Below are 57,671 nucleotides of genomic sequence, written 5' to 3'. Positions count from 1 at the left end.
TCGGGACAAAATCCAGTTTGCGTCAGCCAGTGGCCCGCAGATGCGACACCAAAAGAAAAGGCAATCAGATTGACCCGGTCATATTGCGCAATATCAGGCAGAGGATCGTCGAGGAGGCGGAAGTCGTCGACGAACAGCACATCGCTGCGCCCTGAAAGCCCAGCAAAAGGAGCAGCCCCCAGCGCCCAACCGCCAAAAATCAGGATCAATTCATCCGTTCCCGAACGCGATAACCACCGCTGTTTCATGGCATGCCTTTGACGAGCGAGATCATGGCCGATGTTACGCGGCTCAATTCATCGGTGGAGATTATGTAGGGCGGCATGCAATAGATGTTGCGGGCAAACGGGCGCAACCAAACGCCGGTATCGGGTGCCACCGCATGCGCGACCGCGGGATCAACCCATTGCTCCATTTCGATGACCCCGATCGCGCCAAGCACGCGCACATCGGCAACGCCTGGCAATTCACGTGCGGGGGCAAGCTCGCGTTTCATCTGGTCGGCGATCGCGTGCACTTCGGCGCGCCAATCTCTGACCGACAGTTGGTCCAGACTGGCCACCGCGGCAGAACAGGCCAGCGGGTTGGCCATATAGGTCGGGCCGTGCATCAAAACGCTGGCTTCGCTTTCCCCAATTCGGCGCGCGACATCTTCAGTCGTGGCGGTCGCGGCCAGAGTAATATGGCCGCCAGTCAAAGCTTTGCCCAAACAGATGATGTCCGGAACCACTTCGGCGTGGTTCATCGCGAACAGTTCGCCCGTGCGACCAAACCCGGTCGCGATTTCGTCAAAAATCACAAGAATTCCGTGTGCTTTACACAGGTCTTGCGCGCCTTTTAGCCACTTGGGGTGATAGAAGTACATACCACCCGCGCCCTGCACCACAGGCTCAAGGATCAGGGCCGCGATCTGATCGGCTTTGGTTTCCAGCAGCTCTTCCAAAGCATCCAGCCCATTCAGGGTTGGATCATCCGTCCATTCCTGGTCAAATGATATCGGCGGGCGTGGCAGGAAATGTTGGATCGACAGCGCGCCACTGAACAGCCCGTGCATCCCATTCTCGGGGTCGCAGACGCTCATCGCTTTCCATGTGTCCCCGTGATACCCGCCGCGAATGGTCGCAAACTGCGTGCGCCCCGTGTGACCCAGCGCCATCTGAAACTGCACGGCCATTTTCAAAGCGATTTCAATCGCGACCGATCCGCTGTCGCTGTAGAAAATGCGATCCAGCCCGTCAGGCAACTGCTCGACCAGCTTGCGTCCCAGGTCAATTGCGGGTCGATGCGTCAGGCCACCGAACATGACATGGGGCATTTGCCGCAGCTGTTCCTGCATCGCAGCAGTAATGGCCGGATGACGATGCCCGTGCACCGCACACCACCACGACGACATTGCGTCGATCATCCGAGTGCCGTTTTCCCGGGTCAGCCATACCCCTTCGGCCTCTGTGATCAGATGCATCGGACCGGGGTTCAGAACATTCGTATAGGGATGCCACAGGTGGCGGGCATCAAACTCCAGAGCGGTCACAGAGCTCTCCGAATTGTTGCTGTGTCAATCGCATCGAAAGCATCCGACAGCGTTTCTCGCGACAGGGTTTCAAGATACGGCAAGAGTCCCAAATGGGTAACCTGACACATCTCGGCGATGGTCTGTTCAACCTCTGGCTCAGCGTCGCCTACGAACGCTACGCCCAAAACGTTGCAACCTGCACCCCGCAAGGCCATCAGGGACAGGCTTGTGTGATTGATCGTCCCCAACGCGGTCCGGGCCACAAGAACCACGGGTGCCTGCCACCCCGAGATGACATCAAGGAAAAAGGTCTTGCGGTTCAGCGGCACCATGATCCCGCCTGCCCCCTCGACGACCAAGGGGCCGTTGACCTGCGGCAGCGCAAGTCGATCCGGCGAAATCTCGACGCCCATGTCTTCGGCTGACAAATGGGGTGAGGCTGGCATGTTCAGGCGATAGGCTTCCGGCAAAATTTCGGCACGGGAAAGCGCCGCGACGGTTTCTGTGTCCGTTGCATCCTCAAGCCCGGATTGCACTGGCTTCCAATAGGTTGCGCCAAGCGTGGCCGTCAGTCCCGCAGCAAAAACCGTTTTTCCGACGCCGGTGTCGGTGCCCGTGACGATAACAGCGCTCATGCCGCCTCCGTCTGTTGATGCGCCAGTGTTTCGAACAGAGCGCTTATGTCATCCTTGTCCACGTTGCCGGTGATCGACACGCGCAGACGCGACGTGCCCCGTGGCACGGTCGGCGGCCGGATACCACGGACATCAAAACCTTTGGCCTGTAACGTTGCGGCCATTTCCATGGTTTTGGCGTCATCGCCCAGAATAATGGGGATAATCTGGCTGTTCAGCGCCTCTTGGGGTGTTCCGATCTGACGTGCGACGGCATGCGCGTGGCGAATGCGGGACAGGGCATTCTGGCCCATAAAACTATCTGTTTGAAGATGCTGCAGAACCGCGCGAACAAGGGCCGCGTTGAACGGCGATGGGGCTGTGGCAAAGATAAACGGACGCGCGCGGTTGATCAGTGTTTCGATCAACACCCGAGGGCCGCAAATCAATCCGCCCGAAACCCCCAACCCTTTGCCGCATGTGTGCAAAGTTAGCAACTCAGCCTTTAGGCCATGCGCCAGGCCCTTACCGTTCGGGCCAAATACTCCGGTCGCATGAGCCTCATCCACGACCAATATGGCACCGTGTTCGCAGGCCAGATCAGACAGCGCGGCCAAGGGCGCAATGTTGCCCTCCATGGAATAGATGCTTTCTACTGCGATCCAGATTTGACCAGACCCGCCTTCTGCCAACCACGCCTCAATGGTCAGACGCGCTGCGGCAACATCATTATGAGAAAAAGCACATGTTTGGGCGCGTCCCATCCGCATGCCTTCATGCGCGCTTGCGTGAACCAAAGCATCGTAAAGGATCAGATCATCGGCGGCAGGAAGGGTCGAGAAAATCGCCTGATTGGCCTGAAATCCTCCGCCCATGAACAAAGCAGCCTCAGCATCAAAAAAGGCGGCGGCCTCGTGTTCAAGCGCCTCATGTTCGGGATGATTGCCCCGCAACAGACGGGAACCACCAGATCCCAGCGGCACGCCCTGCGCCAATGCCGTTTGCGCGGCATTGCGCAGGAATGGCGATTGCGCCAATCCAAGGTAATCATTGGACGCAAAGTCCAGACCGCGCGGCTGCGCCAACACCCGGCGACGGTGCCGGGTGTCCAACAGTTCAAGCATCGAGTTCAACCGACTCAGTGCTTTCATTCAGCAGCATCCAAACAGGATTTTTCCGCAGATGTTTCCACCTGCAGCCCAAGCTTGGCAAACAATATGGCATCAGTGTCTTCTTCGGGGTTTTCTGCCGTCAAAAGCGTTTCGCCAACAAAGATCGAGTTCGCACCGGCGAAGAAGCACATGGCTTGCAATTCCTCACTCATATCGCTGCGCCCGGCGGAAAGCCGTACATAAGATTGTGGCATCATGATCCGCGCAACGGCTATGACCCTTACAAAATCGATCGGATCGATCGGTTTAGCGTCTGCCAGAGGCGTGTCTTCTTGCGGCATCAACATGTTGATCGGCACCGAATCTGGTGCCGGGTTCATATTGGCCAGTGTGACCAGCATATCGACACGGTCTTGAACCTCTTCCCCCATCCCGAGGATGCCGCCGGAACAGACCTTGATGCCCGCATCCTGCACGCGGTTCATCGTGTCAATGCGGTCCGCAAAGGTGCGTGTTGTGATGACTTCGGGATAGTACCGCTCGGACGTGTCGATGTTGTGGTTGTAGTAGTCCAGCCCCGCATCGCGCAGACGAACCACCTGATTATCGTCCAACATGCCAAGGGTCATGCAGGTTTCCATCCCCATCTCGCGCACACCTTCGACCATTGCGACAAGCGCATCCATGTCGCGGTCCTTGGGTTCGCGCCATGCGGCACCCATGCAGAAACGGGTTGCCCCGCCGTCGCGGGCCTTGCGGGCTTCGGTCAGAACGCGCTGAACCTCAATCAGTTTCGAGGCCGACAGTTTGGATCCGTTCCGTGCTGATTGCGAGCAATAGGCGCAATCTTCGGCACAGCCACCTGTTTTGATCGACAGCAGTTTCGATGTCTGGACCTTGTTGGGATCAAAGTTCTCCCGGTGCACTGTCTGCGCGCGAAACAGCAAATCCATCAGCGGAAGGTCATACAGAGCTTGAGCAGCGTCGCGGGACCATATCGGGGAGGTATTTTTCATTTTATAGATACTTTTCGAGAACTCTCATGGCTACACATTCTTTTATAGATAAAGATCGTTATCACAACCAAATTTTACCATCTGCGTCACTCAGGCGGAAAAAACGCGGATGCTTGCAATGGTCCGCTGTGCCAACGCCGCATTAGCAAACGATGCGGAACATTCTATCCCAATGCCGCTGTCGCTATTTCCGCAATATGCACCGCGCGATAATCAACCGTCTCAAATCGACACATGTTGCCATGATTGGGTAAGCAGATCACAATGGGCATCAGTACCAAACATTCCCGCATGCGCCGCGCCGCTGCAAACGCTTTGGATACCAGTGTCACACGGTTGTTTTGTAAGTCATGCAGAAGGCGCGTTAGCCAACATATTGAAAGGTTCCGAATGACCTCCTCCAGCCATTTTTCGATGTCTCGCCGCCAGTTCCTTGCCACAACTACGGCCAGCGCCGCCGCAATCACCCTACACCCGTTTTCGGCCGCTGCTGCCGACAATCAGGCGCATCTTCGGATCATGGAAACCACCGATATCCATGTGCATGTCTTCCCTTATGATTACTACGCAGACAAGCCGCGCGATACGGTAGGCCTGTCGCGCACCGCATCGATCATCAATGACATTCGGTCAGAGGCAACCAACTCGTTGCTGGTGGACAATGGCGACTTTTTGCAGGGCAACCCGATGGGCGATTACATCGCCTATGAGCGTGGTATGAAAGAAGGCGACAGCCATCCGATCATCGCCGCATTCAACACCGTGGGCTATGACGCCGCTACTTTGGGCAACCACGAGTTCAATTACGGTTTGGATTTTCTGGAAAAGTCACTCGCCGGGGCGGATTTCCCGGTCGTTTTGGCCAATATTGCCAAGGAACAAGGCGCGGGGCCACGCGACGATAAGACCTTGGTCAAGCCTTACGCCATTCTCGACCGCGAGATTGAAATGGGCGACGGCAGCAAGCATCCAATCAAGGTCGGCGTCATTGGCTTTACCCCACCTCAAATCATGAATTGGGACCGCAAGCACCTGGAAGGCAACGTTCAGGCCCGCGACATTGTTGAAACGGCGCAAGCCTATGTGCCAGAAATGCAAGAGCAAGGCTGCGACCTGATCATCGCCCTTTCTCATTCGGGCATCGGTGAGGCAGATCACGCCGACGGCATGGAGAACGCCTCGGTCGTGCTGGCCGGCGTCGATGGCATCGACGCGCTGGTCACGGGCCACAATCATCTGGTCTTCCCCTCGCCTACTTTCGCGGATCGCCCGGGTATCGACGTCGAAAAAGGCACGCTTATGGGTAAACCAGCGGTCATGGGCGGTTTCTGGGGTTCGCATCTGGGTCTGCTGGACCTGCTGCTGGAACGCGACGGGAATGAATGGCGCGTTGTAACAACGACGTCCGAGGCGCGCCCGATCTCAAAGCGCAACGAAGATCGCTCAATCACCGCGCTGGTTGGCGACGACCAGACCGTGCTGGATTCGGTCGCCAAAGATCACGACGAAACACTGGCTTATGTGCGCCGCGCCGTTGGGAAGACGTCCGCGCCTTTGCACAGCTACTTCGCACTCGTCGCGGATGATCCGTCGGTGCAAATCGTGTCGATCGCACAAAAATGGTATGTCGAAGAGATGATGAAGGGCACCGAGCACGAAGGGCTGCCCATCCTATCAGCCGCCGCTCCGTTCAAGGCCGGTGGCCGTGGTGGGCCAGAGTATTATACCGACGTTCCAGTGGGCGATGTGGCTATCAAAAACGTGGCTGACCTGTATCTCTATCCGAACACCGTGCGGGCGGTCCGCGTGAACGGGGCACAGGTTCGAGGCTGGCTGGAGCGTTCGGCAGGCATGTTCAATCAGGTTGAGCCGGGCTCGGCCGACGCAATCCTGCTGAATCCAGAGTTCCCATCCTATAATTTTGATGTAATGGACGGCGTGACCTATGAGATCGACCTGTCCCAGCCCTCGCGATTTGGACCAAAAGGCGAAGAAGTGAACCCAGACGCGGCGCGGATTGTGAACCTGTCCTTCAACGGCACGCCGGTTACGGATGACATGGAATTCATCATCGCCACTAACAATTACCGCGCGTCTGGCGGCGGGTCTTTCCCGGGCGCATTGGGCGACACGGTTGTCTTCGAGGCCCCCGATACCAACCGCGACGTCATCGTTCGCTACATTGTCGAGCAGGGCACAATTGATCCAAAAGCGGACGCCAACTGGTCCTTCGCCCCGCTCGCAGATACCACGGTGCTTTTCGAAACCGGCCCCAAAGCGCGCGACTATATGAGCGATGTCAAAGGAGTGGTGATCGAAGACGCAGGCGAAGGCGCCGATGGTTTTGCCGCGTTCCGCATTAAACTTTAAACGTCAAAGATTTTAAGCCGGCTGCCACCCCGACTAATGGGTGGCGGTCGCGCACCGAAGATGGCGAATTTTTTAAACACTTAAAACCGGGCTTTGGAGCAATCAGTCAAGTTCGCCGCTTTCTGACATCAAAATCGCCAGCGGTCGCGTGGAATGGATTTGCGACAAGATAATCATCACCACGGCGGTCAACGGTATCGCCAATATGGTGCCTGCCAGACCCCACATCGCGGTCCAGATCGTCAGTGAAAACAGCACCATAAATCCACTCAGGTTCACCGAGTTTCCAACAAGTCGTGGTTCAAGGAAATTTCCTACAAACAGCTGAGCGGCCATAAGCGCGATCAGTGCGACCCCGGCATGCCAGATGCCGCCGAATTGCACAAGGCTCAGCATGACGGGAAACAGAACACCCACGATTGAACCCAGATATGGGATATAGTTCAAAAGTCCGATCAATATAGCCCAGAACATTGCGAACTCGATCCCAAGCAACAACATGATCACATAGGAGATCACAGCCAGAATGACGTTGATCAGGGTCTTTGCACTTAGGTAGCTGCCAATCTTCTGGTTGATCTGGGCGACGATTTGCAGCGACCGGTCAGCTGTTTCGGCATCACCCAACGCCTTTCTAACTTTTTCCGGCATGTCATCCAGATCGGACAGGATGAACACAATATAAAGGATTGTCATCAACATGACCGTCCCGAAACCCTGCACTGTGGAAAGCGTCCCCTGCACAAACCCCAAAATATCGAACTTGCCAGCAATCGTCTGCTCGATCGTGGACCAATCTGGCAGTTTTTTGACGCCCAACATCGCCATTGCCGAGTCAATCAGCGCTTTTAAGTTGGTTTGGTAACGCGGGATATTCTGGGCGACCGCTTGCGCGTTTGCCTCAAGAAAGACCCCTATCAGAACCAACGTTAGAAATATGGCAAGCAGCGCAAGTAAACGGCGCCCGCGGCGTGGAATGTGGCGCAACCCCGGAACACGGCCGATTGTCGAGGCGGTCGAGTCCAGAATGTATATACCGATTATGCCCAAAAGCACCGGAAGAAGGATACTTTTGCCCAGCACCAGCAGCCAGCCGATGACAACAGCGACGATCAGGCCAGATGCAAGTTTTGTCACATTAAACAGCAGCATATCTTCGCTTTCGGTCGGACGGGTGGTTCCTTTTGTGCCGGGTTCAAGGCTTACATTCAACTTCTTTCACGCGATCTGCGCGCCCCGAGCGCGGTGACGGCTGCCCGGTGCAGGGGGCGTTTCGCGACCACCGGCAAAACACTGCGCGATTGACATCCATTCGGCAGCAACCGGCCCCTCCACCTTCAGCGATGTATCCGCGATGTTGCGGGTTTGGGCTGAGACCTGTGCAAACTCTACCGCAGGGCCTGTTATCCGATTGTCCCCCCGTTCACCGAACTCCCACAAGGCTCCAGATGGCGCGGTCAGTTCAAGCCGCGGCATCGCCTCGGGCACAGGTTTGCCGTTGACCTGATAGGCCCAGCCAAACGTGTTCACACCCAGAATGACGATGTTCTTGACCCGGTCATGTTCGACGCGCTCGACACCAAGAACGTCAAAAACCTCTTGCCCATGTGCCCAAGTCTCCATCTGACGGGCCGTAATTGATGAGCGTACAGACATATCCGGACCGGCCCATTTCACCCGGCGCTTGGGATCGAGATCGGCCCAACGTGTACCAATATCTGTATAAAGTGTCCGCCAGGAATCGCGCAGCTCGTTCCCACGCAGCAGGATCGCTTCGTTCTCGGCTGCGCGCAGCCCTTCGGCCTTGGCTTTGACAAGCAATGCCCCAATGCGCGCAGTGAACGCGTCGGGGTCCTGAAGCGACAGATCTGCCATCTGGTTCCAATAGTGCAGATGCACCAGAACATCGTTCAGCGTCCACCCCTTGAACTGAGTTGGAATTTCCCATTGATCGCCCGAAATACCGTCCAGAATGGCAAACAATGCCTCGCTTTCTTGCAGAAAATCCGTTGCCTGTTGCACTGCTTGTTCCCTCGATTTTGTGTTTGCCTATTCGATGTCCCCGGATGAAGTGTCTGAGCGGCGGCGGTCGACACACACCCAAATCCGTCTATGTTTCGTCAATCTCGATCATCACATCCCCCGCGCTCAGCTGTTGCCCGACCTCAACGTGGACAGAGGTGATGACGCCTGCGACGGCAGCGGTGATCTGGTGTTGCATCTTCATGGCTTCGAGAACGGCCAGACAGTCCCCTTTGGAAACGCTTTGACCGGGTCTTGCCGCCACCTCGACCAGGGCACCCGGCATGGGGGCGGTGACGCGACCGCTAGCGATAGTTCCCGCATCCAATGCACCGGGACGCAGGCGTCGAAACGTCAGGCGCTCGGCGCCGATGGCGATCTGGGCTGTGTTGCTGGTTATGTGTGCGGTGGCGTCGACGGTGTTGTCATTTATGCGTGCCCGGACCTTCCCGCTGCTGCGCTTGATGAACGAGACATCATACGCGTTGCCCTCAACCCATACCGTCCATCTATCGGGGCGGGCGAGCGCGCGCGTTTGTATCTCTTCGTCACCATAGGCAAGCGTCACGGCGAACGGCGGTAACGCCGCGCTGGACCAACCCAACTGTTCGGCGGATACATAGCCCGCCGCCGCCCTTGCGCGGGCCTGATCCGCATCCAACAACAGCGCAACCGCCAAGGCGATGTCCGGCGCAGTTACCCGGTACGCAGGAAAGCCCCGGGGGTAGGTCCGATCCAGAAATGTTGTCGTTGCATCGCCGGCAATGAAATCTCTGTGCTGCAGCACATCTGCAAGAAACCGCGAATTTGTCACCGTTCCCAGCAAAATAGTTTCACGCACAGCCTTGATCAGCCGCGCACGTGCCGTTTCGCGGGTTGGACCGTGCGCGATGATCTTTGCAAGCATGGCGTCATAGAAAGGCGATACCTCTTGTCCCTGCTGAATGCCTGAATCAACACGCACTCCGGGTCCAGTCGCAGCCTGCCAGAAATCAATTGGACCGGTTACCGGCAGGTATCCATTAGCAGGGTCTTCGGCGTAAAGCCGCGCCTCGATGGCATGGCCGTTCATGGTGACGTCTTCCTGAGAGATTGGAAGGGCGTCACCCTGCGCGACAGCGATCTGTAGCGCCACTAGGTCGAGGCCAGTGACCATCTCGGTCACAGGATGCTCAACCTGCAGTCGGGTGTTCATTTCAAGGAAATAGAACACGCCGGACGGTTCCAAAAGAAACTCCACGGTTCCGGCGCCGCGATAGCTCACCGCACGGGCCGCCTCAATCGCCACAGCCCCCATTTTTGCGCGCAACTCTGTCGTCATGACCGGGCTTGGGGCTTCTTCGATGACTTTTTGGTGGCGACGCTGAACCGAGCATTCCCTTTCGCCCAGATGAATTACGTTTCCGCACCCATCGGCAAAAATCTGAAATTCGATATGGCGCGCATCACCGATCGCTTTCTCAAGGATCAGTTCGCCGGATCCAAAAGCGTTCTCGGCCTCGGATCTGGCAAGCGCGATCGCCTCAGAAAGAGTGTCGGCGGATTGGACCACGCGCATTCCGCGTCCACCGCCACCAGCTGCTGCTTTGACCATGATGGGAAAACCGATTTTGCTCGCTTCAGCGACCAGTACGGAACCCGATTGATCATCGCCTTCATACCCTGGAACGCAGGGAACGCCCGCGCCAATCATAAGGCGTTTGGCGACGGCCTTGTCGCCCATCAGCCGGATCGCTTCGGGATCGGGTCCGATAAAAGTCAAACCCGCGGCCTCGACTGCCGCCGCAAAACCCGCATTTTCGGACAAAAACCCATAGCCCGGGTGGATCGCCCCTGCCCCAGTTTCCTGAGCCGCAGCAATGATTTTTTCTACGTTCAGATAGCTGGCACCAATCGGCCCTTCACCGATCCAGACCGCCTCATCAGCAAGTTCGACATGGGGTGCCCGAGCGTCAGCGCTTGAATAAATGGCCACTGTGCGCAGGCCAAGCGACCGGGCGGTTCGCATGATACGCGCGGCGATTTCCCCACGATTGGCAACGAGAAGCGTGTCGAATGTCATGCCTCAGCCTCTGCTATCTGTCTTGGATGTGGACTTGATGAGTAGTGCAGCATGGTCAAAACCTGTGCACCCCGTACGAGCTGGGTTTGACCGTTCGCGCGCGACCCTCAAGGCAGGTTTCAAGGCAAAAGCCCAGCACACGTCGCGTGTCGCGGGGGTCTATGACGCCATGATCGATACACCGGCCCGAGGTGTAAAATGCATTCTCCTGTCGTGTGAAATGTGCTGTGATAGCTGCCTTTTGTGCTGCCAGTTTGGCTTCGTCGGGGTCGATCCCTTTGCGTTTAAGCCCTGCGCGCGCAACCAGTTCCATCGTCCCGGCGGCTTGCTCACCTCCCATCACGCCCGTTGCCGCATTGGGCCAGGCGAACAGGAAGTCCGGGTCATAGGCGTAGCCGCACATCCCGTAATTGCCGGCCCCGAAACTTGCCCCGACATAGAGCGTGATCTTGGGCACATCGACCGACGTAACGGCCTGGATCATCTTGGCCCCATGTTTGATCATGCCGCTTTGTTCATATAGGGTGCCGACCATGAACCCTGTGATATTATTGAGAAAGATAAGGGGAATATCGGCCTGACCACATAACTGTATAAATTGTGCGGCTTTGTTTGCGCCTGCAGGGTCCAGTGGCCCGTTGTTTCCAAGAATACCCACTGCGATACCATTGATTGCGGCCTGCAAACAGACAGTCGCCGAGCCATAGTCGGGTTTGAAATCCTCAAAGTCCGAGCCATCCACAATGCGGGCCACGACCTCGCGGACGTCATAGGGAACGCGATAATCGGTTGGAACAATGCCTGCGATCTCATCCACATCACAATTCGGTGGCTGCACTTCTTTGCTGCGACGCACAGGCAAGGATTTGTTCCAATCCAGCCGGGCCATCACGTTCCGCGCCATTTCGATACCGTGCGCATCATCCTCGGCCAGATAGTCGACCAGCCCGGATGTGGTGGCATGCATCTCGGACCCGCCCAGATCACGGTCATTGGCCTTTTCGCCCGTCGCCGCGTGAACCAAGGCGGCACCGGCCAAGGCGGCCATGCCGTTGTTCTTCACGCCAACGACATAGTCTGCAAGGCCGGGCATATAGGCCCCGCCGGCGGTTGACGGGCCGTGCAGCACTGCAATGTTGGGCAGTCCTGCGGCCGAATGGCGGGCCAGATTGCGGAACAGTTTGCCGCCATTGGCCCAGAATTCGACCTTGTATTCCATCAGGTTTGCACCGGCGCTTTCGACAAGATGCACAAAAGGCAGGTTCTGTTTCAATGCCATGTCTTGCGCGCTCAGGAAGGCCGCAGCTGACATCTCGACCATCGCGCCGGCCTTAATCCCTGAATCGTCGACGATGATCATGCAGCGCACGCCCGAGATGAAGCCGATGCCGATGACCAATGACGCGCCCGGAACCGATTGATCAGGATCGCATGTATCGACGCAGTAGCCCGCCAACCCGTGCAGTTGCAAAAAAGGCATTCCGGGATCCAACAGTTGGGCCAAACGGTCACGGGGTGTGATCTGCCCCCGGGCCTCCATCCGTTCGCGCCGTTTCTCTGACAGGGCGACAGGACGCGCTTCAAGCGCGCGCATCTCGTCGACAAGAGCCAGCATATCGCCCCGGTTCTTGGCAAAGCTGTCAGAATCGCGGACGACTTTACTGACAAAACCCATCAGCTTTCTCCTCGCTCGGGATATGAGGATAACTCTGCAGGAATCCTGATCGGTGTGGCCAGCAATATCTGGGCATAACTCTTGCCTTGCGCGTCGTTGCGCAACGAGGCTACGCCACCGCCACCCAGCGCATTTTGCAGCAGAATGTTCATGGAATGCGTTCCTGGAAGATAGAACCGTTCGACCCTGCCAGATAGGTGGTTAGAAAAAACATCTGCCAGCGTCGCTTCGGTCAGCGCCGCCCAAATGTAGGGCAAAAAGTTAGCATGACGTGCAATGACCCCAATGTTTGCGGCGTCGCCTTTGTCTCCAGATCTAGCCCAGGCCAAATCTTCCAAGGGGCATGTGATCCACTCGGTCACCTTTTCATCGGCTATTTCCGGGGCTTTTGCCGGGACAGGTTCCGGGTCTTGTGGGGACGTTTTCGGCGGATTGTATGCGATATCGTCCCCATCCATCGTTACGCAATAGGTCAGCGTGTTGTTTGGCACCAAGAAGGAAAACAGGGCAACGACTGGCGAGGGTTTTGGACGCCCTCCTCCGGTAAAGATGTGCAACCCCGGCGGTGCGGCCAGTGCGCACCCGGTCATTTCACGCAGGAATACGCCAACCGCGCGAGGGTCATCGTGTTTCACGGCTACCTTGAACGAGATCTCTTCGTAATCGCCGTCGCCAGGCCGACCTCCGAAGGTTTCAAACGACACCTCGCGATAGTCGGAAGCACCGATCTGGTGCAGGACAGCGCGCGCGCGATCCAACCCCGCTTGCGCAAAAGCCTTCGCCTTTTGTCGTGCCTCACGCCCGTTGATCAGAATCGTCATGCCCGCGCGATAGCCATCCCCCCAGGTGGCGGACACTTTGAGCTGCCCTGTCGGCGCGCGGCCTTTTGCACCCGAAACGGTTACATGGTCTGGCTCGGATTGCTCAATCCTGACATTGGAAAAGTCGCAAATCACGTCAGGCAGAATATAGGACTGCGGGTCGCCGATCTCATACAGCATCTGCTCGCAGACCGAAGCCGGGATCACACATCCCGTCGTGCCCTGCGGCTTGGTCAGGACCAGCCCGCCATCGGCGTTTACCTCGACAATTGGATAGCCGATCTTGGCGATGTCGCCTGCCAATTTCCAGTCCGTGAAATTCCCGCCAGTGGCTTGGGGGCCACATTCCAGAAGATGCCCCGCAAGCGACCCGGCAGCTAGCAAGTCGTGGTCTTTGGGCCGCCATCCAAAATGATACATGCACGCCGCCAGAGTCAGAGCGCTGTCGACGCAGCGGCCCGTGACGACGATATCAGCACCGCCGTGCAGCGCCGCCAATATCGGCCCAGCCCCAATATAAGCATTCACCGAGGCGATCTTTTCGGTCGGTGGCATCGGCGCACCGGAAAACATCTCAGTCCGATCGACAAACTCAGCAACACGTGGCAGCAGGTCGTCGCCTTCGACCACTGCGACTTTCACGTTCAATCCCAATTCAGCAGATTTGCGACGCAAAGCAACAGCACAGGCCACTGGGTTGACCCCACCCGCATTTGACAACACCTTGACGCCCTGCTCGGCGATCTGGGTTAAATTGTTGGCTATAACGTCAGAGACGAAATCCACCGCATATCCCTTTTGGGGGTCTTTAAGGCGGGCGCGGGCCATGATCGACATGGTGATTTCGGCCAGGTAGTCGTAGACCAGAAAGTCAATCTTTGGGGCCCGCAGCAATTGCTGTGTCGCATGAGGGGCATCCCCCCAAAAACCACTTGCTCCTCCGATCCGCAGAGAATGTGTCACGCCACGTCTCTCCCGCTTGGGAACGATCTGCAGTTTACAGACCAACTGTTCTGTTTTTATGATCCACTGACTGCCTTGGTCAACGAAGATTTACCACTGCGACGCGACGGAAGATGATAGATAAGATGCCAAAGAAATCCTCGGTCCAGGATCAAAGGTCCCGGGATATGCAGGTCAAAATCTGCAATGCGACGGTCACCTGTCTGGATCAGCTCGGGCATGCCGAGACTACTTTTGCCAAGGTGCAGGCCAAGGCGGGCATTTCACGCGGGGCAATTACGCATCACTTCCCCACGAAACAGGCCCTGGTCGCAGCTACCGCGATGCGACTGCTGGGCAATGCGCAAAACCCGCTCTGGCCACATAATCGCGCCCCTCAGCCCGTCTATGATCTGATTATGTCCGCCTGGGCCAATATCGTAAATTCCGCAGGCGGACGTGCCATAGTCGAGATTCTGGTTGCTTGCCGAACCGACCCAGCACTGTTCGGAATGCTTGAACAGAGCCTAAGAGAATGGGACAAATCGAACCTGAGCCTGATCTCAGCCCGGTATGTCAGCGCAACAGGCAACCGTGACGACACTGAATTGTTGTGGAGCATCGCCCGGAATTTCCTGCGTGGTTTGTTGTTGCATGAGAAATTTGTTTCGTCGCCAGAATACCTTACGCAGATGATGGATCGCTTTGCTCGCATGATGGAAAGCCAGCTTCAGGTATTGCCCGAAAATGACGTCGAGGAGGTCGAATGACCCTGCCATCCCCTTTCATGACCCCTGAACGCGAAGCTTTCCGCGGGAATTTCCAGCGGTTTGTCGATGCCGAAATCAAACCTAATATTGAGCAATGGGAGGCGGATCGCAACGTCCCATGGGAACTGCATGCAGCAATTGCTGAGTTCGGAGTATATGGCTTTGGGATCGATGAGGAATATGGCGGCCTGGGTTTCGACAACGCCTTTATGCGCCATGATTATAGTGAAATCCTGTTTGGCTGTGGGGCATCTGGTATCGGAGCCGCCGTAGGGGGACGCACGATTTCAATCAGCCCAATTGCGAAATTCGCTTCCGAGGAGTTCAAACAGAAAGTGCTGCCCGAGATCATCTCGGGGCGCATGATGTCGGCCCTTGGGATCACCGAACCGGGCGCAGGGTCAGACGTTGCCAATATTCAAACAAGGGCCGAGTGCAAAGGCGGCAAATGGATTCTGAACGGGGTAAAGACCTATATCACTGGGGGGATGGATGCCGAATGGTTTGTGGTTGGTGCCCGCACTGGCGGCCCAGGATTGACCGGCATTTCGTTGTTCTTGGTCCCTCATGACGCGCCCGGATTCAACCGTACACCTTTGGGTGGCAAGATGGGCTGGCACAGTTCACAGCAAGCGACGCTGCATTTAGATGATTGCGAGCTGGATTCTACTGCGCTGTTGGGGCCTGAGAACAGGGGCTTCATCGCAATCATGAACAATTTCAACTTTGAACGGCTCGGCCTGACATCCGCTTCGTTGGGAATGATGAAACTATGCTACGATAGTGCGCTGGACTGGGCACGGGAACGCGAGACATTCGGCAAGCGACTGGTCGAACATCAGGTCATTGGCCACAAATTTGCAGAAATGTCCGCCCGGATTGATATGAATGAGGCATATATCGAGCGGATCTGCTGGGCGATCGAGCAGGGCCTGATGCCTGTCGCCGAAATTGCCAAAGCCAAAGTTCAGGCCACGACGTCGCTGCAATTTGTTGCTTCCGAGGCGATGCAGATCTTTGGCGGTGCCGCGTACATGCTGGGTAACCCTGTCGAGCGTGCCTGGCGCGAAATCAAAATAATGGCAATTGGCGGCGGATCCGAAGAGATATTGCGCGATCTGGCCGTGCGCCAGATGGGATTGGCCGGGCAATAGCGGCGACGTTACGGGTCCGCATGCGCGTACTATGAACGTGAAGAGGTCGCCGACAGGCCAGCCTTAGACAAATCCTTTTCCTGGCAATTGTCCGTAAATGATCAATGCACAATTGCGCCATCATTTATGACAATCTAAGTTGCGCCAAACTCAACACGCGAGGGAATTATGGATATTTGGTTCTATGTGGGGCTTGGCTTGTTGATATGGGCTATCAGAGATTTGGTATTTGGTTCGACCTACTTGTGGGAACGGGTTACCCGTGCCGAAAATCCGGGAACCTACTGGGTTTGTGTTTTGGTTTGGCTTGTCGTTGCGTTGGCTATTTTGGCCACGTCCCCAACGACCTACTACCTGTTCTCCTGACAACACGTTCCGAAAAGAAGGCCATGCAACCCGCCGTTCCTAGACATGGAGACCGGTGTTTTCACTATGGATGCAGTCACCTTATCGTTCGCTTCGCGAACGCACCCGACTGTTCGGGTGTCAAAATCCAGTCGGCTGTCCAGTATAGAACTTTATCGATTGCCTGAAAGCCCGCAAAGGCGATCCGGAATGGAAAATTCTCTAGAACGATATGGTGCGGGTGGAGGGACTTGAACCCCCACGCCTTGCGGCGCCAGAACCTAAATCTGGTGCGTCTACCAATTTCGCCACACCCGCAACCCAAGCACTCAGTGCCAGAATGTCGGCGTGAATAGCAAAGCTTGCTGCGGAGTGCGAGAGGTAAAATTGAGTTGTGCACAAGATTATTGATGACATCGGCGGAACATGCTTCTGAACTGACCGCCGTGCACATATGATGTGTGCTGGACGCCGCTGCCAAGCAGGATGCGGGTTATTCTCATAAGTTGCTGTTCGCGACAGGAAAGCAGTCTGATTATTGGCGTTTTCCGAGCAGATAAAAAAGATTCCCAGGTCAAAATTTTTCAATTTCATTGTTTTGCATTTAGCAACATTCAGGTCCTTTTGGTGATAATTTGAAAACTATCTAACGTTGAGTAAGGTACCTCTCATTTAAGATTCTGCAATGGTGAGAATCCAAAGACAATTCCAACAAACACAAATTTTACAGACGTCCTCTGCGTAAATTATGTTGGGCTGGGTTCAAAAGAGATGGCTAATTTTCTTTTATTAACAATTTACTAAATCCGACCTCAAAAGTATCGCACATTTGCGCCGTTGCAAGTTTTGTCCTCTTGAATGCTGCAAACGGCAAATGGCGCTGTCTACATCGATGCCGAAAATACGCTCGTAAGTTGTGGTTGAAAAATACCACCGACCACAATTGCGACACAATTCAAACGCCAAAAAATCTTATTCGCGTCAAAATAAGACCGCCTTGAAAGCCGCTTATAGGCATAAGGAGTTAATGAGTCTTTTTTGCCTTCGGGCGCTGTACGAGTTTTTTCGCTCAACTCCAGTACAAGGGTCTGAAACGTGACCAATATGATGAACTCCGCTGCTGCCGAGCAAGAAGCCGTTGGTCTTGCGCGTGAAAGTTTTCTTGGCGAACTCAAATCCCTGAACCGCGACCATCCAAACACCGGGTTTGGCGTCTCGTTGCGCACACGCTCGGGGCGGCAATACTTGCTTGCAAACTCGCGTATGCCGCTGCCCGAAACCAAATCCGAGGGTTTTCCGACCGGGCGTCGTCTTGCCCGCCTTGAAAATAGCGAGCGCTTCAGCTCGATCGAAGTTTTGGCGGATTGCCACACCTTCGAGTCGATTTCGCCGGGCGCCGAAGCCGCTATCCTGGGCAATGCGCTGAATCTGATCGCCCGAATCGACACCATGACCAGCACGCCAACAGACACGTTGGCCGCGACAGGAACCGGAGGCTGAACATGGCGCGCAACGACCATCTTTTGTCAGTTGGTAATGAGGCACTGACGCCCATGACGTCAGCGATGAACTCGCTGACCGCACAGATTGATCAATTGACAGAGGTGGCGGATGCACGTTCGTCCGCACGTCTTGCCACGCTCAAGACGCGGATGGAGAATTTCTCGGCCAGCGTTACAATGGTCGGGCAGGTCAAGGCTGGTAAGTCCTCGATCGTGAACATCCTGGCCGGGCGCCCTGCCCTGCTTCCATCGGATGTAAACCCGTGGACATCGGTGGTGACCACGTTGAACATCAACACCCGCACCGAAGGCGACAAACGCGCCAAGTTTACCTTCTTTGAACAAGAAGAATGGGACAATCTGATGGTCGGCGGCGGCCGCCTGGGTGAGTTGGCAAACCGCGCCGGTGCCGATGATGAGATGGATGACATTCGCCGCCAGATCGGCGAGATGAAGGCTAAATCCGAATCCAGATTGGGCCAGCATTTCGACCTAATTCTGGGGCAGAGCCATCAATATGATTACTTCGACGAAGAGCTGATCCAGCGCTATGTCTGTCTTGGTGACGAAGATGACCCGGACATCAACCCCAAAACGGGGCGGTTCGCCGATGTGACGAAGTCGGCAGAGCTGTATATGGACATCCCGCAATACCCGATTGCGCTCAAACTGTGCGACACGCCGGGTGTCAACGATACCTTTATGGTCCGCGAACAGATCACCCTGCGCAGCTTGCGCGGATCTGAGGTCTGCGTTGTTGTTCTGGCTGCCAGCCAGGCGCTGACGACAATGGACATGGCGCTGATGCGGATTATCGCCCAGTTCGAGAACCGGCAGATCATCCTGTTTGTGAACCGGATTGACGAATTGGCTGATCCGGTCAATCAGGTCCCCGAAATCCGCGACCGCATTCAGGATACACTCAAACAGAACAATATCGACGCCAACACCAGCGTTGTGTTCGGCAGCGCCCTGTGGGCCGAGGCTGCGTTGACGGGCAACCCCGAGATTCTTTCCGATGAATCCCGCGAGGCGTTGAACACGTTCTATCTGGCCGCCGGTTTTGGCGATCAGGCACCCTCGCTCGACAAGATTTGGGCACTGTCCGGCTTGCCCGATTTGCTGTTGGCAATGAACGAGCGCATCGCCGAAGGCGCAGGCACCCGTTTGCTGGATCGCGTCCGCCACCGCGCCCGCAATATCGCCAGTCAAATCCGCGCCACGGCCGTTGCCAAGACCCTTTCCGGCGGCGAAGGTCTTGTGCGTGATCTGGATGGTGTGTCGCCAGAGGAAGCGATTGCCACACTCTCGGATCAATACGAAAAGAAAGCGGCCGAACTGACCGCATCCTTGCGTTCGAAGGTGTTGGAGAGACTGAATTCAGCGGAAACCAACTTTGTCAAACGTGCAACGGATTCGCTGATAGCCCACCTTGAGTTGAACGGCGAACAAGGCACATGGCAGTATGACCCAGCGGGTCTGCGCACCTTGCAAAAGGCCGCATATTTCAGCTTTGCGCGGTCGATGCGCAAAGAAGCAGGTGCGCTGTACAATACGGCGGCCGCAGACATTGAGACGTTGTATCAGAAGATACTTGGCAACCACCTAGGTGAGTTCAGTATCGAAGCACCCATTGTTCCACGTGTCCCACCCCCACTCGGTATTGGGCGAACAATCGCATTGGACTTGCAAAGCACCTGGTGGCGTCGCTGGTGGCAGCGCCGCAAAGGGTTCGAAGCTTATGCAGCCGACTATACGCGCCTGATCGCGTCCGAGGCTAATTCGATCACCAAGGATATCGAGGAAAATCAGGTTGCAGCCGTGTTGGAAAACGTGCGGGCGATCCTGTCGGATTTCATGCGCGAGCAGAAAGAGACGTTGCTTAGCATTTCGGCTTCGGCCGAGGGTGATCCAAGCCGCAACGCAGCTCTGATGGCAGGACTGGCACCACAGAAATCGCGTGACGATATTCTGGGCGACATCCTGAAAGATCTTAGTAACGAGGCAGCATAAGTAGCGATATGGCAAAAGACTCACAAACCCGTTTCGTCTCGCCCAAGGCATGGGAACGCATTGAGCAGTGGTCCCGCCGCAAGCCGATCTTTGCGCTTATGGGAGAGTTCAGCGCCGGCAAATCCACGCTGATCAACTTTCTGCTTCGGTCGCACACGCTGCCGACTCAGGTGACTGCCACGCAGTTGCCGCCCGTCTGGTTCAGCTGGGGCCAGAAATCTGCGTATGTGCAGCGCCATGACGGCACACGCGAAAACATCGAATTGGATGCGTTGGAGTCTGTCGGCGTCAATGACGCCCAGTTCGTGCGTATTTTCCTTGAGTCCGACATTCTCGAGGCGGTCGATTTGATCGATACGCCCGGCATCTCGGACCCCAAGATTTCAACTGATGTCTGGCGTCGCGCCGTGGGTCAGGCCAATGGGGTGCTGTGGTGCACACACGCTACCCAGGCCTGGCGCGAGACCGAACGGGCGACATGGGTCGCGCTGCCGGAGCGGTTGCAACACAACTCGCTGTTGTTGGTCACCCGCGCGGATACACTGGGCGCGAAGGACCGCCAGAAGGTGTTGCGCCGGGTCAACCGCGAGGCAGGTCATCTGTTCAATCGGTCGATTTTGTTCTCGGCCCGCGATGCGATTACCGCACGTGACAAGAGCGGTGATGCCGAACTGTGGGGACGCAGTGGCGGCGGCAAGATGGTGGACAGCTTTCTTGAGATCACCGAACAGATCATGGACAACCGGGCAGACATGCTGGCGCGTTACCAGATCGACAACAGCCTTGCTCATATGCCCAGTGTGCAACCTGTCCGACCACGCAAACCCGCCGAGAGCCCAGAGCAGCCTGCGCCGCTAAAGCTGGTCGATCCCGTTCAGGACGAAAATCTGCAGGACGAAGTCGTAACGAGCTTTCCGGTCCGTCCTGCCCGGGTCGAGGCACGCTCAGGCGACACTGAACGCGCACCCCGCATTGACGCGGATGAGGCCGAACGGTTGCGGGCTGAAATGACCGCTATCCCGGAAGAGACCACACCTGAAACCGATCAGGACGAATTGCGCTCTTTTTTCCGGGAAACGCCCAGTCAGCCTCTGAATTTGGCCGATGTTGCCGAGATCCCTTCGGAAGAAAACGCGTTTCTTGACCTGGATGACGAGGATTTCGACGAAGAAGAGACCTTGGAACTGGAAGCCGAGGGTGAAGGCGAGGCAAATCAGTCTGACACCGCCTCCGATGGTCAGGATCACCTGTTGGCGTCGATCGAGGATAAGCTGGCTGACCAAGCTGAAGATGCTGTATCTGAAAACCCAGAAGCAGACGCACAACGCGCTGACACATCTGTGTCGTCAATCGTTGCATTGCTCGCCGAGCAATCGGATGGTGCAGCCGATGAGTTCGAACTGGAACCCGAAACCAACGGCCTGATCGAAACACAGGTCGTGCCTATGTCAAACGGAACGCCCGAGACAGGGACCGAGGCTGAATCCTTAGAGAAATTGCTGAATGCGGACGCCGGATCAACACTCAGCGCATCGGCGATGTGGCGCGAGATCACCGCTGGTGAGGATCTTCCCGAAGACCCGGAAGGCCTGAAAAAGGTTTTTGCGGCCTTCCTGGAAGAGTTCGACAAGATCGCCGCTGAACACGGCGCCCGCGACGCTAAAAAAGACGTTTCAACGCTTCCGAAAGCCGGGAACAAGGGCGGGGCTGAATGGCATGTTTTATAACGTGAAACCAAGGTAGAAGGACGGGAAGCCCGATGTCTATCGAAGCCGCACTGAAATCTGCGATGAAAACGATACCCGACTGCGTCGCAGCCGGGTATGTCGACATGGAAACAGGGATGTTATTGGGGACCAGTGTCCGCGATCAAGAGGACGCCGAAGTGCTGGACAGTCTCGCGCTTGCAGTGGCGAACCTGTTTCAGGGCGGCGGCGTGGGTGCTTTTGAAGCATTGCTGCGGAAATCGGGTAATGCTGATACCGAAAATCCGGGATTTGGGGAAATCGCGGTGTTTTCAAAGGATCGGTTGAACATTTTCTTGCGGACGCAGGCCTATCCGGATCATGTGGTCTGCTACATCTGTCGCAACAGCGCGAATGTAGGGTTGGCACTGACAAAATCGCATCTCAGTCTGGGGCCCGTCGCGGCCGCAGTTTAGACGGGACCAGAGGGGGTCACGGCATGATGGATACAAACATACTCGATTTGCTCGAGGGCATTGGGCGATCATCGGTTGCCCGGCTGGAGCCAGCCGTCGCGCTTGCTGGTGACACTGCGCTTGAGCGCCGCGAAAAAGTATTGCAGTCCATCCGTGGCACTGTTTTGCCGCGCCGGTTAGAGTTTACAGCTGCCAATGGCGATTGTCTCGCGATCGAGGTCAACAGCTCTCGGGTTACTGATGTCTTTCGTGTCCGATCCGGCGTTGCGCCTGATTTTGAGACCGAAGGACGCGATACGCTGGCGGGTCAATTGGCGCAACTGGTAACCGATATTGCTGCCGCGCCTGCACCGCTTAGCCTGATATCATTGCGGCCGGACGCCACGCTGGAAGCGGACGATGTCGGAATCACTTTTAGCGAAATCGCTAGTGCTTGCACGATGATCGAATTGCCAGCTGAACCCGTCATAGCGGTCGTTCCGGACACTGCCGAACCCGCAATTAATGTGGAACTAACAGACGAAGCCAGCGATTTGGCCAACCAGTTCTATTACGGCAGCCAACGTTTGGCCGTTGGTCGCATCCAGATCAAAGCCGAAGACGGGGAAGTGGTTCAGACTGACGGCGACTGTAGTAAAGATCAGCCATTTCATGCAGATCAAACTTTGCTGGCGCAGTTCGCGCGTGACCTGTCGGGCTGGGATGATGACGCGGCCGCTGCGCTGGATCATCCGCAACTGATCGTCATGCGTCCGTCCGGCGGTAAAGGTTCTGGTTTGGCCGTCCTGAATGACGGCAAGGAATTCTCCATGGTCGTTCACGAGGCGCGAAAGCTAGGCGCCATTGTGAATCTGTGGACATCTCTGACGGAGCGTTCCGAATGATAGCGCCCGTAATATTCAATTTTTCGACTAATTCAATCTGTGATTGCAAGTACCCAGGGTAACAGTATGAGTGAAAATAACCGTCGTGAGTTAATTCGAATCGCCGAAGACATGAACGGGGTCAGCAACGACGAGACCCGCCAGTTTATTTCGCGCATTGTAGGCGATCTTTCAAATCTGAAACCGTCAATTGCATTTGTCGGGCAGATCAAGGCTGGCAAGTCCCGCCTAATCAACGGGTTTACGGGACAGGCCGAATACCTGCCCTCGGATGTTAATCCGTGGACGACCGTGATCACCGACATGCATTTCGGTCACCCCTCGGGTCGGACCCAAGGGGCCGAATTTCATTTCTTCGATAACCGCCAGTGGCAGGCGCTGATCGCCGAGGGCGAAGAGCTGCGCAACATGTTCCCCGACGACGAGGACAGCTATAAGCGCGAGATGATCGAAGAGCAGGTCGACGCGATGAAAACCCGCGCCCAACTGCGATTAGGCGACAGCTATGAGCAGTTGCTGGGTCAGCATCACGATCTGGAACATCTGAACTCGGACGATCTGGCCCGTTATGTTTGTGCAGGTGACGATCCGACCGACAGCGAAGAATACGACCCCGGTTCAGATCGGGGACTGTACAGTGACATCACGCGCAAGGCCGAGGTCTACTTTGACATTGGCCATTTTCCGTTCCCGCTGACGGTCACGGATACGCCCGGCGTCAACGACCCGCTGCTGATCCGCGAAGAAATCTCGCGCCAATACCTCAAGGAATCCGATTTCTTTGTTGTTGTATTGTCCGCACATCAGGCGCTGTCCCGTGCGGATCTTAAGTTGTTCCGCCTGATGCAGGCGCTGGAACTGGGGCAGATCGTCGTCTTCATCAATCGCGTGGACGAACTGGGCGGCGGCGCTGAAGACGCTGGAAAAGTCCGGACGGACGTGTTGGATGGCCTGGAAAAAGCCCTGGGCAACTCGGACATTGATGTTCTGATGGGCAGCGCCCAATGGGCCCATTATGCCTTGACTGGTGACGATACCGGCGTGAACCACGATCACGTTCTGGCTTGGCTGCGCGCCCACCCCGAGCAGATGAAGCAATATCTGGACGGTGTAGAAGAGATCAAACAGGGCCCCGGCCCAATCAGCCGTGAGGGCGTTTTGCGCTTTGCCGCAATGATCGCCTCTGGTCTACCCGATCTGCGCCGCCACGTTACGCACGCCTTGACCCAAGGGCCCCGTGACGAACAGCTCAAGATGGCCTGGCAGCACCTTAACAGTTTTGCGCAAGGTGAGCTGGAACGGTCTAAGGCCCATCTGCGCGTAATTGACGACGAAAACTCCGCCGACATTACCGACGGCGACGAAAACGACAAAACATTGGCCGAGCTGCGCTCGCTGGTTTCGCAAAAAACCACACAGATCATTGACGATATGGATGATGTGTTGGCCAATCTTCGCGGCGTCATGGATGACACTGTATCCGAAGCCGTCTCCGCCGTTGTCCGCGGACCGAATGGCGATTCCCCTTTGTTGGCCAAGGGCGGTGACACTGAATTGAACTTTTCGCCGCTGCGGGATCGCATGCGCGAGCTGGTTCAGGGTGCAACACAGGTGGTGCGGCAGCGAATGCTCAGCGAACTTTACGCCGTCGACATGAACAGCAATGCCGCGCTTCGCGCCCTGCCCGGCTGGCAGGACCCGGCCGATAGTCGGATGAACACCAGTGCGGTTCGGTGGTTCCGTCCGGATACCACTGCACTGACCCGGGGCATCACCGTGGAATTGCGCGTCAGCTGGTTGTCCCGGCTGATTTCGCGCAAAAGTGTGGTCGCTCGGGCCGAGCGGATGATCGTTCAGGAATTCGAAATGATCGGGGACGATCTGGTGGACACGGCGCGCGCCGATCTGCTTGAGCGTCTGAACACCGTTCTTGACCATTATATGGCATTGTTGGCCGGACATCTTGAACAACGGGTCGGAACCGGCCAAACCAATGTTCGTGCAGAAGCACAGGCAGCATTCGATCAGGCGCAACGTGTCGCAGATGATCTGGATGCGGTATTCGGCGGCAATAGCGCGGACAAGAAATTAGCAGAGGCTGCGGAATGATTGAATTTCCCGGAACCGAACAGGAAGTACGCAAGCTTGAACGCTTCCTGACCGCCACCGAAAACCTGCCGTCAGAGGCCGGTCTGGACAAGATGCGCGAGCGCGCCTTGTTCCATGCCGAACGGCTTTCGAATGCGGTCAATATCGGTTTTGCCGGGGAATTCGGGGCCGGGAAATCCAGCCTCGCAAACATGCTGGCCGGGGCGGACATTCTGCCAACGGGTCCGCAGCATCTGAAACTGCCATTGGTCATCGTGGCCTATGCGGACGCACCGGAAACCACGGTTGGCTGGTGGGACAAAGAGCCCAAAGTCTATTCCGGCATTGCGCTGGAAAAAGCCGCAGCTGATAACCCTGATTTTATCTCGGTTGGGTTGAATACCCCTGCCCTGCAAGAGATCTCATTATTCGATCTGCCGGGAACCGGCGCCCTGGATGACACCTACAAGTCCACTCTGGACCTATTGTCCTATGTCGATTGTGCCATCTGGTGCACGAACGGAACCAATGCCTGGCGTGAGACTGAGCGCCACCTGTGGGCACAAGTTCCGCAAGAGTTGCGCTCGAACAGTTTGCTGGCCGTAACCCACGCGGATCTCCCCCCGGTTCGGGACGCGCTGGACCGTGTTCTGCACCGGTTGGAAAAAGAAAAAGGTAAATTCTTCCGGTCTGTCGTGCCCATTGGCACACCGGTCGCCGTCAAGGCTATGGCGCAAGAACCCGAGCCTGATTTTGATCTGTGGGAGACCTGTGGCGGTCAAAATCTGGCCGAACAGGTCCTGCAAGTCGCATCCGAGCGGCGTTTGAAGGATTTGGAAGCTGCCCAAAATGACATCGAGCAGGAGTTTCTTCCGTTTCTGGCCAGCCTGAACATCGCAGAAGCTGAACCAGCGCAGGTCGAAGCGCCCTCAATTCATGCGACGCTGGAATCCGCCCTTCCCCCGCTTGAAAACCCGATCCTTGAAGACTGGCTGGCGGCAATTGCCAGCATCTATGACGACTTGCGCGAGACATCGGATATTGAACCCGCCGCATTCCTGAACAGTTGTCAGGAAATCGTCGAAGATTTTGCAGAGCGTCTGGAGCAAGGGGGCGAAATCGCCACTGAAGCCGACTGGATTCCCGGTGAGTTTGAAAAGGCCACTGATCTTCTTTTGCTGCTGCAATTCGAAAGCGGTGACGCGCCACTGAAGGATGCAATCAGCATCCTCGCCCAGCTCAGCGATAACCTCGCCTGGGCCGGCAGCCGCGTCGATTCCGTTCAGGCAAAAACCGGAACCTGACGCCTACCCGTTTTAATTGAGCCGCAATGCAGCGATTCGAAGCCCTCAGAATCGCGCGTTTATTGTTTCGGATTTAGTGACCAATCCGCAAAAAACAGGCACTCAGTCCGCAAGTATTGCCGCTAGAAAATCAACATTTAGATTTTCGTATGGGAAAGAGCACGATATATAGATTTTCTTTGCGCTGGGTTCTTAGTGAAGCCATCGGGCGGCCCCAATAAAGTCAAATTTGAAACGTCTAACGTACATGAGTGTCCTGCGGTTGTGTTTGGTTGTGAGTTCGCGGGCTGAAAGCCCAGTTAAGTAAGCCGCAAAACGATTAGAACGGGCGGAAAGAAATGAGCCACAACCAGGCCGTCGGCGCGACGCACGACGAACCGAAAATCGAAGGTCTTCAACCAGGCGCCAAGCTGTTGCGCGGGCAGTACGAGATCCTGCGTTTTATCAGCAATGGCGGATTTGGGATCACCTATCTCGCGCGGGACAGTCTGGAACGCGAAGTTGTGATCAAAGAGTGCTATCCCGGTGCCCTTTGCCGTCGTAACGGCGATATGGTTGAACCGGTCGAGCCGGACTACAAGGACGATCTGCGCGCAATCATCGACTTGTTTATCCTCGAAGCACGCAATCACGCTCGCTTGGTACACCCCAATATCGTCGACGTTCATCAGGTGTTCGAAGACAACGAGACCGCTTATATCGCGATGGATTTTATCCGTGGCTGCGATCTGCTGGACTACGTTGAAGATTCCAAAAACAAAGCTGGCCCGGACTTTATCGTTCAGGTCACTGAAAAAATGCTGTCGGCGGTGTCTTTCATCCACCAAAGCGGCATGCTGCACCGCGATATTTCGCCCGACAACATCCTGATCGACGAAAATGGTGATCCGGTACTGATCGACTTTGGCGCCGCGCGCGAACAGGCTGCGCACCAGTCCGCCGCGCTGATGACCCTCCGGGTTATCAAGGATGGTTATTCGCCGCATGAGTTTTATGTACGCGGCGCGGAACAAGGGCCAAGCAGTGACCTCTATGTTCTTGCGGCGACCCTGTATCACGCCATCAGCGGCGAACGTCCGATCGACGGTCAGACTCGCCTGAACGCATTCAACAACGGTCAGACGGACCCCTACACACCGCTGGCGGGGCGTATCGAAGGCTACCCCGACGGGTTCCTGGAAGCCATTGACAAGGCGATGGAAGTTCACGCAACGGATCGCCTGCAGACCGCATTAGATTGGCTACGCATGTTCCGCGGCCCCGGCGTGATGTTCGACAGCTTTGACTATCGGCCGGTGTCGGTGATCGTGGCGATGGACCAAAAAGACGAAGAAGAAGAGAAAGCCAGGATCAAGGCTGAAAGCGAAAACGCCGAAGCCGTTGTCACCGCATTGCTTGCCGGAAACACTGACATTGCACTGGGCAATGAGGACAAGAACGACGACGGGCTAGCCACGTTCACATCGAAGGATGAAGTTCCGGTCGCGGTGGATACCGTGGTCAAAAGCGGGTCCAGTGGTGCAGGCAAAATTGTTGCGGGTGTGGCCGTGGTCGCCGCTTTGGCGGCGGGCGGGTTCTTTCTGATGTCCGGAGAGGAAACTCCGGCCGAAGACACCGCATCGACGCAAACGCCCGTAGTAACGGAAACGGTGGAGGAAACCGCCGCAGTCGAAACATCCGAGCAGGAACCGGTCGAGCAAGTGACCGCAGCCGAAGTGGAGCCGGCATCAGAACCAACTGAGACCACGCAGGCCGAGGTCGCATCCACTCCAGAGCCTATTGAGCAGGCGCAAGAAGATCCGGTTGCCACGGAGCAGGAAGAAGCTGCGGCGACGGAAACGGCTGAAGCCGGGACCGTCGAGCCGACACCGCCTGTTCCGGCGGAACCGGTGAACCTCGCAGAACAGCAGATCGCATTCTCTCACTGGGACGTAGACATCCCGTTTCAGACATCACGCCGCCGGGCTTCGACCGGCAACGTGATTGCGATAACTGGTGTTGACCAGGATATGGACGCGTCAATTGTGGGTGAGTGGGTCACGCGCGGCGCCACGATCTTCACTCTGAACGGCAAGCCAGTGCAGGCAGATACGACTTTTGCTGCTCAGGTGTTGAACGATCTGAATGTGGACCCGGACGGCTACATCCGCGTTTCTGCCCGCTATCGCACATTGGGTGAAACCCGCCCTCAGAACGGATTGTTGGCACTGCCCGCAATGCACGTGATCGGCTTGGAAAATGGCTACGTTTTCACAATTCTGAACAAAGACGGTGCGGGTTGGACAACAGTTCTAAGCTCGGTTCCGCCAGAGGCAGCAGGCAGCTTGCAGGAAGGGGATGTCCTGGTCTCAGAGACAATTTCTGGCATTGGCATTGATGGCTCGGACAGCCTTGATGTTTTGTTGGCCAAACTCGTTTCCGAAGACCAGCCGCAGGCCCGTTTCAGCGTTTTGCGCAGTGGCGTCGAGACGGATGCTGACATGCCATTAGCGCAGGAGTGATCTGACCGGTTCGTATGTGATCTGCCAGTATGTATTTGCTGAGGGTAGCGCCAAATTCGGCAACCCTGACGGGAACCGGCCCGTCGCGGAAATAGAAAGTGACATTGTTGTCACAAATATCCGTGCCGTTGTGCAACCGCGCACAGAGGTAAGAAGCAGCCCCATAGGACCGTTGTCCTGTGCCAAGGAATAAAGGTGTCGACACCATGTTCAAATACAAAAGCCCTCTTAGCCGGCTTCTCGAAGGTGCCGGCAAACCGAAAGAGAACGAAGCCGAAGAAGCGGTAGCGCCCGAGGCGGAAAAGGCCGAACCAATCGCCGATTTCAATGCCCTGCGCGAAGCGCTGGCAGGCGGCAATATGTCCTCGGACAGCTACGAAGAAACCGATGAGTTGGTGCCCGAAGAGAAAATGCCGGAATTCTCTGAGGAAGACGTAGCAGATGCAACTGAGGCTGAAGATGATGTCGTCGTCGCTGAAGTTATCGCAGAAGTTCAGGACGTGGCAGACGAAGTACCCGCGCTCGAAGAAGAAACCGTGTTGACGCTGCACTCGGCAGTTGAGGAAGAAGTCGAAGAGATTGTCGAGCACGAGGTACTTGAAGTCGAGGAACCCGAGCCGGAACAGATCATCGAGGTAATCGCTGACGAACCCGCCGCAGAACCGGTGCCAGAAGCACCGGTCGCCGAAGAACCACTGGCTGAAGTTGCACCGGTTCCGCAGCCCGCGGCTGCCGAAGATCGTCGTGGTCGCGTCAAGACAACCTTCCTGGGTTTCGAACGCGCCGACACGCATGTGCAGGACCTGATCGAGACAGCAGAACCTGCAGCCAAGACAGACAATGCCGAACAGTCTTTCCCGGTTGGTTGGCTGGTCATCACTGGTGGTCCGGGCCGGGGTGCGAGCGTAACACTGACCGAGGGCTTGATGCAGATTGGCCGCAACGACGATCAGGCCATTCAGCTCGACTTTGGAGACACTGGTATTTCCCGCAGCAACCATGCGGTGATTGCTTATGACCCCGAAGACCGCAAATGTTATCTGGGACACGGCGGCAAGGCCAACCTTGTGCGTCTGAACGGGAAGCCGGTTCTCAGCACCGTCCCACTGTCCAGCGGGGATCTGATCCGCATCAGCGAAACATCAGTCCGCTTTGCCGCCTTCTGTGACGATGGCTTTGACTGGCGGGATTCCTAATAGATGCTGGCGACACCGGCATATGATATTGCGCTGATCCTGGACAAGGGCCAGCGTGACACGCAGGAGGACGCGGTTGCTTCGCGCATGTTCGATGCGACGAATGCAAGCTATGTCGTCGTCGCTGACGGCATGGGCGGGCATGCGGCAGGTGAAGTCGCCTCGGACCTTGTGATCCAGGCCTGGCGTGACGCGTTAGATGCCGAGCTTGAAGGTTCAACGACACCCGAGTCCGCTTTGATCGACGCGTTGCCCCTTGCGGCAATGCATGCCAATGCGTCCATTGCCGGTTATTCCGAGGAACAAGGTACTGGATTCAACATGGGCTCAACCATGTTGGGCACTTTGTTGTTGGGCCAGCGGCTGTTCTGGATTTCGATCGGCGACAGCCCGCTTTACCTGTTCCGGGACGGAGAGCTGTCGCAGATCAACGAAGATCACTCGATGGCTCCTATGATTGATGCACAATTGGCCGAAGGGACTTTGACCGAGGCCGAAGCTCTGGCGCATCCTGACCGTAACCAACTGACTTCGGTCATCATGGGTGCGGCAATTCCAAAGGTCGATTGCCCGGAAACCCCGCTGGACCTGACACCTTCGGATGTTTTGGTTCTGGGAAGCGACGGCCTCCAATATCTCAGCAACGCTGAAATTCGGTCCATTCTTCAAACCAATGCCAGCGGGCTTGCACAAGACATAGCCGGGGCGCTGCAGGCCGCGCTGAACGCTAAGGGCGACCCAGATCAGGACAACATCTCAATCGGTGTTGTCAAACTTACAAAAAACTAAACAAGGCAAAGCAACAGGACCCATGAGAAACCATCTGATCATATCAAGCCTGGCACTTGCTGCCGCTGCGGGTACCGCCTCGGCACAACAGGCATGCTCAACCTACGAAATTCAACGAGGCGACAGCCTGCGCGAGTTATCCATCGAAGTTTATTCGACCGAAGACTTTCGTATCATTTACGATGCAAACCGGGACTTGATCGGGAACAATCCGAACATCATTCGGGTAGGCGACGTTCTGACCATGCCTTGTTTGGAAGAGATCGGGCGTGCACCGGCCGCGCCGCAGACTGAAGCCGAAGCCATGGCCGCCGAAATGGCCGCCGAGCTGGTCAAGGCAGCCGAGAATCGCGCGGCGAAAGCCATCGCAGAGGCTGAAGCCCGCGTTGCCGAAGCCGAAGCTGAAGCCAAAAAGGCAAGCGAAGATGCAGTGATCGATGCAAAATCGGCTGCCAAGGATGAGATCGAATCCGCGCGGGCAGAAGCCGCAGCGCTGATCCGTAATGCAGACGCCGGCGAACGCCCAGAGATCCGCGACCGTCAGTTGTTGCTTATCACTGGCGGTAACTATGCGCCTTTCACCGACGAGGCCCTGCCCAATCGCGGGCTCTACACCTACCTTGTCGAGACAGCGATGCTGCGTGCCGCACCCGAGCAGGCTTATAAGATCCAGTTCGTCAATGACTGGTCATCGCATCTGGACCTGCTGATGCCGACACTGGCGTTCGATGCCACCTTCCCATGGTCGCGTCCGAACTGCGAGGCAGCAGAGACTTTGTCGGAAAAGGACCGTACGCGGTGCGAAACGTACGACTTCTCTAACCCGTTCTACGAAGTTGTGGACACGTTCTTTGCCCGCGAAGGATCGGGCTATGAGCAAACACTGACCTATGCTGACTTCGCCGGGACAACCATCTGTCGGCCGGAAGGCTGGTCGTTGTCACACATGGATGAGGTCGGGTTGTATGAACCGGCAATCTCGCTTGTGCGCCCGGTTTCACCTGATGACTGCTTTCACGCCGTTATGGACGGGACAGCCGACATCGTTGCAATCGAAGCTCATCTGGCGATCGAAGCTATCGGACGGCTGGGATACGAACACCGTATTATTGAAAACCCCAATCTGGCGGCGATCAAATCCCTTAACGTCATGACCCATAAAGATAATCCAGATGGCGAAGCGATCCTGGAGACGCTGAATCAAGGTCTGGCAATCATGCAGCAATCCGGCGAATGGCGCGACATCGTGTCAACCGCCCTACGCCATCAAATGGAAAACGGCTGAAACACTTTTAAGCCTTCTCAATTACTATCTCTGGAGAAAACAACTAATGCCTAAACTACCGCTCCATAACGTTGCGATGACCTCTGCTGCCGTCATCGCGTTAAGCGCCGGAGCCGCCGCCGCCCAGCAAGCCTGTACGAATTATACGGTACAGGATGGTGACACGATGGCCACCATTGCGATTGCTGCTTACGGTACGTCAAACTACCAGCCAATTTTCAACGCAAACCGGAACTCGATTAGCAACCCCAACGATCTGGCACCTGGTCTGGCGCTTGTGCTTCCGTGTGAGGACGGCAGCTTGCCGAACGGCCAAAGCGCACGCGAGATTATTGCTGAACAGCAAGAACGTTTTGCGAGCTCGACCCAAACAAGTTCGTTCAAAGCCCCAATCAAACTGGTTACGGGCAACGGCTGGGCTCCGTTCGCGGATGAGACCCTGAACGGCGGTGGTTTCATCACTCGATTGGGAACAACGGCTCTGCAACGGGCAGGCAATGCGCACGAGTATTCGATCAGCTTTGTCGATGACTGGAACTCGCATATCGAAACCCTGCTTCCGCTGGGCGCGTTTGACGTGTCGATGGCGTGGAACATGCCCGATTGCACCAACCGTAGTTACGAATGGTCCTGGGAAACAGAAATCCGCTGTACGCAATTCCACGCGTCAGCACCTGTGTACGACATCGTCTTGGGTTTCTACACACTTCCCCAAAGCGATTACGCCAGTGCTACAAGCTTTGAAAATCTGAAAGGTGCAACCGTCTGCCGTATGGAAGGTTGGTTCATCCACGACCTCGAACAAGAAGGTCTGCAACCAGAAAAAACCATCGATCTGCTGCAACCCGTTACCGCGCGGGAATGCTTGGATGCCGTCCTAACTGGCTCCGCGGATGTCGCGACCTTCGAAGTTCAGCTTTTTGCCGACGCAATGGCTGAAATGGGTCTCAACGAGAACGATCTCGTCGAAAACCCGTATGTCACGACACTTTCAGCCCTGCGGTTCATTACTCACCGGTCCAACCCAATGGGTAAACAATACTTGGCGATGCTGAACAAAGGCCTGAACGAAATGCGGGAGTCTGGCGAATGGTACGCCATCATCTCGGACACACTGAATGAGCACAATGAACGACTAATAGCCTCATCCGGCTAAGGATCCACTTTCCAAATTCCAACCCACGGGAGGAAAAACAATGCACAAACAAAAATTTAACACCAAGGTGATGACGGCGACTGCCGTCCTCACACTCACCGCAGGCGCAGCGGCAGCGCAGGAAGCCTGTTCAAACTACACGGTCTCGGACGGTGACACGATGGCCACCATCGCGATCGCTGCCTACGGAACGTCGAACTATCAGCCCATCTTCAACGCAAACCGTAACATCATCACCAACCCGAACGACCTTGCGCCAGGTCTGGTTCTGGCCCTGCCCTGTGAAGATGGCAGCCTGCCAAACGGTCAATCCGCGCAGGAGCTGATCGCTGCGGAAGAGCAACGTGCAGCAAGCGTCAAGCGTTCGAATGTCTATGCCCCGCCGATCAAAATGGTTGCGGGTAACGGCTGGGAACCCTTTACCAGTGAAGCACTGGGCGGCGGCGGCATCATGACCCGTCTGGCTACGACCAGTCTTCAACGTGCCGGCAACAGCCGCGACTACTCGGTCAGTTTTGTCGATGACTGGAGCTCGCATCTGGACACATTGTTGCCGCTTGGCGCGTTCGATATTTCGATCGCATGGACCGTTCCGGATTGTACGAACCGCACATACGAATGGTCGTCAGAAACCGAAGCGCGTTGTACGCAATTTGTGGCTTCTGTCCCTGTATACGACATCGTAGGCGGCTTCTTCACATTGCCGGAAAGCGACTACGCCAGCGCGACCAAATTCGAGGACTTCGTAGGTTCTACCATTTGCCGCATGTCAGGCTGGAGCATGGTTGTTCTGGAAGAAGTCGGATTGAACCGCGAAAACACAACTGTGGTCCAACCCAACTCGGCCCGCGAATGTCTTGATGCTGTTTTGACCGGCACGGCGGATGTCGCCGCGTTTGAGGTCGATCTGTTCGCTTCGACCATGAACGACATGGGACTGACTTCGTCTGATCTGGTTGAAAACCCATATGTTTCGACCTTGTCCTCGATGAGCTTCCTTGCGCACCGCACCAACCCGTTTGCTCGCGAATATATCGCGATGATGAACAAGGGCCTGAACGAAATGCGTGAGTCGGGCGAATGGTACGCGATTATCTCGGACACCCTTCGCGAACAAAACGAAAAGCTGAACGCAGCATCTAACTGATCATTCGACTTTTCGCGCGAATTGGGCCGGTCATTTGACCGGCCCTTTTTCGTTTAAAACAGGCGGTTTAGCTATAGGTTGAACCCAAATTTCCCAAAAGTACGGGAATCCCCTAATTTCCAAAACTCGTGGATTAGTTAACGTGAATTCAACTACACCGGTGAGGCTTCGGCCTGACCACTCACTCAAAAAAGGGCCGACTTTGGGGGTCGGCCCTTTTTTCTATTGATCTCATCAATCCGAAAATACCCACGCCGCAAAACGTGGGTACTGTTTATCAGCCGATGATTGCGTTCAGTGTCGCGCTGGGGCGCATTACCGCTGCGGTCTTGGCAGGATCGGTGTGATAATATCCACCAAGATCCGCGGCAGCACCCTGAGCGGTCGCCAGCTCAGACAGGATCTGATCTTCTTTATCCGCCAGCTCTTTTGCAATCGGCGTGAATTCTGCTGCCAATTCAGCATCACCCGATTGCGCGGCCAGAGCCTCAGCCCAATAGCGTGCGAACCAATAGTGGCTGTCACGGTTATCTGGCTGCCCAACTTTACGGCTGGGCGATTTATTGTTGTCCAGGATGCCTTGCGTGGCCGCTTCGGCCGCGGCACCCAGAACACCCGCTTTGGCGTTGCCATTATTGTCGGCTAGGAAGTTCAGCGATTCACCCAAGGCACAGAACTCACCCATCGAGTCCCAGCGCAGGTGGTTTTCCTCAACCAATTGCTGCACGTGTTTCGGAGCGGACCCACCCGCGCCGGTTTCGAACAGACCACCGCCATTCATCAGCTTCACAATCGACAGCATCTTGGCCGATGTTCCCAGTTCCAGGATCGGGAACAGGTCAGTCAGGTAGTCGCGCAACACGTTGCCCGTGATAGCGATGCTGTCCTTACCTGCCGTGATGGTTTCCAACGACTGGCGGGTCGCCTCGCGCGGAGCCATGATCAGGAACTTGTCGGCTACGCCAGCTGCCTCGAGTGCCGGTTTGACGTATTTGATCAGCTCCGCGTCATGGGCGCGGTTTGCGTCCAGCCAGAAGATCGCTTCGGATCCAGTCAAACGCTGCCGGTCCATGGCCAGCTGGATCCAGTTTTCGATAGGAGCTTTCTTCACAGTGCAGGCACGCCAAATGTCGCCCTTTTCAACGTCATGCGAATGCAGCGTCTCGCCATTGGCCAAAACGATACGGATGGCACCGTCGGCCGGCGCTTGGAACGTTGTTGGGTGCGAACCGTATTCTTCCGCTTTTTGCGCCATCAGGCCGACGTTGGCTACAGCACCGACAGTTGCAGGGTTCAGCGCGCCATTGGCTTTGAAAAACTTGATGCTCTCATCATAAACTGATGCATAGCAACGGTCGGGAATCACACAATTGGTGTCGCCCTTGGCACCGGCCTCGTTCCAGCCTTTTCCGCCCGCCCGGATTATGGCGGGCATCGAGGCGTCGATGATCACGTCTGACGGCACGTGCAGGTTAGTAATGCCTTTGTCACTGTCGACCATATACATGGACGGGCGATCACCTTTGATCGCTTCGATGGCAGCCACAATATCGGCATTGCCCTGAACACGTTCCAGCAAATCGCCCAGACCAGAATTAGGGTTCACACCCAATGCGTCCAGTTCAGCGCTGAACTTTTCGAATACCGGGGCTAGCCAGGCTTTGACAGCAAAGCCAAAGATGATCGGGTCCGAGACCTTCATCATCGTGGCTTTCATGTGCAGTGAGAACATGGTGCCGTCTTTCTTGGTGTCCTCAATCGCATCTGTCAGGAAGGATGACAGCGCCTTGACGGACATGAAAGTGGCGTCAGCAACTGTGCCCTCGGCCAGCGGCCAGGCGTCTTTCAGGATAGTGACGCTGCCGTCTTTGCCGACGAACTCGATCTTGGCATCACCCGCCTGAGTGGCGGTAATGGTGGCTGACTTCTCGTTAGCGTAGAAATCATTGCCAGACATCGACGACACTTTGGTTTTACTGTCCGACGCCCACTCCCCCATCGAATGCGGGTTCTTCTGAGCATAGTTCTTCACCGCACGCGCCGCGCGACGATCCGAGTTACCTTCGCGCAGTACCGGGTTCACAGCCGAGCCTTTGATCGCGTCGTAACGCGCACGGATCGCCTTTTCCTCGTCAGTCGAGGGTTCTTCGGGGTAGTTCGGAATGTCATAGCCTTGCGACTGCAACTCTTCGATTGCCGCCACCAACTGCGGGACCGACGCCGAGATGTTGGGAAGTTTGATGACGTTCGCATCCGGAGTTTTCACTAACTCGCCCAGAGCTGCGAGATCATCGGTGATGCGTTGCGCGTCAGTCAGGTTCTCGGGGAACGTTGCCAGAATACGACCCGCCAGTGAAATGTCCTTGGTTCCGACACTGACACCCGCCGCAGAGGCGAATTTGCGAATGATGGGCAGAAACGATGCGCTGGCCAGTTCGGGCGCTTCGTCTACAATGGTATACAATATGTCGAAGTTTGAGTTATCTGCCATATTCTTTTACCTTTTTTAAGCCTTTCGGGGCGTGCGATCCTAGAGTGTGCCACAAACGGGTGGCTAATGATGGGCGTGTTCAACCTACCGCCCAACGGTGACTCTGTGTTGACAAGGTCTCCCATAAATCACGATTGGCTTGGGATCAATCGTCTAAACGGGGCGCAAATTGCCACGGGTATGAGAATGTGGATAGAGGTTTTAGCTAAAACTACTGAGCACCGGTTGTGAGGGTCATTACTGGCGCTACTTTTTCCGGCAGCCCGTACGCCATGAAGCCGCTTTGTTTTTCAAGTTGACCGAGGTAATCTGCGATTGCGGCGTTCAAATGCTCAACAGAACCGGCGTCCGCCTCGCGCGGAACCGAGATTCCGAATCCTCGCATAACTAGTATCAAAATGTAGCGCCCATTCTCTCCGGTTTCCTCAAGGAAACCTTGGAGTACGGACATGGCGAGGTCCGGCCTGCCAAAGGCAGCAAGCAACGTGTAGCGGTGCAACCACTCTTCATCTTGACCCAAGGCATACCAATTCGAAACTTTGCGAAACCATCGCTTAGGGAAAACCAACTTAGCAAAGTCTCGCTGTACAGCGTAATCTGCATATTCGTTCACAAATTCAATGCCTTTGTCTTCGTCGCCGATTTTCAGATGTATCATGGCTGGCATAAACAACTCGTATTTTTCGCCAGGCTCCAGCCGAGCGAGCGTCGCAGATGCCGTAAGAGCGCTTTCATGATCTCCTGCGACATTCAGATCGTAGAGCAAACGAGCACTATACACCCATGTTTGATCGGGCCAACGCTGTTCGGCTTGTGCAAGAAACTGTTCGACCGCGTCATGTCCATTTACGTCGTAGTGAGCATTGATCAGTACTGTTCCCGCATCCCCATTGCTCGGGTCGAGTTCCAGAACCTTCTCCAACCCATGAATGGCGGCTAGAGTGTTTCCCTGGCCCCTGTCGAACTGAGCTTTGTGAAACAAAGCGTCAGTGCTGCTTGGGGCAAGCAACAAAGCTTTTTCATACGCTGCTTCAGCAGATTGGACATCGCCTGCCGCGTAATAGGCAATAGCACGCCACAAAGTCGACTGCGGGTCGTTCGGAAATAGAGCCAATGCGCTGGTATAATCCAGAATTGCCTTTTCGTACTGTTTGCCGCTGTAGTACGCCCAACCACGAGATCTCAGCAATGTGTTCCGGTTTTCTGGGGTAACATCTTCGCCATTCATCAAAGTTGTGCAGGCCGCGATCACATGTGCCGTGCCGCCTTTGTTGCCAAGGCATGACTGGGCCAGCTGCGTGTAATTTGGTCCGGATTTTGATGGTGAATTGAAGGACAGCAACAACGTGGCGATCACAATAACCAGGGCGGCAAGACGAATGTGCATTACACCTCCAATCTGTTCAAATCACTCACCTTAAAGTGGCAATCCAGAACCTATACTCAAGGAAACGGGTCGCCAAATTTGCGTAATGAAACGGAAAAGACACAAGCGCAATCGCAGAAGTTGATCAAACGCCCCAAGTGTCACTCAACCGATACCCACCCGGCCAAGGGTCGTCTGGATCAAGCATGTGCTGATGGGTTCCGGTGATCCATCCGCGCCCGCTGATTTCTGGAATGATAGCGGGTTGGGCACCAACTTGCGTTTCCCGAACAATTCTCCCGGTAAAGCGCGAGCCAATGATCGAGACGGCCTCGAGGGTTTGCCCAACCGTCATCTGCCCTTTGGCCGCCATTAACGCCATGCGCGCAGATACTGCTGTGCCAGTGGGCGAGCGATCCACCTTCCCGGGCTGGATGGCAACGGCAGATTTACCGCGCCAACCAGTCGGCGTCTTTTCAAGCGGGCCACAAAAAGCGCAAAAGGAAATGTGGGTCCAATCTGGGTTCTCGGGATGCGAGAACCCCAGTTGGGCATTGGCGGCATTCGTAATTGTAACGCCGGTCCGGGCGATTTCACGCGCTTCGTCTTGGGTTGTATCAAACCCCAGCTTAGCGGCATCTACAACCACGAAACTGTCGCCTCCAAAAGCCGTATCAACAGTCAGCGTGCCCAAACCCGGAACCTCTAACGGGACAGAGAGCTTACCCGCAAAACTGGGGAGGTTCTGCACGTGGATCCGTTCTGCCTTACCGCCCCGGCATTCAGCGCGCACGCGAACCAGGCCTCCGGGCGCTTCAAGCGTCAGAATTGTCTCGGGTTCTTGCATTGCTATGATCCCGCTATCCAGCAAAACCGTCGCAACACAGATTGAGTTTGAGCCGGACATGGGTGGAGTGTCCTCGGGCTCCATAATGATAAAGGCGGCATCGGCATCCGGATGTTTGGGCGGAACCAGAAGATTGATATGACGAAACACACCGCCTCGCGGTTCGTTCAGTACGAAATTTCGTAACGTTTGATTGTTGGCGATATGCGTCCGTTGCTCCCAGATCGTGTCACCGGGCGGCGGAGAGACCCCGCCAACGATGACGTCGCCAACCTCGCCTTCGGCATGGGCCGACACAACATGAATGGTCTTAGTGCTGCGCATATCCCCTCCTCAAAATCGGGTGGCGGCGTAAGGCGACAATGATATTGGTGGGTCTTGCCCATCGACCAGCGCCCCGACGAGTTCCGCAGTTCCCGCAGATTGGGTCAGGCCCAAATGCCCGTGCCCGAATGCGTAAACGACATCCGCCGATTTACGAGACGGGCCGATCACCGGAATGCCGTCCGGCAACGATGGACGATACCCCATCCATTGCGTGCCACTTTCGGTTTTTAGTCCAGGCAGGAACGCCGCCGCCTTTTCCAACAAAATATCGGCGCGCTTGTAGTTTGGCGGTAAGGTTAACCCGCCCAGTTCGACGGCCCCCCCTACACGCACGCCACCATTTATTTTGCTGGCAACAAAGCCGTGGCGCGAGAATGTTAGGTGCATACGCAAATCAAATGCGCCTTCCGGCAAAGTCGTATTGTATCCACGCTCGGTTTCCAGTGGAATGCGATCGCCCAATGTTTGCACGATGTGATGAGACCAAGCACCTGCGGCAACCACCACCCTGCTCGCTTCGATTGTTCCGTCCGCGCATGCGACCCGCACACCATTTTCCTGCGGTGACAGGGTTCGGATATCTTTCCGTTCAATCCGACCGCCGCGACCCTGAAAGACCTCAGCAAGGTGTTCGACCCATCGTTTTGGATCAACAGTGTTCAGCCAGTTCGGCGTAAATCCGGCATGGGTGAACCGAGGGCTGAGTCCCGGCTGCATCTCGGCAATTGCGGCCGGGCTTTCAAGCAGTTCAAATTCGATCCCGTGTTCGCGCCGCAATTTCCATGTCGGCAAACTGGCGCGATATTCAGCCTCGCTTTCATACAACTGCATCTGCCCATCGCGTTGCAGCAAGTGCTCGCCATCGACGGTAGATATCAGTTGATCAAGCGCAGTTTTGGAAAACGCCATCAAACTGGCTTGTGCACCAAACAAGTTTTCATAGCGGTCCGGTCGGCTGGCGCGCCAAAACCGGTACATCCACGGCGCAATTTTCAAGGCGTAGGCCGGCGGGATAGATAGTGGGCCCAACGGATCCAACAACCACTTCGGTGCTTTGCGCATGATGCCGGGCGTGGCCAGTGGTTCGACCTCAGAAAAGGCAAACGCCCCGGCGTTACCGGCTGATGTTTCAGCCGCGATGCCCTTGCGATCCAAGACAAGCACGGAATGGCCCCGTCGTTGCAGTTCGAGCGCGGTCGTAATCCCAATTACTCCGGCGCCGATGACAACGACTTGTAAGGTCATGTTTCGATCCCGGCTCTGAAAGGATCGTTATCGTTGAACAACAACGTCGCTTCGGCCATGACGAATGCTTGTCCGGTGATCGAGGGGATAACACCCCCGTTTAGCCCGGGCTGGTAGGACAGCCGATAGGAACTGCCAATCACGCTTTGTTGGATGATCTCCTGACTCGGCGCTAAGCGCCCGTCCGCCGCCAGACAGGCCAGTCGGGCCGAGCTGCCCGTTCCGCACGGTGAGCGGTCATAATTGTCATCGGGGCACAGAACGAAATTGCGACTGTAAACTGACGGATCTGGTGAATCATCTTGAAAGATAACGTGGTCAATTGGTTCGCCTTTTTCGCCGCCAACCCCGCGCGTGATCGAAGCCTCTCGGATGGCGACCGTCATATCCGTCAGTTGGCGAATATTGGCAGGCTCGACCGGGATCGGGCTGGGATCAACGATGAAGAACCAGTTGCCGCCATATGCAACGTCGCCTGTGACATGGCCATAGCCCGCGACATCCAGTGTAACGGCCTGATGAATTCTGCGGCTTTCAACGTTGATCACGGTTGCGGTGTTTGCATCGTGCAACTTGACCGTCACCACCCCGGCAGGCGTTTCGATCCGGTGTTGGCCCACGTCGATTCGTCCCAGATGAGCCAATGTGACCGCCAGACCGATGGTTCCGTGCCCACACATGCCCAAAACGGCATCGACATCGAAATAGATCACACCAGTCACGCATGTCGGATCAACCGGCTCGACCAGTAACGCAGCGACCATGGCTGGCTGGCCGCGCGGCTCTAACATGACAGAGCGATAGAACGCCTCATGCTCTGTCGCCAGCCGCTGTGCTCGTTCCGCCAACGGCCCAGAGCCTAGATCGGGCGCGCCATCCAGTATGACACGCGTCGGTTCGCCGCCTGTGTGACTGTCGATCACGTGCATTCAGCGATCACCCCACCCTGTTTCGACCAATCGGCATACCAAATCTGGAACAGATCATATTGCTGTTCGCAATAGTTACGTTGTGCATCCGTCAACTCATCCGTTTCGTTAAAGTGCAATCGGTATTCCTGTTCCCCGTTCAGGACCAACAAGTGCTTGTAATACAGCACCAGATCCGGGCCTTCGTCAAAGCTGGAAAGTACTTGAATCGCCTCGGTCAGTTCCAGTGCGCGCTTGCGGGCCTCAGCATGGCCTTGCGCCGCTTTTTTGGACAAAGCAGCCAGCAACAGCGCTTCGCGCGGCAAGGCTGTGCCAATCCCGGTGATCGACCCGGTTGCGCCGCAGTTTACGAAACCGTGGAAGACCTCGGTATCAACACCCACCATCAGGGTTACCTGATCGTCCTGACTGGTAATGTTCTCGGCCGCATATCGCAGGTCGTCTTTGCCGCCGAATTCCTTGAAGCCAATCAGATTTGAATGTTCTGTGCGCAGAGCAAAGAACAGGTCAGCCCGCGTAGCAAAGCCATAATACGGGCTGTTGTAGATGATCGCCGGAACATCGGGGGCGGCTGACAAAATCGCTTTGAAGTGGTTCCTCTGCGCGGCAGGTGAACTGCCGCGAGACAGAACGCGTGGAATGACCATCAGGCCAACGGCGCCTACCTTTTGTGCATGGGCTGCATGGGCCACGGCGGATTTGGTGTTGATGGCTCCGGTCCCGACCACAACGGGCAAACCCGCGTCGACCAAACGCTCGACACCTTCCATCCGCTGTGCATCGGTCAACAAGGGCCAATCCCCCATCGAGCCGCAGTAGACCACCGCGGACATACCCGCGTCGATCATCTGCTTTCCTTTGTGCACCAACGCATCAAAGTCAGGCGTCCGGTCGGGTTTGCATGGTGTCATCAGAGCGGGCATCGTGCCGGTGAACACATTGGTCGACATTGGTAAATTCCTCGATGGCTGGGCGGTTACACACGCTTTTAGAATCGCCATAACGGATATTGGATACAAAATCCAGAAAAATTGAAAACGCGCCGGATCGATGATCGGGCGCGCTCAAATTACAAAATGGATTTTTCAGCGAAGGCGGTGACCTGTTTCGGGATCGAACAGCATCGCGCGTTCCGGTCGCACTGACAGCCCGATGCGTTCACCCTGTTTGCTGCGCTGATCTTCTCGTTCCTCGACAATCAGCTTATCGCCATTGGGCGTCAGCAGATACGTATAGCTGACACCGCCAAGCGCTTCGGTCAGATCAACCGTGCAAGTATCGCCTGCCCGATCCACTGCGATGTGTTCCGGACGTATGCCAAGGGTCACTTTACTCATCCCTGCCGGTACGTTTACAGGCACATCCAGCGGCTCGCTGAGAGCCGGGTGCGAAACCTTTCCATCGACGATGTCGCAATCAAGGAAATTCATGGCTGGTGACCCGATAAACCCCGCTACAAACCGATTGTCTGGGTCCCGATACAAATCCATCGGCGCGCCGACCTGTTCGATCCGGCCATCGCGCAGCACAACGATCTTGTCGGCCATAGTCATCGCCTCGACCTGATCGTGAGTTACATAAATCATGGTCGCGCCAATTTCATTGTGCAGCCGCGCAATTTCAACCCGCATTTCGACCCGCAATTCAGCATCAAGGTTGGACAAGGGCTCGTCGAACAAAAACACTTCGGGCCCCCGCACGATGGCACGCCCGATGGCGACCCGCTGGCGTTGACCGCCAGACAGGGCTTTGGGTTTGCGCTTAAGGTATTGATCCAACTTGAGGATGTTCGAAGCGTCTTGCACTTTCTTGTTGATCTCGGACTTTTCCACGCCATTCATGCGCAAGCCAAAACCCATATTCTCAGCCACAGTCATGTGTGGATAAAGGGCGTAGGTCTGGAACACCATGGCCACGCCACGCTTGGCCGGGTCCATATGGGTCACTTCGCGGGCACCTATATGGATTTGCCCTTCGGTTGTTTCCTCAAGGCCCGCGATCATCCGCAGCAAAGTGGATTTACCACAGCCCGACGGGCCAACGAAGACACAGAACTCTCCATCTTCGATTTCCAGATCAATGCCGTGAATAACCTGCGTCTCGCCATACCGCTTGATCGCCTGGTTTAGAGTCACACCTGTCATGTTGCTTGCATCCTGTCTGTGTCGGCGCTTGGGCGGGTCTCGGGGAACCGCCAGGCCTGTGCTTCGGCTCCGATTTGTTCGGCCACACGGCGAACACGGGGAACCCAGGTTTCCAATTGGTCGAAATTCATCCGTTCGGTCGATCCGGTCACGGAAATCGCCCCCAACATCCGCCCGCCCGAGGTGAGGATAGGACAGGCAATGCAGATGATGCCGGGCTCATGCTCTTCGTCATCGACGGCATAGCCACGGTTGCGGATCAGGTCGAGATCGGCACGCAACGCCGCCTCCGAGGTCAGTGTCTTGTCGGTAAAGCGGTGGTAGCTTTGCTGAGACACGGCGCGGTCCAGCGCGGCCTCATCCAAAAACGCCATCATGGCCTTACCGACGCCAGTGCAATAGGCCGGGCCGACCTTGCCAGCCTGCGAATACATCTCAATCGGCTGGGCCGCATTGCGTTTATCCACGTACAGCACCTGATTTGAATCAAGCTGTGCCAAATGCACCGTTTCCCCGGTTTCCCGGCTCAATGCATCCAGAAAAGGACGCGCAATTGGCGCGAGCGAGCTTTGTGTCCACGCTGCATGAGCCAGCCGAACCAATCGCAAACCAGGCGTATATGTCTGTCGGTCCGGATCATACGACAGCATTCCCTGATTGGTCAGCGTTTGCAGAAACCGATACAGGGTCGCCTTGGGGAAATTGCTGCTTTCCAACAGCTCTGCGAATCGAACCGGGCGCGCGAATGCAGCCACCTGATCCAGCACATCACATGCTTTTCCTATTGTTCCGTCACCAGCCACGGATGCCTGTTCTCCTCCAATTAACCCATCGCAATCGGCACGAGGGTCTTGACAAGACTAACCGAGTTGATGTGTAGTTTTCAATATATAAAACACAGTTTCACTATTTGGAACTGAAAAAGTATAAAATGGAAGCTAAGGGAGGAAACCATGCATTCCATGTACAAGCGCACTGCCGCCGTTTTGGCAGCCAGTGTCGCACTTGCCGCACCTGTCGCCGCCGAACTGACCGGCGAGCTGCGAATCTTTCTCGATACCTCCAACCCGGCGCCGCGCGCGACGATGGAGGCAATGATCGACCGTTTTGCGGAACAGCATCCGGGACTGGAGATCGAAACAACAGTAATCGACCGCGAGGCGTACAAGACCCAGATCCGCAACTTCCTGACTGCGGATACGCCGGACGTGGCGACGTGGTATGCGGCAAACCGCATGAAGCCCTACGTCGAGGCAGGCCTGTTCGAAGATGTATCGGACTTGTGGGCCGAACCTGAGATCGCCGAAAATCTGGCGTCGACCAAGGGTGCTATGACCATCGACGGCAAGCAGTGGGGTGTACCCTACACCTACTATCAGTGGGGTGTTTACTATCGCAAAGACATCTTTGACGAGCTGGGCCTGACCGAGCCAACGACTTGGGAAGAAGAGCTGGCAAACTGCCAGAAGATCGTCGATTCGGGTCGCGCCTGCTATACGATCGGCACCAAGTTCCTGTGGACTGCTGGCGGTTGGTTCGACTACCTGAACATGCGCACCAACGGGTTTGACTTCCACAACCAACTTGCCAATGGCGAAATCAGCTGGGAAGACGACCGGGTCAAGCAGACCTTCGCCAACTGGAAACAGCTGATCGACATGGGCGCGTTCGTCGACAACCATCAGACGTACAGCTGGCAAGAGGCCCTGCCCTTCATGGTGAACGGCGAAGCCGCCGCTTACCTGATGGGTAACTTTGCAGTTGCGCCGCTGCGCGAAGCGGGACTGACCGACGACCAATTGGACTTCTATCAGTTCGTTTCTATCAACCCGGATGTAGAATTGGCGGAAGATGCGCCAACTGATACTTTCCACATCCCGGCCAACGCATCGAATAAAGAAGCCGCGCGTGAGTTCCTGCGCTTTGCCGTTTCCGCAGACGAGCAAACTCAGATCAACAACGGCGCAAACCTGGGCCAGCTGCCTGTGAACGCTCAATCGTCTGTTGATGAAGACAAGTTCCTGCAGCAAGGATTTGAGATGCTGTCCGCCAACAGCCCCGGTGGCGTCGCCCAGTTCTGGGATCGTGATGCACCTGCGGAAATGGCGAAGGTGTCGATGGAAGGGTTCCAGGAATTCATGGTCAAGCCGGACAATGCTGACCGTATCCTGTCCAAACTGGAACGCGCACGTCAGCGTATCTACGAAAACTAAACCGGTCGGGCCGGGCTTTTGCCCGGCCTGCACCACTTCGTGCGTAAGGCGGGTGCATACCCGGCTTACTCCATTGATCCAAAACCGAGTGAGCGCATGTCAGCCGTCGATGTCCCTGAACAGGAAAGCTGGTTCCACAGAAATCAACAGCGCATAGCGCCGTGGCTATTTTTGGCCCCGGGTCTGCTGTTCTTCATGGTCTATGTGATCATTCCGGTGTTCCAATCCTTCAACTTGTCCTTGTACGAATGGGATGGGCTTGGCGCAGCGGAATATGTGGGTTTTCGCAACTACGAAGACCTGTATTGGGAATTGGCCGATCGCGACGCGTTTTACATATCGCTGAAGAACAACCTGATCTGGTTGATCATGTACCTGCTAGCAATCCCGGCTGGTCTTTTCATTGCTCTGTTCCTGAATCAAACCGTCTGGGGCATTCGGCTCTATAAGTCGCTGTTTTTCTTCCCCTTTGTCATATCTCAGGTCGTCGTCGGACTCGTTTTCACGTGGTTCTATGATCCGACTTTCGGCCTGTTGAACGAATTCCTAGGCTTCTTCGGCTTCGGCCCGCTGAATGTTCTAGGGGATGAGCGTTTCGTCACCTACGGCATCATCTTTGCCGGACTCTGGCCGCAAACAGCCTACTGCATGATCCTGTATCTCACTGGCCTGAACGCTGTGGATCCTGAACAGATCGAGGCCGGACGTCTGGACGGTGCAAAAGGCGGGCGGATGCTGTGGCACATCATCCTGCCTCAACTACGCCCAGCCACCTTCATTGCTTTCGTTGTCACCATCATCGGCGCGCTTCGGTCATTCGACTTGATCTCGATCATGACCCAGGGTGGCCCGTTCGGTTCGTCCCGTGTGCTTGCCTATTACATGTTCGAAGTCGCGCTGTCAGAATACGGCTTCCGCATGGGATATGGCGCCGCCATCGCGGTGATCCTGTTCCTGATCATGCTGTGCTTCATCGCCTATTTCCTGTGGTCGATGTACCGCGAAGAAAGGGGGCATTAAGATGTTTCCCAAACCCATCGAAAAACAACCCCGCGGGGCTCAGATCACCTACCAGGCGATGCTGCCCCTGGCACTGCTGCTGTGGCTCGGCCCCCTGTTGGCGGTAGCGCTGTTCTCGGTCAAGCCAGCAGCCGACTTTACCAACGCAAACTACTGGGGGATGCCGTCCAGCTTTGAGGGTGCCTACAACTATGGGCAGGTATTCTTCAACTCGGACATGCCACGCTATTTGCTGAACTCGTTCATGATCACCATTCCAACAGTGATCGGTGCCGTTGCGCTTAGTTGCATGACCGGGTTTGCACTGGGGATCTATAAATTCCGCTCAAACATCTGGATCTTTTTCATGTTTGTTGCGGGCAACTTCGTCCCGTTCCAGATTCTAATGGTTCCGGTGCGCGACCTGACGTTGGAGTTGGGTCTCTACAACACCAAAACCGGCCTCGTCTTGTTCCACATTGCTTTCCAAACAGGCTTTTGCACGTTGTTCATGCGCAACTTTATCCGCGCCCTGCCCTTCGAACTGATCGAGGCGGCTCGCGTTGAAGGCATCAGTGAATGGCGCATTTTCTGGTACGTGGTCCTACCGCTGATGAAACCGGCGATCGCGGCCCTCAGTGTGTTGATTTTCACCTTCATCTGGAACGACTACTTCTGGGCTGTTGTCCTGACACAGGGTGCGGAAAGCCAACCCGTGACAGCAGGTATAACCAGTTTTAATGCCCAATTTCGGGCGGCCTATCAACTAATGAGTGCCGGTTCCATCGTCGCGGCTCTGCCGCCGGTGGCCATGTTCTTCCTCATGCAGAAACACTTCATCGCAGGTTTGACCCTCGGTGCCGTAAAATAACGTCAAACCAAAGGTTTGCCACATGACCAAGATCACCTTTATCGGGGCAGGCTCCACGATCTTCATGCAGAATATCGTGGGCGACGCCCTGCTGACACCTGCACTGGCCGACAGCCATTTTGCGCTGATGGACATCGATCCCGTGCGCCTTGCCGAAAGCGAGGCCGTCGCCAGGGCGATGATCCGCTCTGTCGGAACAGGGGCATCTGTCTCAAAGCATACCGACCGGCGCGCCGCGCTTGAAGGCGCCGATTTCGTCATCACCGCCTTCCAGGTCGGCGGCTACAAACCCTGCACGGTGACGGATTTCGAGATCCCCAAACAATACGGCCTGCGCCAGACCATCGCTGACACCCTGGGCGTCGGCGGCATCATGCGAGGCCTGCGCACGGTTCCTGTGTTGTGGGACGTTGCACAAGACATGATGCAGCTCTGCCCAAACGCAACGCTGCTGCAATACGTGAACCCGATGGCGATCAACACATGGGCGCTGGCAGAACGTTTCCCGGCGCTGAAACATGTCGGCCTGTGTCACTCTGTCCAAAACACCGTTGAAGAACTTGCTCACGATCTGGACCTGCCCAAGGACGAGTTCCGCTACAAGGTGGCAGGCGTGAACCACGTGGCCTTTTTCCTGAGGCTAGAGCATGACGGGCGCGACCTCTACCCGGCATTGCGGCAAGGGTATGCCGGCGGGCAAATTCCCAAACCACCGCTTTTGATGCCACGTTGCCCCAACAAGGTGCGGTATGAGGTGATGGAACATCTGGGCTATTTCTGCACGGAAAGTTCAGAACACTTGGCGGAATACGTTCCATGGTTCATCAAAGATGGCCGCCAGGACCTAATTGAGCAGTTCAGCATCCCTCTGGATGAATACCCAACCCGTTGCGAGGAACAGATCGCCAGTTGGAAAGAACAGGCAAAGACCCTGACTGACGGGCGTGATATTGAAGTGATCCGAAGCCATGAGTTCGCCGCTGACCTGATGAATGCGATCGTGACTGATACGCCCTACGTGGCGTATGGGAATCTGCCCAATACTGGACAGATCCCTCAACTCCCCCTTGGCGCGGCTGTCGAAACACCTTGCCTTGTCGACACTAACGGTGTCCAACCTTCGGTCGTAACAGATATTCCGCCCCAGCTGATCGCGCTGATGCGCAGCCAGATCAACGTGCAGGAACTGACTGTGCGGGCATTGGTTGAGCAGAACCCAGAATACATTTACCACGCCGCTATGATGGACCCGCATACGGCCGCTGAACTGGACCTGCGTCAGATCCGCAGCTTGGTTAGTGACCTGTTGGTGGAACATGCCGATTGGTTGCCAGATTGGTGCAAACCCGCCAAGGCGGCCTGATCCCAATTTTAGAAGGCTGAAAAACAATGACAAAAAAACGCCGCTCTCAGCATTGGTATGGCAAGCTGGACAAGGATGGCTTTATCCACAGATCTTGGATGAAGAACCAAGGCTTTCCTGATCACGCGTTCGATGGTCGCCCGATCATCGGTATCTGCAACACCTGGTCAGAACTCACGCCCTGCAACTCGGGCCTGCGTGATTTGGCTGAAGGCGTCAAACGTGGCGTTTGGGAGGCCGGAGGATTTCCGGTCGAATTCCCGGTGATGTCACTGGGTGAAACCCAGATGAAGCCAACTGCCATGCTGTTCCGCAACCTGCTGGCGATGGATGTCGAGGAATCTATTCGCGCCTATGGCATCGACGGCGTGGTGTTGCTGGGTGGGTGTGACAAGACCACGCCGGGGCAGCTGATGGGTGCGGCGTCAGTCGATCTGCCCTCGATCGTAGTCAGCTCTGGCCCGATGCTGAACGGAAAATACCGAGGCAAGGACATTGGATCCGGAACAGATGTCTGGAAATTTTCCGAGGCCGTTCGTGCCGGCGAGATGACCTTGAAGGATTTCATGAACGCCGAATCCGGTATGTCACGCAGCGCAGGTGTTTGCATGACCATGGGTACGGCCTCAACCATGGCGTCTTTGGTGGAAGCGATGGGTATGTCCCTGCCCACCAACGCCGCCCTGCCGGCAGTTGATGCCCGCCGTATGGCGCTGGCACACCTGACGGGTAAACGGATTGTCGAGATGGTGGACGAAGATCTTAAGCCGTCGGACATCCTGACCAAGGAAGCGTTCGAAAATGCCATTCTGGCCAATGCGGCCGTTGGCGGCTCGACCAATGCAGTAGTGCATTTACTCGCGCTGGCGGGCCGCGTGGGCGTAGACCTGACGCTGAAAGATTTTGAAATCGGGTCGGAAATCCCACTACTGGTGAACTGCATGCCCTCAGGGAAATACCTGATGGAGGATTTCTGCTACGCGGGCGGTGTGCCGGTGGTTCTGAACGAGTTGAAACCCTTCCTGCGCCCCGCAAATACCGTTCTGAACAAAGATATCTCGGCGCATTTTGAAGGGGCAGAATGCTTTAGCCCCGACGTTATCCGCCCCTTCGACGATCCGGTGAAACCCGCCGCTGGTCTGCGCGTGCTGCGCGGTAACCTCGCGCCCAACGGGGCCATTGTGAAACCCTCGGCCGCGACGGATGCGCTACTGGAAACAGAAGCCGAGGCCTACGTTTTTCAGAGCATCGAAGACTTGAAAGCAAATATTGACCGGGATGATCTGCCAGTAACGTCTGAAACCATTCTGGTCCTGAAGGGTTGCGGCCCAAAGGGCTATCCCGGCATGCCCGAGGTCGGCAACATGCCGATCCCGGCCAAACTGGTGAAGGAAGGCGTCCGCGACATGATCCGCATATCCGACGCCCGCATGTCCGGCACCGCCTATGGCACCGTCATCCTGCATGTCAGCCCCGAGGCACAGGCAGGCGGTACGCTGGCACTCGTCAAAACCGGGGACCGTATCCGGGTTTCTGCCAGCAACGGGGAATTGGAGTTGCTTGTCGCCGCTGAGGAGCTGGAAACCCGCCGCGCCGCGTGGCAACCGGATGATCCGCACTACACGCGCGGTTATGCGAAACTCTATGTCGACCACGTGCTGCAAGCCGATCAGGGCGCGGACCTAGACTTCCTCGTCGGCAAAGACACCCGCCTTGTGACCAGAGAGAGCCACTGATGGACCATCCAGCCACTTTTCACGATCTAAACGGCGCCTCGGTCTATATTACCGGCGGCGGCTCTGGTGTAGGGGCCGCACTGACAGACGGTTTTTTGGCCCAGGGCGCAAACGTTGCCTTTATCGGCCGCTCGGACGCCAGCGCATTCGTTGAGGAAATGCGAGACAAACATGGTCGCGCGCCGCTGTTCATGCAGGGCGACATGACGGATACCGAACTGCTGCACGCCACAATGCAAAAGGCTGCCGAGGCACATGGACCTTTGGATGTGTTGGTCAACAACGCCGCTAACGACAAGCGTCACTCGCTTGAGGAAACCACCGCCGAGTTCTGGGACTGGATGATTGAGGTGAACCTCAAGGCCTACTACTTCGCCTGTCAGGAGGCTGCGCGCCAAATGACTGGCAAAGGGGGTTCAATCGTCAACTTCAGCTCGATCAGCTACATGATGGGGAATGCGGGGTACCCAATCTATACGACGTCGAATGCCGGGATCACCGGGATGACGCGATCTTTGGCACGCGAATTGGGGCCGCAAAAAATTCGTATCAATGCGCTGGCTCCCGGATGGGTTTTGACGCAAAAGCAACTTGACATGTGGGCCACGCCGGATGACCTGGCAGCGCATTTGGAGCGCCAGTGCCTGAAAGAACACCTGACGCCCGAAGACATGATCGCACCGACATTGTTCCTGGCCTCGGATGCCAGCCGCGCGATGACCGGACAGTGCATGGCCGTCGATGGCGGCGTTGTAGTAACGGGGTAAGGCCATGAATGCAGAGTGGATAGCTGTCGACTGGGGAACATCCCAACTGCGGGCCTGGGCCTTGCAGGGCGACACCGTACTGGCGCAATCCCAGTCTGATCGGGGAATGGCCCGGCTGAGCAGAGATGCGTTTCAATCTGCCTTGCTTGACCTGATCGCCGACTGGCTAGGTCCTGAACCTGTCGACGTTGTGGCTTGCGGTATGGTCGGTGCGCGGCAAGGTTGGGTCGAAGCACCCTACTCGGCCGTCCCGTCAGCGCCGCTGCCGGATGCACCTATACGAGTACCGGGAACCGATGCGCGGATACGCGCATTTGTGGTGCCTGGTCTCAAACAGAACGCACCGCCAGACGTTATGCGCGGTGAGGAAACTCAAATATCTGGCTTTCTGGCAACCCGCCCGAACTGGGACGGGGTTATCTGCCTGCCCGGGACGCATTCAAAATGGGTTCAGATCAGCGCAGGAGAAGTCGTGAGCTTTCGAACGTTCATGACAGGTGAGATGTTTGAACTGCTCTCCGAGCAATCAGTGCTCAAGCATTCGGTCGGTGACGGCTGGGACGCCGACGCCTTCGCAGAAGCTACGGCAGACGCGTTGTCCAAACCCGAACAATTGGCTGCGCGCCTGTTCGGACTGCGAGCGGCGGATTTGTTGCACAATCAGGACAAGGGGACAGCCCGAGCCAAGTTATCCGGGCTTTTGATCGGGGCCGAGTTGGGCGCAACACGCCCCTACTGGTTGGGGCAGCAGCTGGCAATCATCGGCGCTGAAGGGATATCCCAAATCTACGCACGTGCGCTGCAACTGCAGGGCGCTTTCGTGGACACAGCTAACGCAACTCAATGCACATTGGCAGGTCTGGCACAGGCCCGCAAACTAACGAGGCAAACCGCATGAGCCGCCCCATCATCGCCATTTTGCGTGGCTTGCAACCGGCAGAAGCCGTCAATGTAGGCCATGCTCTGATCGAATCTGGTATCGACAAGATCGAGGTGCCGTTGAATTCGCCTGACCCGCTGAACAGCATTGAATCGTTGGCCAGCTCATTCGGCGATCAAGCATTGATCGGCGCTGGTACGGTTCTGACCCCCGAGCAGGTAGAGGCCGTTTCGCAAGTTGGCGGAAAGCTGATCGTTTCCCCGAATTATGACGCCGAGGTCATTGTGCGTTCTGTCGCGCTTAACATGCAAAGCTGGCCGGGCGTCTATACCCCGACCGAGGCGTTTGCTGCGCTTAAGGCTGGCGCGACGGGATTGAAATTGTTCCCGGGTGTCACCGCCGGACCAAGTGGTTTGGCCGCACTGCGACCTGTATTGCCATCGGGTACTTTGGTCTATGCCGTTGGTGGCGCTGGACCTGAGAACTTCGCCGAATGGATCAAGGCTGGAGCAGACGGGTTTGGCATCGGATCGGCCCTGTTCAAACCGGGGATGTCCGTCGCGGAAATTGCCGGTCAGGCCGAGCGGATCGTCGCTGCCTATGACGAGGCGGCTGGATGAGCTTTGTTTTTGATGATCGCCCTTGTGAGCTTGGCGAAGGACCCCTGTGGCATCCTGAACGCAAGCAACTGTTCTGGTTCGACATCATCAACAAAAGATTGATGACGCAGACCGGGGTTGAGCAACACAGCTGGCAGTTTTCGGAACATGTCTCAGCAGCAGGTTGGGTTGACCGGGATACAATAGTGATGGCCTCGGAAACCGGTCTGTGGCGGTTTGGTTTGAACAGTGGTCAAAAAGACCTGATCGTCTCGCTTGAGGCGAACAACCCGGTCACCCGCTCCAATGACGGGCGCGCAGACCCGTGGGGCGGGTTCTGGATTGGGACGATGGGTAAAAACGCCGAACAAGAGGCGGGCGCGATCTATCGGTACTGGCAGGGCGAACTACGCCTGCTTGTGCCCGAGGTCACAATCTCGAACGCGATCTGTTTTTCCTCAGACAGGTCCTGCGTCTATTACACAGATACAGTCACACAACAGGTTAGGCGCTGCTCGCTGGAGCCTGAGACGGGGTGGCCCGAAGGCAATAGCACGGTGTTTCTCGATTTGCGCGCTGATGACCTTTTTCCCGATGGCGCTGTGGTCGACGCAGAAGGCAATATCTGGATCGCCCAATGGGGGGCAAACCGTGTCGCTTGCTATGACCCGAACGGGCGGTTTCGGCATGCCGTTTCGTTTCAGGCCGCACATACATCTTGTCCCGCCTTTGGCGGCGACGATCTGACAACGCTGTTTTGCACCACTGCCCGTCAGGGGTTGGACGCAGACACTGTTGAAACACAACCAACCAATGGCATGACCTTTGGCGCATTGGACGCGGGCACAGGCCAGGCAGAACACAGAGTCCTTCTATGAAACCAGAACTTGGTGTTTGCTATTACCCGGAACATTGGCCCGAGGCCATGTGGGCCGAAGACGCGGCTCGAATGGTTGAAACTGGCATAAGCTGGGTCCGGATCGGTGAGTTTGCCTGGAGCCGAATGGAGCCGGTTCCTGGCGATCTGCAGTTGGATTGGCTGGACCGTGCAATCGAAACGCTTGGGGCGGCTGGGCTCAAGGTTGTGCTGGGGACGCCCACTGCGACGCCTCCGCGGTGGATGCTTGAGAAACACCCAGACATGCTGGCAGTGGATGTTCTGGGGAATACACGAAAATTCGGCTCACGCAGGCATTATTGTTTTAGCCACCCGGGTTATGTCCAGGAATCCGTCCGCATTGCCCGGATCATGGGCGAGCGCTATGGACGAAACCCGCATATTGCGGCATGGCAAATCGACAATGAATATGGCTGTCACGATACGACCGTCAGCTACGGCCTCGCCGCTCTGCATGCCTTTCGGCATTGGCTAAAGGATCAATACGGCAACATTGACGCACTAAACGAGGCATGGGGCAACATATTCTGGGCGATGGAGTATCGTGATTTCGACCAGATTGATCTGCCCAATATGACAGTGACCGAACCCAACCCGGCACACGTTCTGGCGTTCCGGCGTTTCAGTTCGGATCAAGTCGTTGCGTACAACAAAGCCCAGGCAGATGTACTGCGCGCATTGACCGATGCGCCTTTGTTGCACAACTACATGGGCCGAGTGCTGGATTTCGACCATTTCAAGGTTGGCGAAGATTTGGACATCGCCACATGGGACAGCTATCCAATCGGCTTCCTCTCTGACCGGCTCGAGGCGGATGAAGCGCACAAAACCGCCTTTCTTCAGCAGGGCGACCCGGACATGCAGGCATTTCACCATGACCTGTATCGCGCGGTCGGCCGTGGGCGTTGGTGGGTGATGGAGCAGCAACCCGGCCCGGTGAATTGGGCGCCATACAATCCGGCGCCACTACCCGGAATGGTTAAGCTTTGGTCGCTTGAGGCAGTGGCGCACGGCGCCGAGGTTGTCAGCTATTTCCGCTGGCGGCAGGCGCCGTTTGCGCAAGAGCAAATGCATGCGGGGCTGCTGACACCCAACAACCACCCTGCCCCGGCCCTGACCGAGGCAAAGCAGACTTCGGACGCGTTGTCAGAAATAGGCAACGTTGTGCAGACACAGGCCCAGGTGGCCATCCTGTTCGACTACGCCTCGGATTGGGCTTGGTCGACACAGCCTCAGGGCGCTGGATTTGACTATTTCCGTCTGGTTTTCTCGGCGTATCGCGCCTTGCGGCGGGCGGGCTTGTCTGTGGACTTCGTGTCCTCAACCAACATTCCGCGTGTTGGCTACAAGTTCATCCTTGCTCCGGGGATAGCCACCGTGAGCGACAATTTGGAACGTCAATTGGTGGAGGCCTGTGATCTGCTCATCATGGGTCCACGCAGCGGGGCGATCACACATGATTTCCAGATTCCCCGGGCACGACCCGGTCTGAACGGTCTGAAATGCGACGTCAATTTGGTCGAGACACTGCCGCCTAACATCCGCCGTGGCGTTGAAGGCGGCGGAGCGGTGCAACATTGGATCGACAGGGTTTCGGGGGCTGCCCCCAATTTGCTGACATTTGCAGATGGCACCCCTGCGCTTTTGGGTGAAAATCGTCTTTGGTATCTGGCAGGTTTCCCGGATGACACATTGTGGGACCGGGTCGTTGAAATGGCCGCGCGCAAAACCGAGGTGACCCTATATCCGATGCCCAAAGGGTTGCGCCGTCGCGAGACGGCCACGCATGTTTTCCTAATAAACTACAATGCGCAACCGGTCGCATGGAACGGTGACGTCGTTGACGCCTGTGACGTTGCTGTCACGCAGAAAGATGCGCCCGAAGAGGAATAACCTCTCCGGACGCACGTTTAGGATTTAACTTCGAAACCTACTGGTCAGTCTGCAGGCTGTTGGGATCGAACACGCCCCCGAAGCCACCGTTGTTTGAAGGCGGAGTTTCAGTATCTGAACTCTCCTCCTCGGCGTCCCCACCAAGAGTATTAGGCGCGAAGACATTGCCAAAACCACTGTTGTTGGATGGTTTCGGTGTGGATTGCTGCGCACCACCTTGTTCGGCTTCTTCGGCCTCACGTTTCTTACGCTGTTCTTCGCGCTGCTTGCGCAGCTCTTGAATGCGTTGTTCCGCTTCCAGGCGTTTCTGCTCTTTCACATTGGCGATGCATTGGCCGGGGTTGTAGGCCGTTGCGGTGCCAACGACAGTGATCGTCGCAACCGCAAACACAACCAGCAGGACAGCCGCCATGTTGCCAGCAAAGAAGCTGGGCAGCTTAATCTTGCCGGCCAGCTCCTCAACTGTGGCGCTCTTGCGGGCTGCGGCCACCAGTTCCTGACGCTTCAGCTTGGCTTCGTTCAACAAGGCAAAGAACACTGTCAACGCCACGATGATGAAGGCCAGAGCCGAAATGGCGGGTGTAATGCCGTAGCGCACCTTTTGGGCCAGTTCGATCGTAAGCGTCGGGTATTCACCAAAGGTGAAAGTGGTCGTGTTGTAGTTCTCGAACGAAGCGAGGAACGCCAGCACAGCAGCCGACGCGATCGCGGGACGCATGAAGGGCAACAGGATCTTGCGGAAAGCCTGAGCATGCGTTGCACCAAGGTCCAACGCCGCTTCGGTCAATGCCACATCGTAACGCTGCAGGCGCGCCACCAGAACCAACATGCAATAGCTTGCAATAAAGGTGGATTGGCCGATTACCGTCAGGAAGATACCGTTAGACAGGAAGCTATCTGCACCCAGTCCCAGCATCCGGTTGATCCGATCCCAGAACACCAAAGTCGAGATGCCAAGAACAACACCCGGGATCAGGATCGGAGCGATTATGATCGTATAGTAGGTCGCCCGCAACTTAGGCCAGATCTGGGTCAGCATCAGCGCACCGGCCAGACCCATCGCCACCGACAGAATAACCGTTCCGGCACCAATGATCAGCGAGTTCTTGATGCCGTTCAGGATACGCTGATCCTGAAACAGCTCGCCGAACCACTGGAAGGTCAGACACTCCCACGGCGTCATGCGCGGGAAGGCCGACGAATTGAAGGCCGTGACCGACATGATTACCAGTGGGCCCAGCAGGTACAGGAAGAAGATGACCAGATAGACCCAGATGCTTACACGAAGGAAGGAATTATTCATTTCCCGATATCCCCCATGTTCACCTTGAACAGGCGCATCATCGCCAGCACGAACAGGATACAGGTCACCAGAAGAACGATGGCGTAAGCCGCACCTTGCGGCCAGTCATTGTTGTCATTGAATTGCTGGTAAATCAGCTGCGTGAACCACAGACTGGACGGTCCGCCCAGGATTTGCGGCGCGGCCAGCGCACCGGCGCTTAGCATGAACACCATGGTACAGCCCGAGCTGATGCCCGGTTTGGCGTAAGGAATGACCACACGCCAGTGAATCCGCCACCATGGCGCACCAAGATCGCGCGCGGCCTCGATCTGGTTTTTATCCAGACTTTCGATCACGTTGTACATCGGGAAGATCA

At 56.2% G+C, this 57,671-nt stretch carries 46 protein-coding genes and 1 tRNA gene (2 of these 47 running past the window's edge); 26 read left to right on the top strand and 21 right to left on the bottom strand.

The features are described from left to right. The 5 genes in view from AC2FLJ_RS13675 to bioB are tightly spaced (each overlapping or abutting the next) and all read right to left on the bottom strand, a layout consistent with a single transcriptional unit that may run on beyond the window. A protein-coding gene (locus AC2FLJ_RS13675) for a pimeloyl-ACP methyl esterase BioG family protein (protein ID WP_496706279.1) crosses the window boundary here: on the bottom strand, positions 1 to 248 show its beginning. 373 nt of this gene lie to the left of the window's left edge; only the first 248 of its 621 coding nucleotides appear in the window; its start codon is at positions 246 to 248; its stop codon lies off the left edge, out of view. Next, positions 245 to 1,531 carry an adenosylmethionine--8-amino-7-oxononanoate transaminase gene (bioA, locus tag AC2FLJ_RS13670; RefSeq protein WP_496706277.1) on the bottom strand — a complete coding sequence of 429 codons (1,287 nt, stop codon included), beginning with the start codon at positions 1,529 to 1,531 and terminating at the stop codon, positions 245 to 247. The genes AC2FLJ_RS13675 and bioA overlap by 4 nt, the downstream gene beginning before the upstream one ends. Beyond that, on the bottom strand, positions 1,528 to 2,148 hold the full coding sequence (bioD, locus tag AC2FLJ_RS13665) for a dethiobiotin synthase (RefSeq protein ID WP_496697897.1): 621 nt from the start codon (positions 2,146 to 2,148) through the stop codon (positions 1,528 to 1,530). The genes bioA and bioD overlap by 4 nt, the downstream gene beginning before the upstream one ends. After that, positions 2,145 to 3,278 carry an 8-amino-7-oxononanoate synthase gene (locus tag AC2FLJ_RS13660; protein ID WP_496697899.1) on the bottom strand — a complete coding sequence of 378 codons (1,134 nt, stop codon included), beginning with the start codon at positions 3,276 to 3,278 and terminating at the stop codon, positions 2,145 to 2,147. The genes bioD and AC2FLJ_RS13660 overlap by 4 nt, the downstream gene beginning before the upstream one ends. Continuing rightward, a complete protein-coding gene (gene bioB, locus AC2FLJ_RS13655) occupies positions 3,275 to 4,255 on the bottom strand; it encodes a biotin synthase BioB (RefSeq protein ID WP_496697901.1) in 981 nt (326 codons plus the stop codon). Before bioB ends, AC2FLJ_RS13660 begins: the two co-directional genes overlap by 4 nt. A gap of 390 nt (positions 4,256 to 4,645) precedes the next feature. Here bioB and AC2FLJ_RS13650 point away from each other — a divergent pair, with 390 nt between their 5' ends. Next, positions 4,646 to 6,625 (top strand): bifunctional 2',3'-cyclic-nucleotide 2'-phosphodiesterase/3'-nucleotidase, encoded by a 1,980-nt coding sequence (locus AC2FLJ_RS13650; protein ID WP_496697903.1) that lies wholly within the window; start codon positions 4,646 to 4,648, stop codon positions 6,623 to 6,625. Positions 6,626 to 6,727: 102 nt separating this feature from the next. Here the strand turns inward: AC2FLJ_RS13650 and AC2FLJ_RS13645 are convergent, their stop codons facing one another. From AC2FLJ_RS13645 to AC2FLJ_RS13625, 5 genes are all read right to left on the bottom strand, one after another. Further along, on the bottom strand, positions 6,728 to 7,837 hold the full coding sequence (locus AC2FLJ_RS13645; protein WP_058272136.1) for an AI-2E family transporter: 1,110 nt from the start codon (positions 7,835 to 7,837) through the stop codon (positions 6,728 to 6,730). A gap of 6 nt (positions 7,838 to 7,843) precedes the next feature. Further along, a complete protein-coding gene (locus AC2FLJ_RS13640) occupies positions 7,844 to 8,647 on the bottom strand; it encodes a TIGR03084 family metal-binding protein (protein ID WP_496697905.1) in 804 nt (267 codons plus the stop codon). An 88-nt stretch (positions 8,648 to 8,735) separates the two neighbouring features. Then, the gene (locus AC2FLJ_RS13635; RefSeq protein WP_496706272.1) at positions 8,736 to 10,709 is read right to left on the bottom strand and encodes an acetyl/propionyl/methylcrotonyl-CoA carboxylase subunit alpha; all 1,974 of its coding nucleotides are present in this window, start codon (positions 10,707 to 10,709) and stop codon (positions 8,736 to 8,738) included. A 55-nt stretch (positions 10,710 to 10,764) separates the two neighbouring features. Continuing rightward, a complete protein-coding gene (locus AC2FLJ_RS13630; protein WP_496706270.1) occupies positions 10,765 to 12,384 on the bottom strand; it encodes an acyl-CoA carboxylase subunit beta in 1,620 nt (539 codons plus the stop codon). After that, positions 12,384 to 14,168 (bottom strand): acyclic terpene utilization AtuA family protein, encoded by a 1,785-nt coding sequence (locus tag AC2FLJ_RS13625; RefSeq protein WP_496706268.1) that lies wholly within the window; start codon positions 14,166 to 14,168, stop codon positions 12,384 to 12,386. Before AC2FLJ_RS13625 ends, AC2FLJ_RS13630 begins: the two co-directional genes overlap by 1 nt. 125 nt (positions 14,169 to 14,293) lie before the next feature. On the opposite strand from AC2FLJ_RS13625, the gene AC2FLJ_RS13620 reads away from it, so the two are divergent. Next, a complete protein-coding gene (locus AC2FLJ_RS13620) occupies positions 14,294 to 14,917 on the top strand; it encodes a TetR/AcrR family transcriptional regulator (protein ID WP_496706266.1) in 624 nt (207 codons plus the stop codon). Continuing rightward, on the top strand, positions 14,914 to 16,071 hold the full coding sequence (locus AC2FLJ_RS13615; protein ID WP_496706264.1) for an acyl-CoA dehydrogenase family protein: 1,158 nt from the start codon (positions 14,914 to 14,916) through the stop codon (positions 16,069 to 16,071). The genes AC2FLJ_RS13620 and AC2FLJ_RS13615 overlap by 4 nt, the downstream gene beginning before the upstream one ends. A gap of 578 nt (positions 16,072 to 16,649) precedes the next feature. Here AC2FLJ_RS13615 and AC2FLJ_RS13610 read toward each other — a convergent pair. Then, positions 16,650 to 16,734, bottom strand: a tRNA-Leu gene (locus tag AC2FLJ_RS13610). Positions 16,735 to 17,520: 786 nt separating this feature from the next. On the opposite strand from AC2FLJ_RS13610, the gene AC2FLJ_RS13605 reads away from it, so the two are divergent. The 13 genes from AC2FLJ_RS13605 (at position 17,521) to AC2FLJ_RS13545 (ending at position 34,442) form a co-directional block, all read left to right on the top strand. Next, positions 17,521 to 17,916, top strand: coding sequence for a hypothetical protein (locus AC2FLJ_RS13605; protein WP_496706320.1), 396 nt, complete (start codon positions 17,521 to 17,523; stop codon positions 17,914 to 17,916). A gap of 2 nt (positions 17,917 to 17,918) precedes the next feature. Beyond that, a complete protein-coding gene (locus AC2FLJ_RS13600) occupies positions 17,919 to 19,931 on the top strand; it encodes a dynamin family protein (protein ID WP_496706262.1) in 2,013 nt (670 codons plus the stop codon). Positions 19,932 to 19,939: 8 nt separating this feature from the next. Next, positions 19,940 to 21,658: a dynamin family protein gene (locus AC2FLJ_RS13595; RefSeq protein ID WP_496706260.1), complete on the top strand. Its 1,719-nt coding sequence runs from the start codon at positions 19,940 to 19,942 to the stop codon at positions 21,656 to 21,658. Positions 21,659 to 21,690: 32 nt separating this feature from the next. Further along, entirely contained in the window at positions 21,691 to 22,092 is a 402-nt protein-coding gene (locus AC2FLJ_RS13590; RefSeq protein ID WP_282152009.1) for a hypothetical protein, read from the top strand. 23 nt (positions 22,093 to 22,115) lie between these two features. Next, the gene (locus tag AC2FLJ_RS13585; RefSeq protein WP_496706258.1) at positions 22,116 to 22,976 is read left to right on the top strand and encodes a hypothetical protein; all 861 of its coding nucleotides are present in this window, start codon (positions 22,116 to 22,118) and stop codon (positions 22,974 to 22,976) included. 66 nt (positions 22,977 to 23,042) lie between these two features. After that, entirely contained in the window at positions 23,043 to 25,085 is a 2,043-nt protein-coding gene (locus tag AC2FLJ_RS13580; RefSeq protein ID WP_496697920.1) for a dynamin family protein, read from the top strand. Next, positions 25,082 to 26,368: a dynamin family protein gene (locus tag AC2FLJ_RS13575; protein WP_108859664.1), complete on the top strand. Its 1,287-nt coding sequence runs from the start codon at positions 25,082 to 25,084 to the stop codon at positions 26,366 to 26,368. The genes AC2FLJ_RS13580 and AC2FLJ_RS13575 overlap by 4 nt, the downstream gene beginning before the upstream one ends. Before the next feature lie 338 nt (positions 26,369 to 26,706). Continuing rightward, complete coding sequence (locus tag AC2FLJ_RS13570; RefSeq protein WP_496697922.1) at positions 26,707 to 28,869, top strand: serine/threonine protein kinase; 2,163 nt, start codon at positions 26,707 to 26,709, stop codon at positions 28,867 to 28,869. Positions 28,870 to 29,075: 206 nt separating this feature from the next. Next, the gene (locus AC2FLJ_RS13565) at positions 29,076 to 30,065 is read left to right on the top strand and encodes an FHA domain-containing protein (protein WP_058271980.1); all 990 of its coding nucleotides are present in this window, start codon (positions 29,076 to 29,078) and stop codon (positions 30,063 to 30,065) included. Between the two features lie 3 nt (positions 30,066 to 30,068). Beyond that, positions 30,069 to 30,854: a PP2C family protein-serine/threonine phosphatase gene (locus tag AC2FLJ_RS13560; RefSeq protein ID WP_496706255.1), complete on the top strand. Its 786-nt coding sequence runs from the start codon at positions 30,069 to 30,071 to the stop codon at positions 30,852 to 30,854. A 22-nt stretch (positions 30,855 to 30,876) separates the two neighbouring features. Beyond that, a complete protein-coding gene (locus AC2FLJ_RS13555) occupies positions 30,877 to 32,139 on the top strand; it encodes a substrate-binding periplasmic protein (RefSeq protein ID WP_496697926.1) in 1,263 nt (420 codons plus the stop codon). Positions 32,140 to 32,185: 46 nt separating this feature from the next. Beyond that, positions 32,186 to 33,295, top strand: coding sequence for a peptidoglycan-binding protein LysM (locus AC2FLJ_RS13550; protein ID WP_496697928.1), 1,110 nt, complete (start codon positions 32,186 to 32,188; stop codon positions 33,293 to 33,295). Positions 33,296 to 33,335: 40 nt separating this feature from the next. Further along, positions 33,336 to 34,442: a peptidoglycan-binding protein LysM gene (locus AC2FLJ_RS13545; protein ID WP_496697930.1), complete on the top strand. Its 1,107-nt coding sequence runs from the start codon at positions 33,336 to 33,338 to the stop codon at positions 34,440 to 34,442. 277 nt (positions 34,443 to 34,719) lie between these two features. Here the strand turns inward: AC2FLJ_RS13545 and AC2FLJ_RS13540 are convergent, their stop codons facing one another. The 8 genes from AC2FLJ_RS13540 to AC2FLJ_RS13505 all read right to left on the bottom strand — a co-directional run bounded on the left by AC2FLJ_RS13540 (position 34,720) and on the right by AC2FLJ_RS13505 (position 44,594). Next, positions 34,720 to 36,933: an NADP-dependent isocitrate dehydrogenase gene (locus tag AC2FLJ_RS13540; RefSeq protein ID WP_496706252.1), complete on the bottom strand. Its 2,214-nt coding sequence runs from the start codon at positions 36,931 to 36,933 to the stop codon at positions 34,720 to 34,722. Positions 36,934 to 37,144: 211 nt separating this feature from the next. Then, positions 37,145 to 38,320 carry a tetratricopeptide repeat protein gene (locus tag AC2FLJ_RS13535; protein WP_496697934.1) on the bottom strand — a complete coding sequence of 392 codons (1,176 nt, stop codon included), beginning with the start codon at positions 38,318 to 38,320 and terminating at the stop codon, positions 37,145 to 37,147. A 124-nt stretch (positions 38,321 to 38,444) separates the two neighbouring features. Beyond that, positions 38,445 to 39,470, bottom strand: a complete 1,026-nt coding sequence (locus AC2FLJ_RS13530) for a trans-3-hydroxy-L-proline dehydratase (RefSeq protein ID WP_496706249.1) — start codon at positions 39,468 to 39,470, stop codon at positions 38,445 to 38,447. A 9-nt stretch (positions 39,471 to 39,479) separates the two neighbouring features. Further along, a complete protein-coding gene (locus AC2FLJ_RS13525) occupies positions 39,480 to 40,718 on the bottom strand; it encodes an NAD(P)/FAD-dependent oxidoreductase (protein ID WP_496697938.1) in 1,239 nt (412 codons plus the stop codon). After that, on the bottom strand, positions 40,715 to 41,647 hold the full coding sequence (locus tag AC2FLJ_RS13520; RefSeq protein WP_496697940.1) for a 4-hydroxyproline epimerase: 933 nt from the start codon (positions 41,645 to 41,647) through the stop codon (positions 40,715 to 40,717). Before AC2FLJ_RS13520 ends, AC2FLJ_RS13525 begins: the two co-directional genes overlap by 4 nt. Then, the gene (locus tag AC2FLJ_RS13515) at positions 41,638 to 42,597 is read right to left on the bottom strand and encodes a dihydrodipicolinate synthase family protein (protein WP_282119363.1); all 960 of its coding nucleotides are present in this window, start codon (positions 42,595 to 42,597) and stop codon (positions 41,638 to 41,640) included. The genes AC2FLJ_RS13520 and AC2FLJ_RS13515 overlap by 10 nt, the downstream gene beginning before the upstream one ends. Positions 42,598 to 42,732: 135 nt before the next feature. Beyond that, complete coding sequence (locus tag AC2FLJ_RS13510; protein WP_496697943.1) at positions 42,733 to 43,791, bottom strand: ABC transporter ATP-binding protein; 1,059 nt, start codon at positions 43,789 to 43,791, stop codon at positions 42,733 to 42,735. Next, positions 43,788 to 44,594: an IclR family transcriptional regulator gene (locus tag AC2FLJ_RS13505; protein WP_496697944.1), complete on the bottom strand. Its 807-nt coding sequence runs from the start codon at positions 44,592 to 44,594 to the stop codon at positions 43,788 to 43,790. Before AC2FLJ_RS13505 ends, AC2FLJ_RS13510 begins: the two co-directional genes overlap by 4 nt. 150 nt (positions 44,595 to 44,744) lie before the next feature. Between AC2FLJ_RS13505 and AC2FLJ_RS13500 the strand changes: the two genes are divergently transcribed. The 10 genes from AC2FLJ_RS13500 (at position 44,745) to AC2FLJ_RS13455 (ending at position 56,010) form a co-directional block, all read left to right on the top strand. Further along, positions 44,745 to 46,004 (top strand): ABC transporter substrate-binding protein, encoded by a 1,260-nt coding sequence (locus tag AC2FLJ_RS13500; RefSeq protein WP_496697946.1) that lies wholly within the window; start codon positions 44,745 to 44,747, stop codon positions 46,002 to 46,004. Positions 46,005 to 46,100: 96 nt separating this feature from the next. After that, on the top strand, positions 46,101 to 47,024 hold the full coding sequence (locus AC2FLJ_RS13495; RefSeq protein ID WP_058271993.1) for a carbohydrate ABC transporter permease: 924 nt from the start codon (positions 46,101 to 46,103) through the stop codon (positions 47,022 to 47,024). A 1-nt stretch (position 47,025) separates the two neighbouring features. After that, positions 47,026 to 47,874: a carbohydrate ABC transporter permease gene (locus AC2FLJ_RS13490; RefSeq protein ID WP_058271994.1), complete on the top strand. Its 849-nt coding sequence runs from the start codon at positions 47,026 to 47,028 to the stop codon at positions 47,872 to 47,874. A gap of 22 nt (positions 47,875 to 47,896) precedes the next feature. Then, on the top strand, positions 47,897 to 49,237 hold the full coding sequence (locus AC2FLJ_RS13485) for an alpha-glucosidase/alpha-galactosidase (protein ID WP_496706245.1): 1,341 nt from the start codon (positions 47,897 to 47,899) through the stop codon (positions 49,235 to 49,237). A 26-nt stretch (positions 49,238 to 49,263) separates the two neighbouring features. Further along, complete coding sequence (locus AC2FLJ_RS13480; RefSeq protein ID WP_496706243.1) at positions 49,264 to 50,973, top strand: IlvD/Edd family dehydratase; 1,710 nt, start codon at positions 49,264 to 49,266, stop codon at positions 50,971 to 50,973. Then, a complete protein-coding gene (locus AC2FLJ_RS13475; RefSeq protein WP_282119358.1) occupies positions 50,973 to 51,740 on the top strand; it encodes an SDR family NAD(P)-dependent oxidoreductase in 768 nt (255 codons plus the stop codon). The genes AC2FLJ_RS13480 and AC2FLJ_RS13475 overlap by 1 nt, the downstream gene beginning before the upstream one ends. Before the next feature lie 4 nt (positions 51,741 to 51,744). Next, a complete protein-coding gene (locus AC2FLJ_RS13470) occupies positions 51,745 to 52,638 on the top strand; it encodes a 2-dehydro-3-deoxygalactonokinase (RefSeq protein WP_496706240.1) in 894 nt (297 codons plus the stop codon). Further along, positions 52,635 to 53,240 carry a 2-dehydro-3-deoxy-6-phosphogalactonate aldolase gene (locus AC2FLJ_RS13465; protein WP_282119356.1) on the top strand — a complete coding sequence of 202 codons (606 nt, stop codon included), beginning with the start codon at positions 52,635 to 52,637 and terminating at the stop codon, positions 53,238 to 53,240. Before AC2FLJ_RS13470 ends, AC2FLJ_RS13465 begins: the two co-directional genes overlap by 4 nt. Continuing rightward, positions 53,237 to 54,097, top strand: a complete 861-nt coding sequence (locus AC2FLJ_RS13460) for an SMP-30/gluconolactonase/LRE family protein (protein WP_282169565.1) — start codon at positions 53,237 to 53,239, stop codon at positions 54,095 to 54,097. Before AC2FLJ_RS13465 ends, AC2FLJ_RS13460 begins: the two co-directional genes overlap by 4 nt. Then, positions 54,094 to 56,010, top strand: coding sequence for a beta-galactosidase (locus AC2FLJ_RS13455; protein ID WP_496697959.1), 1,917 nt, complete (start codon positions 54,094 to 54,096; stop codon positions 56,008 to 56,010). Before AC2FLJ_RS13460 ends, AC2FLJ_RS13455 begins: the two co-directional genes overlap by 4 nt. Before the next feature lie 37 nt (positions 56,011 to 56,047). Here the strand turns inward: AC2FLJ_RS13455 and AC2FLJ_RS13450 are convergent, their stop codons facing one another. After that, complete coding sequence (locus AC2FLJ_RS13450; protein ID WP_282151988.1) at positions 56,048 to 57,313, bottom strand: ABC transporter permease subunit; 1,266 nt, start codon at positions 57,311 to 57,313, stop codon at positions 56,048 to 56,050. Next, positions 57,310 to 57,671, bottom strand: partial view of an ABC transporter permease gene (locus AC2FLJ_RS13445; protein WP_108859642.1) — the end only. Its footprint extends 559 nt past the window's final position; the window shows 362 of its 921 coding nt (coding positions 560–921); the start codon falls outside the window, past its right edge — the gene reads right to left on this strand; the stop codon is at positions 57,310 to 57,312. The genes AC2FLJ_RS13450 and AC2FLJ_RS13445 overlap by 4 nt, the downstream gene beginning before the upstream one ends.

The sequence above is a fragment of the Ruegeria sp. CDSA034 genome, assembly GCF_059612275.1.
This window is presented reverse-complemented; position numbering and strand designations above follow the sequence as displayed.

What these genes read in the sequence shown, in the direction of transcription:
- bioD (WP_496697897.1), bottom strand. Translation starts at nt 2,148, where the DNA reads ATGAGCGCTGTTATCGTCACGGGCACCGACACCGGCGTCGGAAAAACG.
- AC2FLJ_RS13660 (WP_496697899.1), bottom strand. Translation starts at nt 3,278, where the DNA reads ATGAAAGCACTGAGTCGGTTGAACTCGATGCTTGAACTGTTGGACACC.
- bioB (WP_496697901.1), bottom strand. Translation starts at nt 4,255, where the DNA reads ATGAAAAATACCTCCCCGATATGGTCCCGCGACGCTGCTCAAGCTCTG.
- AC2FLJ_RS13650 (WP_496697903.1), top strand. Translation starts at nt 4,646, where the DNA reads ATGACCTCCTCCAGCCATTTTTCGATGTCTCGCCGCCAGTTCCTTGCC.
- AC2FLJ_RS13635 (WP_496706272.1), bottom strand. Translation starts at nt 10,709, where the DNA reads ATGACATTCGACACGCTTCTCGTTGCCAATCGTGGGGAAATCGCCGCG.
- AC2FLJ_RS13630 (WP_496706270.1), bottom strand. Translation starts at nt 12,384, where the DNA reads ATGGGTTTTGTCAGTAAAGTCGTCCGCGATTCTGACAGCTTTGCCAAG.
- AC2FLJ_RS13620 (WP_496706266.1), top strand. Translation starts at nt 14,294, where the DNA reads ATGCCAAAGAAATCCTCGGTCCAGGATCAAAGGTCCCGGGATATGCAG.
- AC2FLJ_RS13615 (WP_496706264.1), top strand. Translation starts at nt 14,914, where the DNA reads ATGACCCTGCCATCCCCTTTCATGACCCCTGAACGCGAAGCTTTCCGC.
- AC2FLJ_RS13605 (WP_496706320.1), top strand. Translation starts at nt 17,521, where the DNA reads ATGATGAACTCCGCTGCTGCCGAGCAAGAAGCCGTTGGTCTTGCGCGT.
- AC2FLJ_RS13600 (WP_496706262.1), top strand. Translation starts at nt 17,919, where the DNA reads ATGGCGCGCAACGACCATCTTTTGTCAGTTGGTAATGAGGCACTGACG.
- AC2FLJ_RS13595 (WP_496706260.1), top strand. Translation starts at nt 19,940, where the DNA reads ATGGCAAAAGACTCACAAACCCGTTTCGTCTCGCCCAAGGCATGGGAA.
- AC2FLJ_RS13590 (WP_282152009.1), top strand. Translation starts at nt 21,691, where the DNA reads ATGTCTATCGAAGCCGCACTGAAATCTGCGATGAAAACGATACCCGAC.
- AC2FLJ_RS13585 (WP_496706258.1), top strand. Translation starts at nt 22,116, where the DNA reads ATGATGGATACAAACATACTCGATTTGCTCGAGGGCATTGGGCGATCA.
- AC2FLJ_RS13580 (WP_496697920.1), top strand. Translation starts at nt 23,043, where the DNA reads ATGAGTGAAAATAACCGTCGTGAGTTAATTCGAATCGCCGAAGACATG.
- AC2FLJ_RS13575 (WP_108859664.1), top strand. Translation starts at nt 25,082, where the DNA reads ATGATTGAATTTCCCGGAACCGAACAGGAAGTACGCAAGCTTGAACGC.
- AC2FLJ_RS13570 (WP_496697922.1), top strand. Translation starts at nt 26,707, where the DNA reads ATGAGCCACAACCAGGCCGTCGGCGCGACGCACGACGAACCGAAAATC.
- AC2FLJ_RS13565 (WP_058271980.1), top strand. Translation starts at nt 29,076, where the DNA reads ATGTTCAAATACAAAAGCCCTCTTAGCCGGCTTCTCGAAGGTGCCGGC.
- AC2FLJ_RS13560 (WP_496706255.1), top strand. Translation starts at nt 30,069, where the DNA reads ATGCTGGCGACACCGGCATATGATATTGCGCTGATCCTGGACAAGGGC.
- AC2FLJ_RS13555 (WP_496697926.1), top strand. Translation starts at nt 30,877, where the DNA reads ATGAGAAACCATCTGATCATATCAAGCCTGGCACTTGCTGCCGCTGCG.
- AC2FLJ_RS13550 (WP_496697928.1), top strand. Translation starts at nt 32,186, where the DNA reads ATGCCTAAACTACCGCTCCATAACGTTGCGATGACCTCTGCTGCCGTC.
- AC2FLJ_RS13545 (WP_496697930.1), top strand. Translation starts at nt 33,336, where the DNA reads ATGCACAAACAAAAATTTAACACCAAGGTGATGACGGCGACTGCCGTC.
- AC2FLJ_RS13540 (WP_496706252.1), bottom strand. Translation starts at nt 36,933, where the DNA reads ATGGCAGATAACTCAAACTTCGACATATTGTATACCATTGTAGACGAA.
- AC2FLJ_RS13535 (WP_496697934.1), bottom strand. Translation starts at nt 38,320, where the DNA reads ATGCACATTCGTCTTGCCGCCCTGGTTATTGTGATCGCCACGTTGTTG.
- AC2FLJ_RS13530 (WP_496706249.1), bottom strand. Translation starts at nt 39,470, where the DNA reads ATGCGCAGCACTAAGACCATTCATGTTGTGTCGGCCCATGCCGAAGGC.
- AC2FLJ_RS13525 (WP_496697938.1), bottom strand. Translation starts at nt 40,718, where the DNA reads ATGACCTTACAAGTCGTTGTCATCGGCGCCGGAGTAATTGGGATTACG.
- AC2FLJ_RS13520 (WP_496697940.1), bottom strand. Translation starts at nt 41,647, where the DNA reads ATGCACGTGATCGACAGTCACACAGGCGGCGAACCGACGCGTGTCATA.
- AC2FLJ_RS13515 (WP_282119363.1), bottom strand. Translation starts at nt 42,597, where the DNA reads ATGTCGACCAATGTGTTCACCGGCACGATGCCCGCTCTGATGACACCA.
- AC2FLJ_RS13510 (WP_496697943.1), bottom strand. Translation starts at nt 43,791, where the DNA reads ATGACAGGTGTGACTCTAAACCAGGCGATCAAGCGGTATGGCGAGACG.
- AC2FLJ_RS13500 (WP_496697946.1), top strand. Translation starts at nt 44,745, where the DNA reads ATGCATTCCATGTACAAGCGCACTGCCGCCGTTTTGGCAGCCAGTGTC.
- AC2FLJ_RS13495 (WP_058271993.1), top strand. Translation starts at nt 46,101, where the DNA reads ATGTCAGCCGTCGATGTCCCTGAACAGGAAAGCTGGTTCCACAGAAAT.
- AC2FLJ_RS13490 (WP_058271994.1), top strand. Translation starts at nt 47,026, where the DNA reads ATGTTTCCCAAACCCATCGAAAAACAACCCCGCGGGGCTCAGATCACC.
- AC2FLJ_RS13485 (WP_496706245.1), top strand. Translation starts at nt 47,897, where the DNA reads ATGACCAAGATCACCTTTATCGGGGCAGGCTCCACGATCTTCATGCAG.
- AC2FLJ_RS13480 (WP_496706243.1), top strand. Translation starts at nt 49,264, where the DNA reads ATGACAAAAAAACGCCGCTCTCAGCATTGGTATGGCAAGCTGGACAAG.
- AC2FLJ_RS13475 (WP_282119358.1), top strand. Translation starts at nt 50,973, where the DNA reads ATGGACCATCCAGCCACTTTTCACGATCTAAACGGCGCCTCGGTCTAT.
- AC2FLJ_RS13470 (WP_496706240.1), top strand. Translation starts at nt 51,745, where the DNA reads ATGAATGCAGAGTGGATAGCTGTCGACTGGGGAACATCCCAACTGCGG.
- AC2FLJ_RS13465 (WP_282119356.1), top strand. Translation starts at nt 52,635, where the DNA reads ATGAGCCGCCCCATCATCGCCATTTTGCGTGGCTTGCAACCGGCAGAA.
- AC2FLJ_RS13460 (WP_282169565.1), top strand. Translation starts at nt 53,237, where the DNA reads ATGAGCTTTGTTTTTGATGATCGCCCTTGTGAGCTTGGCGAAGGACCC.
- AC2FLJ_RS13455 (WP_496697959.1), top strand. Translation starts at nt 54,094, where the DNA reads ATGAAACCAGAACTTGGTGTTTGCTATTACCCGGAACATTGGCCCGAG.
- AC2FLJ_RS13450 (WP_282151988.1), bottom strand. Translation starts at nt 57,313, where the DNA reads ATGAATAATTCCTTCCTTCGTGTAAGCATCTGGGTCTATCTGGTCATC.